The 57,671-nt window shown below is 46.5% G+C and carries 51 protein-coding genes, 1 tRNA gene, 1 pseudogene and 1 other annotated feature (2 of these 54 cut by a window edge); of the genes and pseudogenes, 49 read left to right on the top strand and 4 right to left on the bottom strand.

Annotated elements, in window-relative coordinates:
• Positions 1 to 851: the 5' portion of a PTS transporter subunit EIIC gene (locus ACYCSE_RS03030; RefSeq protein ID WP_250260567.1), read on the bottom strand. Its footprint begins 631 nt before the window's first position; the window shows 851 of its 1,482 coding nt (coding positions 1–851); it begins with the start codon at positions 849 to 851; the stop codon falls past the left edge of the window.
• A 317-nt stretch (positions 852 to 1,168) separates the two neighbouring features.
• Here ACYCSE_RS03030 and ACYCSE_RS03025 point away from each other — a divergent pair, with 317 nt between their 5' ends.
• On the top strand, positions 1,169 to 1,993 hold the full coding sequence (locus tag ACYCSE_RS03025; protein WP_250260568.1) for an MIP/aquaporin family protein: 825 nt from the start codon (positions 1,169 to 1,171) through the stop codon (positions 1,991 to 1,993).
• A 32-nt stretch (positions 1,994 to 2,025) separates the two neighbouring features.
• A complete protein-coding gene (glpK, locus tag ACYCSE_RS03020) occupies positions 2,026 to 3,519 on the top strand; it encodes a glycerol kinase GlpK (RefSeq protein WP_165179216.1) in 1,494 nt (497 codons plus the stop codon).
• A gap of 84 nt (positions 3,520 to 3,603) precedes the next feature.
• Here glpK and ACYCSE_RS03015 read toward each other — a convergent pair whose 3' ends face one another.
• Positions 3,604 to 4,644, bottom strand: coding sequence for a LacI family DNA-binding transcriptional regulator (locus ACYCSE_RS03015; RefSeq protein WP_254350246.1), 1,041 nt, complete (start codon positions 4,642 to 4,644; stop codon positions 3,604 to 3,606).
• Between the two features lie 295 nt (positions 4,645 to 4,939).
• Here ACYCSE_RS03015 and ACYCSE_RS03010 point away from each other — a divergent pair.
• The 3 genes and pseudogenes from ACYCSE_RS03010 to ACYCSE_RS03000 all read left to right on the top strand — a co-directional run.
• Positions 4,940 to 5,440: pseudogene (locus ACYCSE_RS03010) on the top strand (carbohydrate ABC transporter permease); the annotation flags it as partial.
• 23 nt (positions 5,441 to 5,463) lie between these two features.
• A complete protein-coding gene (locus ACYCSE_RS03005; RefSeq protein ID WP_459701300.1) occupies positions 5,464 to 6,810 on the top strand; it encodes a GH1 family beta-glucosidase in 1,347 nt (448 codons plus the stop codon).
• Between the two features lie 20 nt (positions 6,811 to 6,830).
• Complete coding sequence (locus ACYCSE_RS03000) at positions 6,831 to 8,735, top strand: hypothetical protein (protein WP_459701298.1); 1,905 nt, start codon at positions 6,831 to 6,833, stop codon at positions 8,733 to 8,735.
• Positions 8,736 to 8,822: 87 nt separating this feature from the next.
• Here ACYCSE_RS03000 and ACYCSE_RS02995 read toward each other — a convergent pair whose 3' ends face one another.
• Together ACYCSE_RS02995 and ACYCSE_RS02990 are read right to left on the bottom strand one after the other, a co-directional pair.
• Entirely contained in the window at positions 8,823 to 9,587 is a 765-nt protein-coding gene (locus tag ACYCSE_RS02995) for an exodeoxyribonuclease III (RefSeq protein WP_165179222.1), read from the bottom strand.
• A 596-nt stretch (positions 9,588 to 10,183) separates the two neighbouring features.
• A tRNA-Arg gene (locus ACYCSE_RS02990) sits at positions 10,184 to 10,257 on the bottom strand.
• A 257-nt stretch (positions 10,258 to 10,514) separates the two neighbouring features.
• Between ACYCSE_RS02990 and ACYCSE_RS02985 the strand changes: the two genes are divergently transcribed.
• From ACYCSE_RS02985 to ilvE, 44 genes are all read left to right on the top strand, one after another.
• The gene (locus tag ACYCSE_RS02985) at positions 10,515 to 11,423 is read left to right on the top strand and encodes a hypothetical protein (RefSeq protein WP_013311626.1); all 909 of its coding nucleotides are present in this window, start codon (positions 10,515 to 10,517) and stop codon (positions 11,421 to 11,423) included.
• A gap of 143 nt (positions 11,424 to 11,566) precedes the next feature.
• Positions 11,567 to 12,880 (top strand): trigger factor, encoded by a 1,314-nt coding sequence (gene tig / locus ACYCSE_RS02980; protein ID WP_028541569.1) that lies wholly within the window; start codon positions 11,567 to 11,569, stop codon positions 12,878 to 12,880.
• Between the two features lie 410 nt (positions 12,881 to 13,290).
• Entirely contained in the window at positions 13,291 to 13,881 is a 591-nt protein-coding gene (gene clpP / locus ACYCSE_RS02975) for an ATP-dependent Clp endopeptidase proteolytic subunit ClpP (protein WP_016324659.1), read from the top strand.
• 12 nt (positions 13,882 to 13,893) lie between these two features.
• Complete coding sequence (gene clpX / locus ACYCSE_RS02970; RefSeq protein ID WP_013311623.1) at positions 13,894 to 15,150, top strand: ATP-dependent protease ATP-binding subunit ClpX; 1,257 nt, start codon at positions 13,894 to 13,896, stop codon at positions 15,148 to 15,150.
• Between the two features lie 110 nt (positions 15,151 to 15,260).
• On the top strand, positions 15,261 to 16,379 hold the full coding sequence (gene ispG, locus ACYCSE_RS02965) for a flavodoxin-dependent (E)-4-hydroxy-3-methylbut-2-enyl-diphosphate synthase (protein ID WP_025718670.1): 1,119 nt from the start codon (positions 15,261 to 15,263) through the stop codon (positions 16,377 to 16,379).
• A 214-nt stretch (positions 16,380 to 16,593) separates the two neighbouring features.
• Positions 16,594 to 18,321, top strand: a complete 1,728-nt coding sequence (lonB, locus tag ACYCSE_RS02960) for an ATP-dependent protease LonB (protein WP_459701295.1) — start codon at positions 16,594 to 16,596, stop codon at positions 18,319 to 18,321.
• 110 nt (positions 18,322 to 18,431) lie between these two features.
• Positions 18,432 to 20,768 carry an endopeptidase La gene (lon, locus tag ACYCSE_RS02955; RefSeq protein WP_061828821.1) on the top strand — a complete coding sequence of 779 codons (2,337 nt, stop codon included), beginning with the start codon at positions 18,432 to 18,434 and terminating at the stop codon, positions 20,766 to 20,768.
• Between the two features lie 18 nt (positions 20,769 to 20,786).
• Positions 20,787 to 21,398: a ribosome biogenesis GTP-binding protein YihA/YsxC gene (gene yihA, locus ACYCSE_RS02950; RefSeq protein WP_061828820.1), complete on the top strand. Its 612-nt coding sequence runs from the start codon at positions 20,787 to 20,789 to the stop codon at positions 21,396 to 21,398.
• A 290-nt stretch (positions 21,399 to 21,688) separates the two neighbouring features.
• Positions 21,689 to 22,276, top strand: a complete 588-nt coding sequence (locus ACYCSE_RS02945) for a hypothetical protein (protein ID WP_061828819.1) — start codon at positions 21,689 to 21,691, stop codon at positions 22,274 to 22,276.
• A 267-nt stretch (positions 22,277 to 22,543) separates the two neighbouring features.
• Positions 22,544 to 22,942 (top strand): adenosylmethionine decarboxylase, encoded by a 399-nt coding sequence (gene speD, locus ACYCSE_RS02940; protein WP_459702468.1) that lies wholly within the window; start codon positions 22,544 to 22,546, stop codon positions 22,940 to 22,942.
• 249 nt (positions 22,943 to 23,191) lie between these two features.
• The gene (gene hemA, locus ACYCSE_RS02935) at positions 23,192 to 24,586 is read left to right on the top strand and encodes a glutamyl-tRNA reductase (RefSeq protein WP_069290219.1); all 1,395 of its coding nucleotides are present in this window, start codon (positions 23,192 to 23,194) and stop codon (positions 24,584 to 24,586) included.
• A gap of 16 nt (positions 24,587 to 24,602) precedes the next feature.
• Positions 24,603 to 25,430 carry a cytochrome c biogenesis protein CcsA gene (ccsA, locus tag ACYCSE_RS02930; RefSeq protein WP_061828817.1) on the top strand — a complete coding sequence of 276 codons (828 nt, stop codon included), beginning with the start codon at positions 24,603 to 24,605 and terminating at the stop codon, positions 25,428 to 25,430.
• A gap of 8 nt (positions 25,431 to 25,438) precedes the next feature.
• Positions 25,439 to 26,086 carry a precorrin-2 dehydrogenase/sirohydrochlorin ferrochelatase family protein gene (locus ACYCSE_RS02925; RefSeq protein WP_414126384.1) on the top strand — a complete coding sequence of 216 codons (648 nt, stop codon included), beginning with the start codon at positions 25,439 to 25,441 and terminating at the stop codon, positions 26,084 to 26,086.
• Position 26,087: 1 nt separating this feature from the next.
• Positions 26,088 to 27,014 (top strand): hydroxymethylbilane synthase, encoded by a 927-nt coding sequence (hemC, locus tag ACYCSE_RS02920; RefSeq protein ID WP_250266512.1) that lies wholly within the window; start codon positions 26,088 to 26,090, stop codon positions 27,012 to 27,014.
• 4 nt (positions 27,015 to 27,018) lie between these two features.
• The gene (gene cobA / locus ACYCSE_RS02915) at positions 27,019 to 28,575 is read left to right on the top strand and encodes a uroporphyrinogen-III C-methyltransferase (protein WP_250266511.1); all 1,557 of its coding nucleotides are present in this window, start codon (positions 27,019 to 27,021) and stop codon (positions 28,573 to 28,575) included.
• A gap of 47 nt (positions 28,576 to 28,622) precedes the next feature.
• A complete protein-coding gene (hemB, locus tag ACYCSE_RS02910) occupies positions 28,623 to 29,621 on the top strand; it encodes a porphobilinogen synthase (protein WP_028541574.1) in 999 nt (332 codons plus the stop codon).
• 30 nt (positions 29,622 to 29,651) lie between these two features.
• The gene (gene hemL, locus ACYCSE_RS02905; protein WP_235308614.1) at positions 29,652 to 30,956 is read left to right on the top strand and encodes a glutamate-1-semialdehyde 2,1-aminomutase; all 1,305 of its coding nucleotides are present in this window, start codon (positions 29,652 to 29,654) and stop codon (positions 30,954 to 30,956) included.
• A complete protein-coding gene (locus tag ACYCSE_RS02900) occupies positions 30,953 to 31,867 on the top strand; it encodes an RluA family pseudouridine synthase (RefSeq protein ID WP_459701293.1) in 915 nt (304 codons plus the stop codon). The genes hemL and ACYCSE_RS02900 overlap by 4 nt, the downstream gene beginning before the upstream one ends.
• A gap of 126 nt (positions 31,868 to 31,993) precedes the next feature.
• Entirely contained in the window at positions 31,994 to 33,325 is a 1,332-nt protein-coding gene (locus ACYCSE_RS02895) for a LysM peptidoglycan-binding domain-containing protein (RefSeq protein WP_459701292.1), read from the top strand.
• A gap of 409 nt (positions 33,326 to 33,734) precedes the next feature.
• Positions 33,735 to 36,401, top strand: coding sequence for a valine--tRNA ligase (locus ACYCSE_RS02890; RefSeq protein WP_446676083.1), 2,667 nt, complete (start codon positions 33,735 to 33,737; stop codon positions 36,399 to 36,401).
• A 36-nt stretch (positions 36,402 to 36,437) separates the two neighbouring features.
• Entirely contained in the window at positions 36,438 to 37,814 is a 1,377-nt protein-coding gene (locus ACYCSE_RS02885) for a bifunctional folylpolyglutamate synthase/dihydrofolate synthase (RefSeq protein ID WP_459701291.1), read from the top strand.
• Between the two features lie 6 nt (positions 37,815 to 37,820).
• The gene (murC, locus tag ACYCSE_RS02880) at positions 37,821 to 39,200 is read left to right on the top strand and encodes a UDP-N-acetylmuramate--L-alanine ligase (protein ID WP_013311605.1); all 1,380 of its coding nucleotides are present in this window, start codon (positions 37,821 to 37,823) and stop codon (positions 39,198 to 39,200) included.
• Positions 39,201 to 39,366: 166 nt separating this feature from the next.
• A complete protein-coding gene (locus ACYCSE_RS02875) occupies positions 39,367 to 40,560 on the top strand; it encodes an SPOR domain-containing protein (RefSeq protein ID WP_459701289.1) in 1,194 nt (397 codons plus the stop codon).
• A 121-nt stretch (positions 40,561 to 40,681) separates the two neighbouring features.
• Entirely contained in the window at positions 40,682 to 40,924 is a 243-nt protein-coding gene (locus ACYCSE_RS02870) for a DUF4321 domain-containing protein (protein ID WP_023989955.1), read from the top strand.
• Between the two features lie 22 nt (positions 40,925 to 40,946).
• A complete protein-coding gene (locus tag ACYCSE_RS02865) occupies positions 40,947 to 41,555 on the top strand; it encodes a Maf family protein (RefSeq protein WP_061828812.1) in 609 nt (202 codons plus the stop codon).
• Positions 41,556 to 41,568: 13 nt separating this feature from the next.
• Positions 41,569 to 42,261 carry a RadC family protein gene (gene radC, locus ACYCSE_RS02860; protein ID WP_025722728.1) on the top strand — a complete coding sequence of 231 codons (693 nt, stop codon included), beginning with the start codon at positions 41,569 to 41,571 and terminating at the stop codon, positions 42,259 to 42,261.
• Positions 42,262 to 42,367: 106 nt separating this feature from the next.
• A complete protein-coding gene (locus ACYCSE_RS02855; RefSeq protein ID WP_013311600.1) occupies positions 42,368 to 43,402 on the top strand; it encodes a rod shape-determining protein in 1,035 nt (344 codons plus the stop codon).
• 55 nt (positions 43,403 to 43,457) lie between these two features.
• A complete protein-coding gene (gene mreC, locus ACYCSE_RS02850) occupies positions 43,458 to 44,279 on the top strand; it encodes a rod shape-determining protein MreC (protein WP_043882320.1) in 822 nt (273 codons plus the stop codon).
• Entirely contained in the window at positions 44,279 to 44,809 is a 531-nt protein-coding gene (gene mreD / locus ACYCSE_RS02845; RefSeq protein WP_459701285.1) for a rod shape-determining protein MreD, read from the top strand. Before mreC ends, mreD begins: the two co-directional genes overlap by 1 nt.
• An 82-nt stretch (positions 44,810 to 44,891) precedes the next feature.
• Entirely contained in the window at positions 44,892 to 45,554 is a 663-nt protein-coding gene (gene minC / locus ACYCSE_RS02840) for a septum site-determining protein MinC (protein ID WP_013311597.1), read from the top strand.
• Between the two features lie 3 nt (positions 45,555 to 45,557).
• Complete coding sequence (gene minD, locus ACYCSE_RS02835; RefSeq protein WP_061828810.1) at positions 45,558 to 46,355, top strand: septum site-determining protein MinD; 798 nt, start codon at positions 45,558 to 45,560, stop codon at positions 46,353 to 46,355.
• Positions 46,356 to 46,695: 340 nt separating this feature from the next.
• Positions 46,696 to 47,541, top strand: coding sequence for a peptidoglycan DD-metalloendopeptidase family protein (locus ACYCSE_RS02830; RefSeq protein ID WP_459701282.1), 846 nt, complete (start codon positions 46,696 to 46,698; stop codon positions 47,539 to 47,541).
• On the top strand, positions 47,534 to 48,412 hold the full coding sequence (locus ACYCSE_RS02825; protein WP_459701280.1) for a M50 family metallopeptidase: 879 nt from the start codon (positions 47,534 to 47,536) through the stop codon (positions 48,410 to 48,412). Before ACYCSE_RS02830 ends, ACYCSE_RS02825 begins: the two co-directional genes overlap by 8 nt.
• Before the next feature lie 48 nt (positions 48,413 to 48,460).
• Entirely contained in the window at positions 48,461 to 49,645 is a 1,185-nt protein-coding gene (locus ACYCSE_RS02820) for an Rne/Rng family ribonuclease (protein ID WP_254326833.1), read from the top strand.
• Between the two features lie 98 nt (positions 49,646 to 49,743).
• Positions 49,744 to 49,831 (top strand) — a sequence feature (ribosomal protein L21 leader region).
• A 13-nt stretch (positions 49,832 to 49,844) separates the two neighbouring features.
• Complete coding sequence (gene rplU, locus ACYCSE_RS02815; RefSeq protein WP_013311592.1) at positions 49,845 to 50,156, top strand: 50S ribosomal protein L21; 312 nt, start codon at positions 49,845 to 49,847, stop codon at positions 50,154 to 50,156.
• Positions 50,157 to 50,169: 13 nt separating this feature from the next.
• The gene (locus ACYCSE_RS02810) at positions 50,170 to 50,508 is read left to right on the top strand and encodes a ribosomal-processing cysteine protease Prp (protein WP_013311591.1); all 339 of its coding nucleotides are present in this window, start codon (positions 50,170 to 50,172) and stop codon (positions 50,506 to 50,508) included.
• A 5-nt stretch (positions 50,509 to 50,513) separates the two neighbouring features.
• Entirely contained in the window at positions 50,514 to 50,831 is a 318-nt protein-coding gene (gene rpmA / locus ACYCSE_RS02805; RefSeq protein WP_039272574.1) for a 50S ribosomal protein L27, read from the top strand.
• 145 nt (positions 50,832 to 50,976) lie between these two features.
• Positions 50,977 to 51,714, top strand: a complete 738-nt coding sequence (locus ACYCSE_RS02800) for a Spo0B domain-containing protein (RefSeq protein WP_061828886.1) — start codon at positions 50,977 to 50,979, stop codon at positions 51,712 to 51,714.
• Positions 51,715 to 51,727: 13 nt separating this feature from the next.
• A complete protein-coding gene (obgE, locus tag ACYCSE_RS02795) occupies positions 51,728 to 53,038 on the top strand; it encodes a GTPase ObgE (protein ID WP_459701275.1) in 1,311 nt (436 codons plus the stop codon).
• Positions 53,039 to 53,195: 157 nt separating this feature from the next.
• Positions 53,196 to 53,633 (top strand): ACT domain-containing protein, encoded by a 438-nt coding sequence (locus ACYCSE_RS02790; RefSeq protein WP_013311587.1) that lies wholly within the window; start codon positions 53,196 to 53,198, stop codon positions 53,631 to 53,633.
• A 43-nt stretch (positions 53,634 to 53,676) separates the two neighbouring features.
• Positions 53,677 to 54,963 (top strand): homoserine dehydrogenase, encoded by a 1,287-nt coding sequence (locus ACYCSE_RS02785; RefSeq protein ID WP_069290208.1) that lies wholly within the window; start codon positions 53,677 to 53,679, stop codon positions 54,961 to 54,963.
• 27 nt (positions 54,964 to 54,990) lie between these two features.
• A complete protein-coding gene (thrB, locus tag ACYCSE_RS02780) occupies positions 54,991 to 55,959 on the top strand; it encodes a homoserine kinase (protein ID WP_459701272.1) in 969 nt (322 codons plus the stop codon).
• A complete protein-coding gene (gene pheA, locus ACYCSE_RS02775; RefSeq protein ID WP_029518431.1) occupies positions 55,956 to 56,855 on the top strand; it encodes a prephenate dehydratase in 900 nt (299 codons plus the stop codon). Before thrB ends, pheA begins: the two co-directional genes overlap by 4 nt.
• A gap of 17 nt (positions 56,856 to 56,872) precedes the next feature.
• A protein-coding gene (ilvE, locus tag ACYCSE_RS02770) for a branched-chain-amino-acid transaminase (RefSeq protein ID WP_459701270.1) crosses the window boundary here: on the top strand, positions 56,873 to 57,671 show its 5' portion. 86 nt of this gene lie beyond the right edge of the window; only the first 799 of its 885 coding nucleotides appear in the window; it begins with the start codon at positions 56,873 to 56,875; the stop codon falls past the right edge of the window.

The raw sequence follows: 57,671 nt of genomic DNA, 5'->3' as shown, positions 1-57,671 counted from the left end.
ATGGAAGCGACGGCTTTACGTTTTTCCGGTTTGGCGGTATGGATGAATGCGAGGGCTGCTGCTGGCAGCGCGAACATCATAATGGGGAAGAAGCCGGACATGAATATACCTGCCGATGTATCGCCTGCAAAAAAACGCGTCAGGTCACCATGAACGACCTCACCGGCAGCATTGGTGTAGTCACCAATTTGAAACCATGCGATCGAGTTCAACACATGATGCAAACCGAGCGGGATCAGCAGCCGATTGGCAATCATGAATACCATTGATCCGATTCCGCCAAAGCCGACAATCCAGTTGCCGAAGACTGCAATCCCATCTTGTACCGGACTCCAGATCATACCGAGCAGAATGGCCAGAATCATGGTCGTAAAGGCGGTGATCATGGGGACAAAGCGTTTGCCTGAGAAGAAGCCAAGCCAATCTGGAAGTTGAATATTGTGATATTTTTTAAACAGAAAAGCAGACCATCCACCGATAAAAATACCCCCCAATACGCCCATGTCCAGCTTGACGTCGTCTGGAATATATGCAAATATACCCGGCACTGCCGCCAAAATACGGGTCAGCACCATATAGGCAATGACTGCCGATAATGCGGCTACTGCGTCGCCTGCCAGACCAATGGCAACACCAATGGAGAAAATGAGCGCAAGGTTACCGAAGATGGCCCCCGCCCCCTCGTTCAGAAAAGGAGTGATATAATGATTCAGAAATCCGCCAACTCCGGGACCAAGTGGTATATCCGTTTCATAATTAATCAGAGCTAATCCTTGCAAGATCCCTGCAGCGGGTAGAGTGGCTACTGGAAGCATTAACGACTTGCCGATTTTTTGCAGAAATTTCAGCATAACATTCTTCCCTTCTTCATCGAGTTTGGGAGTGTCGTATTCATCCTGAAATCCTCACATTAAACCATTTTTTCACATCATAAATCGGAGAATCTAACATGGTCAACGATTATTTTAAGCTATGAAAAAACGTAAATCCGCAGTTGACATCGCTTACATGCTTATATAGTATCAAATTTAAGTTAATAATCGTGACGGAGACAAGAGAGCCACGCAGACATCCCATGGTACAGCACAGGGTTGGTTTGTGATGGCTTTTCTTTTTTTGTGCGATGAAAGCGATCAAAATCGGATGATCTATTGAGGAGGTAGGTTGTATGTCGCCATACGCAGCCGAATTCATAGGGACAATGATTCTTATTGCCCTAGGTGGCGGAGTGTGCGCAGGGGTGTCCCTGAAAAAGTCATTTGCCCACGCTTCCGGCTGGATTGTGGTCGGAATGGGTTGGGGGCTCGCGGTAGCTATTGCGGTGTATGCAGTGGGTCAAATCAGCGGAGCGCATTTGAATCCGGCAGTTACACTGGCGTTGGCATTTCAGGGTAGTTTTCCATGGCAAGATGTTCCCGGCTATATTGTGGCTCAGCTTCTCGGGGCCATGGCGGGTGCAGTGATCGTTATTTTGCATTATTGGCCCCACTGGAAAGAGACGGAGGACACAGCAGCCAAACTCAGTGTATTTGCGACAGGACCAGCTATTGATCATCCGTTTGGCAACGTGCTTAGTGAAATGATAGGTACTTTCATCTTTGTTCTTGCTTTACTGTCGTTTGGCGCCAATTCATTTACAGACGGCCTGAAACCGTTGATTGTTGGTTTTTTAGTTGTCAGTATCGGTTTATCCCTTGGAGGCACAACGGGCTATGCCATCAATCCAGCGAGGGATTTTGGGCCGCGTCTGATGCATTATTTACTACCGATTCCCGGTAAGGGGGCGTCCAACTGGAAATATGCATGGGTGCCCGTTATAGGACCGCTATTGGGGGGATCTTTCGCAGGGCCATTTTATCAGGCCGTTTTTAAGGGGAGTGTGACTCCGGCTTTCTGGATTTTGCTAGGGGTCATCGTGGTTGTACTCTTGATTACCTTCCGTATGAGTCGAACTTATAAAAATCATAAAATGGATCACAAACTTACAGCGTAAAAACGATGGATTTACACGGGGAGAGATGAACAATGGGAAAATATATTTTGTCACTAGATCAGGGAACGACAAGCTCAAGAGCGATTTTGTTCAATAGCGAAGGAGATGTAGTGTACTCGGCTCAGCGAGAATTTCCGCAGTATTTTCCTCATCCCGGCTGGGTAGAGCAGAATGCGAATGAAATCTGGAGCTCTATTCTTGGGGTCATTGCCTCCTGTCTTTCCGAATCCGGTGTAAAAGCAAATCAAGTGGCTGCCATCGGCATTACCAATCAGCGAGAATCGGTGGCTGTATGGGACAAAAATACAGGAGTGCCCGTGTATAACGTACTCGTATGGCAATCACGCCAAACCTCGGACATCTGTGAAGAATTGAAGCGACAAGGGCACGAGGAGCTTTTTCACAGCAAAACAGGCCTGTTGATCGACCCGTATTTTTCAGGCACTAAAGTAAAGTGGATACTGGACCATGTGGAGGGCGCGCGGGAAAAGGCGGAACGAGGTGACCTGTTATTCGGTACGATTGACTCGTGGCTGATCTGGAAACTATCCGGCGGAACGGCACATGTAACGGACTACTCCAATGCAGCCAGGACGCTGATGTACAACATTTATGAACTAAAGTGGGACGAAGAGCTGCTGGACATTCTGGGTGTTCCGAAAATCATGCTACCTGAGGTAAGACCTTCTTCCGAGGTATATGCGCACACTGTGGATTATCATTTCTTTGGTCAGAATGTACCGATCGCCGGTGCAGCAGGTGACCAGCAGGCAGCCTTGTTTGGTCAGGCATGTTACGAAAAAGGGATGATCAAAAACACTTACGGCACAGGCTGCTTCATGCTGATGAATACGGGGGATCAACCAGTGGAATCCAAGCACGGCCTGATTACGACCATCGCTTGGGGACTGGAGGAAGGCAAAGTGCAATACGCACTCGAGGGGAGTGTGTTTGTAGCGGGGTCGGCCATCCAGTGGCTGCGAGACGGGCTACGTATGTTCCGTGAAGCGAAGGATAGTGAACCCTATGCCGCCCGTGTTTCGTCTACGGAAGGAGTGTATCTTGTACCCGCTTTTGTCGGACTGGGCAGCCCCTACTGGGATAGCGAGGTGCGCGGAGCGATGTTCGGTTTGACACGCGGGACCACGAAGGAGCATTTTATCCGCGCCACATTGGAGTCACTCGCTTATCAGACCAAGGATGTGCTTACAGCCATGGAGATTGATTCAGGTATTGCAGTGAAATTGCTGCGGGTGGATGGAGGAGCTGTATTGAACAATTTTCTGATGCAATTCCAGAGCGATATTTTGGATGCAACAGTGGAGCGGCCAGTTATCCATGAGACGACGGCACTGGGAGCTGCATGTCTGGCAGGTTTGGCTATTGGATATTGGAAGAGTACGGATGAACTTCGCAAGCGGGTGAGAGTGGAAACCTCTTTTGCCCCGAATATGGATGAAGCAACACGTGAAAGCTTGTATAAAGGCTGGAAAAAGGCTGTGAATGCGACGATGGCCTACAAGTAATAGATAAGCGATGGGTCTATGAATATTAAACTGCAAAAAGATGACTTCTGAATTTATCAGGAGTCATCTTTTTTAAGGCATATGCTAACTCTTGACCTTCGTATGGTTCCAATGTTGCCGGGCTCCGCAGGAGCTACGAATGACTAGTTCCGGCTCTACTTTAATACATTTCGTATCCATTTGTTTATTCATCAGGTCAAACAGCACCATAGCGGCTAGACGGCCTATTTTTTGCTTGTCTTGTTTTACAGTCGTCAGTGGAGGTTCGGTATAACGACAGGCTTCTATATCATCACATCCCACTACAGCAATATCCTCGGGTACCCTCAAGCCGCTTTCCTTGAAAGCACGTATGGCACCAAAAGCAAGCAGGTCGGTCGCCGCAAAAATAGCTTTTGGTAAATTTCCTTGCTGTATCCACGCCTTCGCGACCTGGTATCCATCTTCTGCCGCGTAGTCCTTACCATACACGACCCATTCAGGTCTAACGTCAAGACTAAACCGTTTTAGTGAGGCGGTAAAGGCTTCCTCTCTCTCTTTAATAACCAAAGAGGGGCGTTCAATGCCTATAAAACCCATTTCGCGGTATCCATTCATGTAAAAATGCTCAACAACCTTCATTGAAATCTTCTGATTGTCGGACATGATATAGCAGGAACTAGCTCCGGTTAGCTCAATATCGACACCGATGCAGGGGATAGGGCTGGCATCGAGATCAAAGACACTCTTCTCCACCTCATCTCCAGCAATAATAATGCACCCGTCCACTGAAAAATATTTCGAGCGAGCCAAATAGTCCTCTCCATTATCCAGAAATTTCTCATTTGAGAAAAATAGCAGATCGTAACCGAGCAAGCCAATCTGTTTTTTGAAGACATTAATGATATCTACAAAAAAAGGATGACTAAAATCAACATTCAGCTTGCCGGCAAATATAACGCCTACCAGATTAGATTTTTTGGTAGCAAGCGTTTTGGCCGAGGAGGAGGGTCTATAGCCTGTTTCCTCCATGATTTTAAGTACCCGCTGTCGGGTTTCCTCACTGATGTCTGTGTAATTGTTAATGATTTTCGAAACCGTTGCCACTGAAACGCCTGCCATGCTAGCTATTGTTTTTATATTCATGGAATCCTCCGTCACTAAACTGATTTAGTTAAATTGAATTTTCTTTTCAAACTTAATGATTACTCGTATTCTATGCTACCTCATAGAAGTGAGTCAACAGTGTGAATAAAGGATGTTGCCTAATATTTCAAGGAGTAATAATGGTGATTTATGTTTTATTTGATAATTTACAATTCTCTATTTACAAATACAGGCTATTCGATACATAATAGTAGCTGTAATTAACTAAACCGCTTTCGTAAAAGTGAATGCATTTATTCTAAGAGTACAGGGGGAATTTTGCAATGCTGAAAAAGTGTGTTTCCTGATATCCATGTATCTCCCGAATCCACTGATTCCGCAATTTGCTCTCATTAATAGCCTGGGACTTTACAATACCCAGCTTGGTTTTATTTTGCTGAAAACAACAGGTACCGGCATCGCTTTTCTGATATTTGTGGGGTATATCAAGTCTGTCTCCCGAGAGCTGGATGAAGCGGCTGCCATGGACGGGTGCGGATATTCACGATATTTGTTTACAATTCTTGTCCCGCTGATGAAGCCGGTGTTGGCGACAGGCATTATTTTGACAGCGATTGGGGCGTGGAATGACATTATAGGTCCTACTATTTATTTGTCTGATCCTGCTTATCAGCCAGTGACCAAGGGATTGTTCTCCTTCTACGGACAATACATGAACAACTGGCCGCTGCTCGCTTGCGGCATTCTGATTGTTACACTACCGCTCGTTATTTTGTATATTTTCCTCCAGCACTTTATTGTCGGCGGTGCAATGGCCGGAGCTGTGAAGTCTTGATTCCTGAAAGGATGATACCGAGTATGAGTGAGAATACCTATACATTCCCCACCACGTTTATGTGGGGAACTTCGACCTCTTCTTATCAAATTGAAGGTGGCGTGGATGAGGAAGGAAGAACGCCTTCTATTTGGGATACTTTCTGTCGAGTACCCGGGAAGGTGATAGGAGGGGACTGCGGAGATGTGGCTTGTGACCATTTTCACCGCTTTAAGGAAGACGTGCAATTAATGAAGCAACTTGGTTTTTTACATTACCGTTTTTCCGTGGCCTGGCCGCGCATTATTCCCGCACCCGGCGTGGTTAACGAACAGGGGTTGCTCTTCTATGAGCGTCTGCTGGATGAGATTGAGTCGGCCGGGCTAATTCCAATGCTGACGCTGTATCATTGGGATCTACCGCAGTGGATTGAGGACGAAGGCGGTTGGACGCAGCGAGAGATTATCCAACATTTTAAAACGTATGCTTCTGTAATCATGGATCGATTTGGACAACGTATAAGCTGGTGGAATACGATAAATGAGCCCTACTGCGCCTCTATTTTGGGCTATGGCACAGGAGAGCATGCCCCCGGCCATGAGAACTGGAGGGAAGCCTTTACTGCCGCTCATCATATTCTGATGTGTCACGGGATAGCTATGAACTTATACAAGGAAAAGGGCCTGACGGGCAACATCGGTATTACGCTGAACATGGAGCATGTCGATGCAGCCTCTGAACACCCCGAAGATGTAGCCGCTGCTGTCCGGCGGGATGGTTTTATTAATCGTTGGTTTGCCGAACCATTGTTTAACGGGAAATACCCTGAGGATATGGTGGAATGGTACGGGGCGCACTTGAACGGATTGGATTTTGTACAGCCTGGTGATATGGAGCTGATTCAGCAGCCAGGGGATTTTTTGGGCATCAACTACTACGCCCGCAGTATCATTCGAGCGACTACAGACGCTTCGTTGCTTCAGGTCGAGCAGGTTTCCATAGAGGAACCGGTAACGGATATGGGATGGGAGATTCACCCTGAATCCTTTTATAAGCTGCTAACGCGGATTGAGAAGGATTTTTCCAAGGGGTTACCCATCCTGATTACGGAAAACGGAGCAGCGATGAAGGACGAACTGGTGAATGGAAAGATTGAGGACATTGGACGTCAGTATTACATTGAGGAACATTTAAAGGCATGCCATCGCTTTATTGTGGAGGGAGGTCAGCTTAAGGGCTATTTTGTCTGGTCATTCCTCGATAACTTTGAATGGGCCTGGGGATACAGCAAACGTTTTGGTATTATACACATCAATTACGACACGCAGGAACGGACACCCAAACAAAGTGCGCTGTGGTTCAAGCAAGTGATGGCGAATAACGGGTTTTAAATAGAAAAGGCGTCGAAGACTTGGTTTCACAGCAGTCTGTGACGACGAATAAAGTGCCTTGTGGGTTTAGCGGCTACACAGCACGACTGGCGGCAGGTACTGCCGTCAATCACTGTACGATCATCGGGCATGTGAATGATATTCACTCTATCAATGAACGGATTACGGAAATCGCAACCATGCCTTATATCGAGCGGAAGGCGGAGGAAGCCAAAGCGTTGATCGAAGAGTTGACGGATGAAATGGCAACGCGGACATCCATTCCGTTATTTGACGAATACTGCCGTCAGAACTATCTGGATAACCTGTTACGTGGTGGTTATCCATTGCTGCTGGACAACGGCACGGAGCAACCATTTGTATATCATGTATTTTCACGCAAGCATGGGGAGCTGGAACCGTTGCTGGGACAGGTGGAGGTGGCAGATCATTCGTCTTTGCGTGCTTTTTTTCAATCGTCGTTCACCCCGGGTGAGCTGATTCAACATATCATTCATGACAACATCGCGCTAAAGCAAACGGTTGAGACGTTTGTAACCGAAGCTCTCAAGCATTCCGAACAATACTATGAGGCTGATTTTGGTGAAGGTTTCTGGATCGACCATTGGACATATAACATGGATCTAATCGAAAGTTATCTAAGTATCTATCCAGACAAACAAGAGGAACTCTTGCTAACGACCCGAGAGTACATGTATTACGACAGTCCGGCATGGGTACAGCCACGTCGAAACAAATACGTGCAGATGAAGGACGGACGTATCCGTCAGTACGGGGCGGTCGTAGAGAGCAAGGAGAAAGAAGCTCAGCTGCACGCCCGGGATCGCGATGTTCATTGGGTTCGAACCGAACATGGAAGCGGAGAGATTTATAAGTCAAATTTATATGAAAAGCTGCTGTCATTAGCAACCATCAAGCTGTCCACGCTGGACCCAGAGGGCTTGGGAATTGAGATGGAGCCGGGCAAGCCGGGATGGAATGATTCCATGAACGGACTTCCGGGGCTGTTTGCTTCTGGATTCAGTGAACTGTGTGAATTACAGCGACTTGTAAGATTTTTAATACATGCACAGGTGAAGCTTTCGGGTAATTCTGTGCTACGGCTGCCGCGAGAAGTTGCTAAGTTGATCCAACAGCTGAGGCTCGCAATGGAGGAATACTACCACGATTCTGATGAGGCTGATTGCAGGGATGAAAGCAAGGATTACAGCTTCTGGTCACGGATTTCGGATGCTAGAGAAGTGTACCGCGAATCGATTCGTTTTGGATTTGAAGGAACAGAAATACCACTAGCGTTTGAAGATGTACTGGTGTTTTTGCGCCAAGCTGAACGTAAACTCCAACAGGGGATGGATAAGGCTCTGCTTATCGGTGAGGGGATATACCCAACCTTCTTTTATTATGAAGCCAGAGAATTCGAGGTGCAGGAGGATGACTGCGGGGGCAAGCTCGTAAACATACATTCCTTCGAACGTAAGGATACACCATATTTTCTAGAGGGACCGACTAGGGCTATGAAAGTGGTTGGCGACATTGTAAATGGGCAGGAGCTATATCGGCAAATCAGGCAGAGCGGGCTTTACGACAGGAAGCTGGGTATGTATAAGGTGAATGAAAGTCTGGCGGGGCAGCCGTTTGGCTATGATCATAGGGGACTATCCTTGAGGCTGAAGCCCAAGCTGCCAGGCTGGCTGTTCACAGCTACAGGTGAGCTATCTTTCTGTTTTCTCGGAAGCTGCCAGGTGACTTATTTTAATACGGATCGTAAGGATACTTATGCACCGCAATGCAGAGTGACCCAATATGTACTGCATTACGTCAGTGGCGAAAAGAAGACGATATGCCAGGCTGTATTAGATCAAAAAGAAGCGCAAGATGTGAGAGATCGGTTGATTTCCCGTATCGAGGTATATTTGGGGACATAGCTCCATTAATTAAAGCCGTCATGCTGCCATAACAGAGCATAACGGCTTTTTAAGATTTCATAAATCCTTGTGTCAGGGCAGGGGGACCTATGCTGAAATATCTTGTAAATCCAATATCACAGGGCAGTGGTCACTGCCTGTAATATGACAATCAATGCTCGCATCCATCAAAAGCGGACGAAGTCTCTCCGAGACGAGGAAGTAATCAATCCGCCAGCCGATATTCCTTTCTCTCACCTTTGGCATGTAGGACCACCAGGAATAAACATCCGTCCGGTCAGGATAAAAGGATCTGAAGGTATCTATAAATCCGGCGTCTAGCAGCTGTGACATGCGTTCCCGTTCCTCAGGCGTGAATCCGGCATTTCCGTAGTTAGCTTTGGCATTTTTGAGGTCGATCTCCTGATGAGCTACGTTCAAGTCTCCACAAACGATGACAGGCTTCAAAGCATCCAGTTGTTGCAGGTAGCTGCGAAAACGGTCTTCCCATTCCAGTCTGTAGGGCAGTCGGGATAAGTCCCGTTTGGTATTCGGTGTGTACACATTGACGAGATAAAATTTTTCGAATTCCAGAGTAATGGTTCGACCCTCTGGTTCTTCGTTTTCCTCAAGTCCATAATGCACAGAGAGCGGCTTGATTTTGGTGAAAATAGCCGTGCCGGAATATCCTTTTTTCTCAGCGTAATTCCAGTATTGTGTGTATTCCTCCATGTTCTCCATGAGGATTTGACCTTCTTGAAGCTTCGTTTCCTGTACGCAAAAAATATCGGCATTTGTTTCTTTTAGATAAGTATAAAATCCTTTGGTCACACAGGCTCTTAAGCCGTTTACATTCCAAGATATTAATTTCATTTGATTAATCTCCTTGCTAATTCACGCGGTCAAGCGATGTGATTTGTGTATCCTTTGTTGACATAAGCTTATAAATGTCTTCTATCTGGACTTCATAGGTTTTTCATCAAAATGGTCCTGAAATGGTGCAACATGATAGATGATAGCAATTTCTGCGCTTTTTTGAAAGAGTAGAGACTTGAAACCAGCGCCTAAAGTAGTGATGGGCAGACTAATTTTTCTGCATTATTTATAATGAAAAAAAGCTCCCTTGTGGAAGCTATTTTTGGTGTAATTTATCAAGAGAGATACTCTCCCTATGGTCGGCTGCGAAGTATAGGCTAACGATACCGATGACCCGACGTTCCCCCGTGGTTTATCTCATGAGAACAAAAAAAGCCTCCATTATGGAGGCTTCAGATTGTCGAGAAACCCCCTGTTTTTTTGCAGGGGGTTTAAAACTGTCTTAGTGGTCTAAAAACTAGGGTCCTCAGATCGTTTTAAATCGATTTTTGTTTTAAAAGATGCGTCTCCCCATATAAAAATAGAAGTGTCGAAAAGTCCTCTGGACTTTCTCGACACTCTGAAGCCTCCATTATGGAGGCTTCTTGTTATGACGTCCCAGGAGGGATTCGAACCCCCGACCGACGGCTTAGAAGGCCGTTGCTCTATCCAGCTGAGCTACTGGGACATAAAATTCAAGCGAATATTAATATATCATATGGATAAAAGAAATTCAAGTCTTATTTTGCATATATCGCTTATTTAGGCTTTATACAGCATAAATTCTGAGTAGACGTAGTTTTTTTTGCCTTATAAAAGGGTATGTTAGAATACAGGTGAATATGTGTAAGACGAGTGGTTGGACTTCGGCTACTGTTTCTCATATAATCTACAAATACTTGAGCTTGCGAAGGAGAGGGGGTGCCTTGAATAAAGGACTCCAAGGTGACGACAAAAGAAAATAATATTGTATTGTTTCCGAAGACACTGGACTATTATCAAATTCAACTTACTGTGATGCTTGAAAACGAACGTTACGGAGAGGCGATGGCGATGCTGCGTTTTTTAATGCAGTGTCAGGGACAGGAGCAGAAGCAATACGATGAATGGAACGCTCTATTACAATGGCTGGAAGCTGCATTTCCACAGTACGCTGACAGCGGGGCGGTAACGGACGCTGTGGAAGAAGAGGTCAGTGAAGTAGAGTTAGCTCGCCGTCATGCACGCTTTAAGCAGGAGCAGGATGCAGGCTACGGCAACAAGCTGTTGCGGATGGCTATGGATGAACCCTTATCCGAACAGACGATTTTAGCGTTGGAGCAGTTGTCCTATCTGGAACTGCCAGAAATCGACGATGCCTTGCTTCGCTGGATTACGGAACGGGAAATCCATCCTTTACTTCAATTCCGTGTTCTACAGACAATGCGACGACGCGGAATGGAAGGGACGATAGAAATCAGACGGGGTGATGAACAAGCGGAAATCGACATTGAAACGGTTCCGTTACAGCCAGGTGATTTTCCAGAATCGATTATGCGTATTTTGGAACGGGTGGCCGATCAAACTGAGGTGCACGAGCCTACACTATTCTATTTTGCACAGGAGTTGTGGTCACAGTTTGTGATGGCAGTATACGGTACAAAAGATTATAGATCAATGTTGGTGGAAGAGGACGGAATGCCGGATATTTGGGCTGCAGCACTCCATCAGACGGTTTCGGAAAGTTTGAACGGAAATAATAATGAGGAAGAAACCCGGGCTATATATGGCATTACAGATGCGCTGCGCTTCCGTTTTGAGCAGGCGTATCGGTCGATGCGACTATTCGTAGCGGCGGGAATGAACACTCCTTAATGACCGGAAACGTTTACCTGTGAAGCATTCAAAGGGCTGCTCTTGAAAAAGACAGTAATGTTAGATATACTATAGTGGTTATTTTGTGTGCGTTGATTGTAATGAAAACTAAGTGAAGATTTTGTTGGAGGGGAAAGCATAAAATGAAAGCAACTTGGGAGAAAATAGAGAAGAACCTTGGGGTTCTTGAAGTTGAGGTTGACGCGGATCGTGTAGCCGCTGCACTCGACAAAGCTTTTAATAAAGTGGCAAAACAAGTAAGTGTACCAGGATTCCGTAAAGGTAAAGTACCACGTCCTATCTTTGAAAAACGCTATGGTATTGAAAGTCTGTACCAGGATGCAATTGACATCCTGTTGCCAGAAGCTTACAGCCAAGCTGTAGAGCAAACAGACATCTTCCCGGTTGACAGCCCTGACGTTGAAATTGACCAATTTGCTAAAGGCGAATCTTTCAAATTCAAAGCAAAGGTTACTGTTAAACCTGAAGTGACTTTGGGCGATTACAAAGGCGTAGAAGTGCCTGTAAGCAAACTCGAAGTAAGCGACGAAGAACTGGCTCAAGAACTGGAGCGCCTGCAACAACGTCATGCTGAATTGGTTGTCGTTGATGAAGATGCTGCTCAATCCGGTGATACAGCTATTATTGACTTCGACGGTTCCGTGGATGGTGTACCATTCGAAGGCGGACAAGCTGAGAAGTATTCTTTGGAACTGGGCTCTAACACATTTATCCCTGGTTTTGAAGAGCAAGTGGTTGGTTTGCACACTGGCGATTCCAAGGACGTTGAAGTAACGTTCCCTGAGAACTACCATTCTGCTGACCTCGCTGGCAAACAAGCGGTATTCAAAGTGAAAGTTCACGAACTGAAACGCAAAGTTCTTCCTGAACTGGACGATGAATTTGCTAAAGATGTAAGCGAATTTGACACACTGGCTGAATTCAAGGAAGACTTGAAAAAGCAATTGTTGGATCGTAAGGAAAACGAAGCTAAAGCAGCCCGGGAGGGTGCTGTAGTGGAGAAAGTTGCTGAGAATGCAACAATCGACATTCCTGAAGCAATGGTGAAGAGCGAAGTGCAAAACATGGTTCGCGATTTCGACAACCGTTTGCGTAGCCAAGGTATGAACCTTGAAATGTTCCTCGGATTCTCTGGTCAAAGCAAGGAAGACCTGGAAGAGCAAATGAAAGCTGATGCTGAGAAGCGCGTACGTAACAACCTCGTGCTGGAGCAAGTGGCTAAAGCAGAAAACATCGAAGTTTCCGAAGCGGAAATTGATGAAGAACTGAAAAACATGGCTGAAGCTTACAAACGTTCAGTTGAGGAAATCCGCAGCATTCTGGAAGGTAACGGCTCGTTCGCTAACCTGAAAGAAGAAATTTCACTGCGCAAAACGATTGCTTTGTTGGTGGAAAACAGCAAAGAAGTAGAAGCGCCAGTTGAAGCTGCTGAATAATTCAGACGATAAAATATACGGAGTATGCTGTAACAAGCTGCAACGTAGCAATTAGATAGGGATAAGGCACGTAGTGAAAGTTACGTGCCTTATTTTTACCTTTGGTAACCCAAATTTTAGTCGTTTATGGAAAGTGCTGTGAGTCGTGTTTTTTGTTTTACATAAGTCACTACCGTATATTTGCACATACATACGAAACATGGTTAAATATGAGAAGGTCTCGGCAGAGTGTACTATAAACAGCCCGCACTGCATATATGAGCGCATGCAAATATGACACGAGACTCTGAACATGTTAAAATATTTTGTAAGGTGTTCACGTTTCATGCTTGCTGCTTCCGTTTTAATGGGACATAAGGAAGCGGATGAATACAGGTGTTCATTTTAATAAAGAAAAGAGGTTGGTCGTGATGAGTCTCGTCCCTATGGTTGTGGAACAAACGAATCGAGGAGAACGATCTTACGATATTTACTCGCGGTTGCTTAAGGATCGTATTATTTTCCTAAGTGGCCCGATTGATGACGATGTCGCCAATCTCGTCATTGCACAGTTATTGTTCCTTTCTGCGGAAGATCCAGAGAAGGATATTAATTTGTACATTAACTCGCCAGGCGGTTCTGTAACTGCGGGCATGGGTATATATGATACAATGCAATTCATTAAGCCGGACGTATCGACGATCTGTGTAGGCATGGCTGCAAGTATGGGTTCGTTGCTTCTCACAGCGGGTGCGCCAGGCAAGAGATACGCGCTTACCAACAGTGAAGTCATGATCCATCAGCCGCTCGGTGGCATTCAAGGGCAAGCCTCCGATATGCTGATTCATGCGGACTGGATTATCAAAACACGTGCTAAGCTGAATCAAATCTATGTAGAGCGTACGGGTCAGCCCCTCGAAAAAATCGAACGTGATACTGACCGGGATTTCTTCATGGAAGCGGAAGAGGCAAAAGCATACGGTATCATTGACCAGGTGCTGTCTAAACCGATTAATCTGTAAAGGGGTGGCTCTATGTTTAAATTTAATGATGAAAAAGGACAATTGAAATGTTCTTTCTGCGGTAAATCTCAGGATCAGGTTCGCAAGCTTGTTGCTGGACCGGGCGTATATATATGTGACGAATGCATTGAGTTGTGCACGGAGATTGTAGAAGAGGAATTGGGTCATGAAGAAGAAGTAGATCTGAAAGACATTCCGAAACCAATGCAAATCCGTGACATTCTGGACCAATATGTCATTGGTCAGGATCAAGCGAAAAAATCGTTGTCTGTAGCGGTATATAATCACTACAAACGTATTAATACTCAAAACAAAATTGATGATGTGGAACTGCAAAAAAGTAACATTTTGATGCTTGGACCTACAGGTTCGGGTAAAACGTTGCTTGCGCAAACCATGGCTAAAATTTTGAACGTTCCTTTTGCTATCGCAGATGCCACTTCCCTTACGGAAGCAGGTTATGTGGGTGAAGACGTTGAAAATATTTTGTTGAAACTGATTCAAGCTGCCGATTATGATGTGGAAAAAGCCGAACGCGGCATTATCTACATTGACGAAATTGATAAAGTAGCCCGCAAATCCGAAAACCCGTCCATTACGCGTGACGTATCGGGTGAAGGTGTACAGCAGGCGTTGCTTAAGATTTTGGAAGGCACAGTTGCTTCTGTACCTCCGCAAGGCGGTCGCAAGCATCCACATCAAGAGTTCATTCAAATTGACACCACGAATATCCTGTTTATTTGCGGTGGTGCCTTTGATGGTCTGGAGCAAATGATCAAACGCCGTATCGGTAAAAAGGTTATCGGCTTCAACGCTACTAGCGAACAAAAAGATCTGAAACCAGGCGAATATACTTCAATGGTATTGCCTGAGGATCTTTTGAAATTCGGCCTGATTCCGGAATTTGTAGGGCGCTTGCCAGTAATTTCTACGCTGGAGCCGCTTGATGAGAACACATTGGTTCGTATTCTGTCCGAACCGAAAAATGCGTTAACCAAGCAATACCAGAAGCTGCTTGAGCTGGATAATGTGCAACTGGAGTTTAAGCAAGATGCTCTGGAAGCCATTGCTCGCGAAGCGATCAAGCGTAACACGGGTGCCCGTGGCCTTCGTGCGATCATCGAAGGTATTATGCTGGACGTAATGTATGAGGTTCCTTCCCGTGAGGATGTGACTACTTGCGTCATCAATGAGCAGGTTGTAAAAGACAAAATTGCACCGGAACTCGGTGGTACAGATAAGGATAAAAAACAAGAAGAGAGCGCCTAAGGATTGATACTTCGCGATCTCTAAAACATGAGAAGCCGGATCTCCACTTCACTAAACCTGTATGAGGTTTTAAGGGGTGGAGGTTTGGCGTTAATGGGAGAGAAAAGTACATGTTCTTAAGACAAGACACACGTCCCGTTAAAGTCGGGAATCTGACGATTGGCGGCAGCAATGAAGTCATCATCCAAAGTATGTGTACAACCAAAACAGCAGATGTAGAAGCGACTGTAGCCGAGATTCTTCGCTTGGAAGAAGCTGGATGTCAACTGGTGCGGGTTACCGTCAACAATGAGGAAGCTGCCGCTGCCATTAAGGAAATAAAAAAACGGATTCATATTCCGTTGGTTGCAGATATTCACTTTAATCACAAGCTGGCTCTACTGGCAATTGAAAATGGAATTGATAAGGTTCGCATTAATCCAGGTAACATTGGACGACGTGAAAAAGTGGAAGCTGTCGTGAAGGCATGTAAGGAAAAAGGGATTCCGATTCGGATTGGTGTGAACGCCGGGTCACTGGAACAGCATTTACTGGATAAGTATGGCTACCCTACGCCAGAAGCGATGGTAGAAAGTGCACTGTATCATATCGGGATACTGGAAGAACTTGATTTCCATGACATTATCGTGTCACTGAAGGCGTCTGATGTTCCTATGGCGATTGCAGCTTATACGAAGGCCGCTGAAATTATTAAGTATCCGCTCCATCTCGGTATTACCGAAGCGGGTACGCTCTTTACTGGTACGGTTAAAAGCGCGGCAGGTATGGGCGCTTTGCTTGCCTCAGGCATCGGCTCTACAATGCGTATTTCGCTCAGTGCCGATCCGGTGGAAGAAGTGAAGGTAGCACGTGAGTTGCTCAAGACATTTGGATTGATCACAAACGCAGCTACACTGATTTCTTGTCCGACTTGTGGACGTCTGGATATAGATCTGTTCTCTATTGCCAACGAGGTGGAGGACTACATTGCAAAACTCAAGGTACCGATTAAAGTATCAGTACTGGGTTGTGCAGTAAATGGCCCGGGTGAAGCGAAGGAAGCTGATATCGGAATTGCTGGGGCACGCGGTGAAGGCCTTTTGTTCCGTTATGGAAAAATGATTCGCAAAGTACCAGAGGCTGATATGGTGGACGAATTGAAAAAAGAAATTGATATCATCGTCAAGGCTTATGAGGAAACAGGGAAAATCCCTGGACGTGAAGAACGTCATACCGCCGAGAAGGTGTAGGCAAAGCAGTATATAAAGAGGCATAGTCATAATCTATTGTCATCATTTAAACGCCGTGGAGAGCAGCTCTGCTACAGAACTGTTCTTCACGGTGTTTTTGTATTTCTCTCTGATCTTTTGAAAGACCGCCGTTTAGCTATCGCGGAAAAGGAAATACTGTTTTTCATAGAGCGGCATTTTTCAAATTGCTGAGATGAGAAACGGAGGAAATACGATGGACTTGACTATGATTTTGTTATTGGTGCAAATGTTTTTCGGGATTGTTATTGGTCTGTATTTCTGGAACCTCCTGCGGAGCCAGAAAACGAACCGTAGTGCGGTGGATCGGGAATCCCGCAAGGAATTGGATAAGCTGCGCAAATTACGCTCTATTTCACTTACCAAGCCATTGGCTGAACGCACACGTCCTGCCACATTACAGGATATCGTGGGTCAGAAGGACGGACTGCGCGCACTCAAGGCAGCGTTATGTAGTGCGAATCCGCAGCATGTCATTATTTATGGCCCGCCGGGTGTAGGGAAGACGGCTGCTGCACGCGTGGTGCTGGAAGAGGCTAAGAAGAATCTGTCCTCCCCGTTCAAGGGAGATGCCAAATTCACGGAGATTGATGCTACGACGGCCCGCTTTGACGAGCGCGGTATTGCGGACCCGCTGATAGGTTCAGTACATGATCCAATCTATCAAGGGGCAGGAGCGATGGGGGTGGCGGGAATCCCGCAGCCTAAGCCCGGGGCTGTGACGAAGGCGCATGGGGGTATGCTGTTCATTGATGAGATTGGTGAGCTGCATCCAACGCAGATGAATAAACTGTTGAAAGTACTGGAGGATCGCAAGGTGTTTTTGGAGAGTGCGTATTACAACTCGGAAGATTCGAACACTCCTGCTTATATCCACGATATTTTCCAAAACGGTTTGCCAGCCGATTTTCGTTTGGTAGGTGCGACGACCCGTTCGCCGCATGAACTGCCACCTGCGATTCGCTCCCGGTGCATGGAGATTTATTTCCGTGCCTTGCAGCCACAGGAGATTGCTCGTATTGCAGAGGATGCTGTCCACAAGCTAGGCTTTGGCCCTTGCCCTGAGGCAGTAGAAGTTGTACAGCGTTACGCAACGAACGGTCGGGAAGCGGTCAATATGATCCAGCTAGCTGCTGGTTTGGCACTTACCGAGAAAAGAGAGCGTCTCAATGCTTCCGACGTGGAATGGGTAGCGGGCAGCAGTCAAATTCAACCACGTCCTGACCGAAAAATACCGGGCTTGCCGCAAATTGGATTCGTTAACGGATTAGCTGTATATGGCCCGAACATGGGGATGCTGCTGGAAATTGAAGTTACAGCAGTTCCGGTTCCTGAGGGAAAGGGAATTTATAATATTACGGGGGTCGTGGATGAGGAAGAAATTGGAGGTGGGTCCCGCACGCTGCGCCGTAAGAGCATGGCTAAAGGTTCTGTGGAAAATGTTTTAACCGTTTTGCGTACGCTCGGATTGTCTCCATCGAATTACGATTTGCATATCAATTTCCCAGGGGGTACGCCGGTAGATGGCCCGTCCGCAGGAATTGCGATGGCAACAGCCATTGCTTCCGCGATGCGGGGAATTCCGGTGGATCATGAAATTGCTATGACTGGCGAAGTTAGCATTCATGGTCGTGTCAAACCGATTGGTGGTGTATTAGCCAAGGTTGAAGCCGCTTTTCAGGCTGGAGCCAAAAAGGTGATCATTCCGCAGGACAACTGGCAAGCTCTTTTTGACGGTATTGAGGGTTTAAAAGTCATTCCTGTACAGTCAGTTACCGAAGTGTTCCGACATGTGTTTGGGGAAGAAATGACGTCAGATTTGCCTGTGCATGCGACAATTGAGACTTTTCGCCCATCCCAATCTTCCTTGTTACAGGCTGATGGAACGCATAACGGGACGATATCAGATACAGGATCTTGCTGATGAACCACCCTTTCATTGGTTTTTTCATAAAACATTTGATAAAATATGAAAGATAACAACGTGAGGATTGTAAAATCCGGAACCTGAGAATCACTGGAGGTGCGAAAGCGATGGGACCCACCAAGACAAAAGGTCGTCGTTTTCCTTTGCTGCCTTTAAGAGGACTTCTGGTCTACCCGAGCATGGTTCTGCATCTCGATGTGGGCCGGGAAAAATCGGTCAAGGCTTTGGAAAAAGCGATGGTTGAAGACAATTTGATTCTCCTGTGTTCTCAATCAGAAGTAAATATTGAAGAACCCACACAAGAGGACATCTTTCGAGTCGGCACGGTAGCCAAGGTACGCCAGATGCTCAAGCTTCCTAATGGAACTATTCGAGTATTGGTGGAAGGGCTGGAACGCGCCGAGATTATTCAATATACGGACAATGAAGAATATTACGAGGTAATGGCGAAGGAGCTGCACGAGGCAGAAAACGTACAGCCTGAGACGGATGCGCTTATGCGCACTGTATTAACTCAGTTCGAGCATTATATCAACTTGTCCAAAAAGGTAACCCCGGAGACTCTAGCTGCGGTATCCGATATTGAGGAGCCGGGACGGCTTGCAGACGTGATCACAAGTCATCTTACGCTCAAAATTAAGGAAAAGCAGGATATACTGGAGACCGTCGACGTTACTCAGCGTCTGGAGAAGCTTCTGGATATTTTGAACAATGAGCGTGAAGTACTGGAGCTGGAACGTAAAATCAACCAGCGTGTGAAGAAGCAAATGGAGAAGACGCAGAAGGAGTATTATCTGCGTGAACAAATGAAGGCGATTCAAAAGGAACTTGGCGAGAAGGAAGGCCGCGCAGGAGAAGTTGAAGAACTGCGCAACCAGCTAAGTGAACTGGAGCTACCTGTTCCGGTGAAGGAGAAGGTCGAAAAGGAAATCGATCGTCTGGAAAAAATGCCGGCAAGCTCTGCCGAGGGTGGCGTCATCCGTAATTATGTTGATTGGTTGTTAAGCTTGCCGTGGAACAAGTTTACCGATGATGATCTGGATATCGTCAAAGCTGAAGAGGTACTCAATAACGACCACTACGGACTCGATAAACCCAAGGAACGTGTATTGGAGTATTTGGCTGTTCGTAAGCTGGTGAAGACCATTAAGGGACCGATTCTGTGTCTCGTAGGCCCGCCAGGGGTCGGCAAGACCTCGTTGGCCCGTTCGATTGCCAAATCCATGGGTCGGGAATTTGTCCGCATTTCTCTGGGAGGTGTGCGGGATGAAGCGGAAATCCGTGGTCACCGCCGGACTTATGTTGGCGCGATGCCGGGGCGGATCATTCAAGGGATGAAAACCGCAGGAACGTCTAATCCGGTATTTTTGCTGGATGAGATTGATAAAATGGCTTCCGATTTTCGGGGGGATCCATCGGCAGCATTGCTCGAAGTGCTTGATCCTGAACAAAACAATACGTTCAGTGACCATTTTGTCGAGCTGCCGTTTGATCTGTCCAATGTGATGTTTGTAACGACAGCCAATGCTGCACACAACATCCCGCGTCCGCTAATGGACCGTATGGAGACACTCTATATTCCAGGCTACACCGAACTGGAGAAGCTGGAAATCGCCAACCGGTACCTATTGCCCAAGCAGAAGAGAGAGCATGGCTTGAACGAGGAACAGTTGGTCATCGGGGAGGATACGCTCCTGCGTGTCATTCGCGAATATACCCGTGAATCCGGTGTACGGAATCTTGAGCAGCAAATGGCTTCTCTGTGCCGCAAGGCGGCGAAGTCCGTTGTATCTGGTGGCGAAGGGCCGATTCAAATCACACCGGATAATCTGAAGGATTATCTGGGTATCGCTAAATTCCGTTACGGTGTTGCAGAACTGGAGGATCAGATCGGTACGGTTACAGGCTTGGCATGGACAGAGGTCGGTGGTGAAACACTGATGATTGAAGTGACGGTCGTACCTGGTAGTGGTAAACTGATTCTTACGGGTAAATTGGGAGACGTTATGAAGGAATCTGCCCAGGCGGCATTCAGCTACACTCGTTCCAAAGCAGTTGATCTGGGCATTGAACTGGACTTTTATGAGAAAAATGATATCCACATTCATATTCCTGAGGGTGCGATTCCGAAGGATGGCCCATCTGCGGGAATTACTATTGCTACCGCATTAATTTCAGCTTTGACCAACCGTCATGTATCCAAGGATGTAGCTATGACGGGCGAAATTACTTTGCGCGGCCGAGTATTGCCGATCGGTGGTTTGAAAGAGAAGTCGCTGGCTGCCCATCGGGCAGGCTACAAAAAAATTCTGCTTCCCAAAGATAATGAACGGGATTTGAAGGATATTCCCGACAGTATCCGGCAGGATGTTGAATTTGTCCCCGTTGCCCATATGGATCAGGTGCTAAAGCATGCTTTGGTTGAGCAGGCAAGGGTACATTAGAGAGGAATTAAGAACACAATGAAAGTAACAAAAGCAGAATTTATAATAAGTGCGGTTGGCCCCGATCAGTTTCCTGTGGACGCTTTGCCAGAGATTGCTCTGGCGGGGCGCTCCAATGTAGGAAAGTCTTCACTGATTAATCGGTTGATTAACCGTAAAAATTTGGCGCGTACCAGTTCTACGCCAGGTAAAACCCAGCAACTCAATTATTACCGGATTAATGATGACCTCTATTTTGTCGATTTTCCCGGTTATGGTTATGCCAAGGTATCCAAAACGTCCCGCAAGGCTTGGGGGCAGATGATTGAGTCTTATTTGCTGGAGCGTGAGCCACTTAAGCTGGTGCTTCAAATGGTGGATTTGCGTCATCCGCCGTCCAAGGACGATATCATGATGCACGACTGGCTGCGGCATCACGGGCTTCCGGTCTGCGTTGTAGGCACTAAGGCAGATAAAATCCCTAAAACGCGGCGAGAAAAGCATTATAAGGTAATCAAGCAGGAACTCGGAATACTTCCCGGGGGATTGTTTATCCCCTTTTCATCCGAAGAAGGTATGGGCAAGGAAGAGCTGTGGTCTGTCATCTCCAGCTATATAGAGAATGACGACGAAGAGCAGACGGAATTGTAAGGTTAGGGACGTCCTTAAGGGCGTCCCTTTTTCATGATTCGGGCTTCAAAAAATATTAAACTCACTAAAATGGTGGGAATAATATATAATAACTAAAGGAACTGATGGAATTTAAGCAGAAAAGTGAGGATATGAGGGATAATGCAGTCTCAACCCCATCATTTTCTGTTTATTTCCGATGTATGGCGGAAATTTATGATTTGATGTGCAAGAAAAGCGTTGTAGGTCTGATGTATAATAAAGCATAAAGCTTAAACTTATAGGTTCAGGAAAGAATTGAGGAGATTGGTATGGCTCAGCGGTTAGCCACAGAGTATGTTAAAACCACTTTGACCTTGTCGGAAACTCAAATGGACGAATTTTTGCGGGCAGTGGATGATCCCCAGGTGCATTACTATATTAAAGTTCTAGATAACGGAAGACAGGAAATCGTTCTGGAGCATAATGCGGGTGAGGAAGTTCATTTGTTTTTTGAAGCCCAAGAGGGAGCGTTTGTGTGTGAATTGACTTGCCGCTTAATTCATCCGCAACTAACCCTGTTTATACGCAAACTTTTTGTTCGTTTTAAGGGCGAAGGCATCGTTTACCGAATGTATCAAGGATTCACTATGGTGTATTTTTATAATGAAGGTACGGTTCGTAAAATTATGGAGAAGAATGCCGTAGGCTCCAGGCTGGTATTTGAATATAAAAATACGGTTCAGGAACTGCAACAGCTTTTTCAGCATCAGAACGTCGAAAATGAAATATCAGACGTATATCATCTCATTAATTCGTTGCTTGACCAGCGGAATTTGGCGCGTACTTTCTCGGAGTTGGAACAGATTGACCATAAGCTTCGAATGAGTTGCTCGAAATTATTTGCACTGGAAGCTTAATAAGGCATGAATACATGGAATGAATCGTTATGCAGTGTAGTCCCTTTCTTTACCGAAAGGGGCTTTTTTATTCCAAAAAAATGATTGCATTTGCTGCACATAGATGTTATTTTTAATCTCGTTGAAAATGAATATAGGAACCAGGATTCACTCAGGACATTGAATGTTGCGAGAGGTTATTCCCTCGGGAAGTGAATGACGTAGGTCCTAGCGGATGAAATTTTTTCAAACATTTTATTCCTAGGAAGGGGGAACCGAAAGATGGAATTGGAGTACTCAACTTTCGGAAGACACGTTGCCGTAGATACTTGGGGTGTTGAGTTTGAATTACTGAATGATGCGCAGTTTTTGGAGGCTCAATTAGTTGAAGCAGCTGAAGCTTGCGGAGCAACGGTGATGTCCGTTCAATCCAAGCAATTCGAACCACAGGGAGCTACCGTGCTTGTACTGTTGTCGGAGAGTCATCTCTCTATTCATACGTATCCTGAGAGAGGATTTGCCGCTATTGATTGTTATACTTGCGGTGAGACTGTCGATCCGCAGCTGGCTATTGATTACCTGGTATCCGTTCTAAAACCGAAAAAAACATATGTGAAGAAGCTGATTCGCGGCTTGGGAGAACTTCAGGTGGAATCACCGGAGTGCAAGTTGGCTGAGTTGGTGTAAATCATTCTTTTATGGAGCCCTTTGTGCGTCCTATATTATAACCATGGAACATTTCCATGGTTATTTGTTTTAAAAGTGGTTTACACTAAATCAAATCCTACAGAACGTGCTAGATGTTCATGAACGCCATCCAATTTTCATAAACAATTCATAAAACAGCCGAAGGAGATTCGGACTTCTGTGATATAATTAACATAGTTTATGATAACAGTGGTTATTCTTATTACAGTTTAGGCAGGTGAATTTGCAATGCACATCGTCGTTGTTGGGTTGAATTATCGTACGGCGCCTGTGGAAGTCAGAGAGCGTTTTACATTTGCAGAAGAAGATTTGCCAAAAGCGCTGGAACAACTCAAACTTACCAAAAGTGTGTTGGAGGGCGTAGTTGTCGCAACCTGCAATCGGACTGAAATATATGTTGTGGTGGACCGCCTTCACATGTGCGGTTATTTTATACGCAGTTTTATGGAGCAATGGTTTGGCATTCCGCGTGATCAATTTACACAACATTTATATATATATGAGGACGAGCAGGCGATTCGGCATTTGTTCCGTGTGACTTGTGGCCTTGATTCTATGGTAATCGGAGAAACACAAATTTTGGGACAGGTAAAGAACGCTTTTCTTCAGGCTCAATCCCAGAAAATTACGGCAACGTGGTTTAATATGTTGTTTAAGCAGGCCGTCACATTGGGCAAGCGTGCCCATTCGGAGACGTCTATTGGAGAAAGTGCCGTATCTGTCAGCTATGCAGCAGTTGAGCTGGGCAAACGGATTTTCGGGATGTTTACCGATAAAAAGGTACTGATTCTCGGTGCTGGTAAAATGAGCGAGCTTACTGTTAAGCATTTGTACAGCGGTGGAGCAGCTGAGGTTATTGTAGCAAACCGAACCCTATCCCGTGCGGAAGACCTTGCCTCCAAGTTCCATGGAACGCCGGTTACGATGGAGGAAGGCATGAATCGGTTGGCGGATGTGGATATTGTCATTAGTTCGACAGGTGCCCAGGGTTATATTCTGGATCGGACTCGGGTTGAAGCAAGTATGAAACGTCGACAGTCCCGTCCTTTGTTTATGATTGATATTGCGGTTCCGCGTGATCTCGACCCAGCTATTGGTGAATTACAGAATGTTTTCCTGTACGATATTGATGATCTGGAAGGGATCGTGGAGAGCAATTTGGAAATGCGCCGTACCGAAGCTACAAAAATCGAGCATATGATCGAAGATGAGCTTAGTGAGTTTTATCAATGGTTGAAAACGATGGGAGTGCGTCCGGTGATTCGTGCATTACAGGAAAAAGCGGAGTCTGTACATCAGGATACGTTGGAAAGCTTGTTCAATAAGCTTCCCGAGCTGGATGAACGGCAACGCAAAGTGATTAGCCGCTTGACGAAAAGTATGCTGAATCAGATGATGCATGATCCGATCAATCGGGTAAAGGAACTGGCTGTCCAAAAGCAGGGAAATGAGGCCCTAGACATGTTTAGCCACATTTTTGCACTGGAGGATCGTTTGGATGACGCCGCTCAGAAAGTAGATAAAAGCGATGCATCTGCGTTAATGAAACCGGAAGCCGGTGTTCATGAAAAAACCGTTCAGGCTCAGGCTTTGCCAGCGTCGTTTGCGCCGGCCAGCCTGTAAAGGTGGGTGAACAGAAGTGGCTTCAGGCATGCTTATATATGATTCAATGATTTATGTTTTTGCCCTGAGCCTTCTGTTTGTATTCTCGGATGGGATTCGTCGTAATGCGAATGCTAAACGGACAGGTACAGGGCTTCTTGTTGTCGTTCTGGTGCTCCAGCTTGCTTATATGGGGATAAGAACCTGGAATGAAGGGCATCTTCCTATTTTCGTGACCTATGATTTTCTATTTCTGTTCTCAGTTATTTTGGTACTGATTTCTTTGATTCTGACACGTTATCAGCGATCCGAATTTGCGGTATTGTTGCTTAATATTATTAGTTTTGCAGTGCTAGTGCTCAACAATATATGGATGGAGCCTCTGGACAACCCACTTGGAAATTGGCATACCGTGCATGGTCTGCTCCTGATTCATATTGCGCTGGCTAATCTTGGTTTTGTAGCAATGACGGTAGCAGCTGTATTTTCGGGGTTATATCTGTTTTTGCATCGTAAATTGAAAGTAAAGAAATGGAATGACACTATCCGACGCTTGCCGAGTCTAGAAATGATGGACCGGTATACGCATATGGCGCTGTTGATTGGTACTCCTTTGTTGGGAGTCTCTATTGTAGTTGCCGTTATTTCTATTATTGCCGAGGAACGCTGGCGTCTCTTGCTAGATACCAAGGTGCTGATGACAGCGATTGCCTTGTGCGTGTATATTATATTTTTAGTGAGCAAAAGATTGAATCAGCGTTCAGGGCTAGTAATGGCAAAGTGGGCATTGGTGGGCTACACGCTATTGATTCTTAATTTTTTGCTAAATTCCTGGTCTGTATTTCATCAGTGGACGGGAGAGTGAAAAGCCTTTTGCAGCATTTTGTCCCGATTTCGTTGAATTGTAAGAATAAGATCTGTTGTGTTGTAGGTGGCGGTAGGATTGCGGAACGAAAGGTAAAGGGGATGATGGAAAGTGGGGCATTCATTACCGTCATTAGCCCGAATATAACGCCGGATTTACAGGTTCTGGCGGATCACAAGCAGCTCCACTGGGTAAATCGCGTATATCGCGAGGGTGACCTCCAGGGAGCCTTTCTTGTATATGCGGCGACGAACCAGAGAGAAGTGAATGATGAGGTTGCGCACGAGGCCAGACAAAGGGGTATACTGGTAAATGTGGCGGATCGATCGGAAGAGGGAAACTTTATAACGCCGGGTACCATTCGACGAGGAAGACTGACGATTAGTATTTCCACAGAAGGGGCTGGCCCTGCTGTGACCACTGATATTACATCAGCTTTGAATACGTTGTTTGGTAGCGAATACGAGCCATATCTGGATTTCATGCACGATATGCGACAGATCATCAAACGTAAGATAAGTTCCCCACAGCAAAGGACCAAACTACTGAGGCGCTTGGCGAGTAGCGGAATTTTGGATCAAATACGGCGTCATGAATTTATGGCTTGGACCGAAAAAGAAATAGACCTATGGATTGCGCAAAATCAGGAGGAATAACATGCGAACAATTGTGGTAGGCAGCAGACAGAGTGCGCTGGCGTTAACTCAGACCGGGCATGTCATTGAAGATTTGAACGCGCTGTGCGCGAAGCATGGAATGGATTTGCAATTTGTCGTGAAGAAAATCCTGACCAAGGGTGATCGAATATTGGATGTAACCTTGTCCAAAGTGGGTGGCAAAGGGCTTTTTGTCAAAGAAATTGAACAGGCCATGCTGGCTGGTGAGATTGATATGGCAGTACATAGTATGAAGGATATGCCTTCCGAATTGCCGGAAGGGCTTGTCAACGGCGCTGTGCCGCGCCGTGAGGACCCACGTGATTGCCTGATCACATTGGGCGCCAAGAGCCTGGAGGATTTGCCTCAAGGGGCAAAGGTGGGCACGAGCAGCCTGCGCAGAGCCAGTCAAATCAAGTCCATGCGACCTGATCTACAATTGGAGCCTGTGCGGGGTAATATTGATTCCCGTCTGAAAAAGCTGGAGACGGAAGGTTTTGATGCTATCATTTTGGCGGCAGCAGGCTTGCATCGGATGGGCTGGAAAGAGCGAATTACATCCTATATATCGGAAGAAGACTGTTTGCCGGCGGTTGGGCAGGGAGCGCTAGGTATTGAATGTCGTGCGAGCGATGAAGAACTATTGGCCTTGCTGCGCCTTTACAACGACCGGGATACCTCGGCTACCGTTGCGGCAGAACGAACCTTTCTGGGCGTGTTAAATGGGGGGTGTCAAGTGCCGATCGGGGCTCATGCGGTCTGGGCTGGTCAAGAAATCAGCCTCACGGGCATGGTAGGCTCGCCAGATGGCGAGGTTATTTTGAAGGAAACGCTCCAGGGAAATGATTCGCAAAAGCTGGGAGAAGCGGTGGCGGCCAGTTTGATAGCCAAAGGAGCGGAACAGATTCTTGCGCAGGTGAGGGGATGATAGCATGGCAGGAAAAGTATATTTGGTAGGTGCAGGACCCGGAGACGCAAGATTAATTACGGTCAAGGGTTGGGAATGCATTCAATTGGGCGATGTCATTGTATATGACAGACTGGCAAGCCCGCGCCTCTTGGGATTGATGAAGCCAGGTGCCCAAAAAATCTATGTCGGCAAGTTGCCAGATCGTCACACCATGAAGCAAGAGGAAATTAATCAGCTGCTGGTGGATTTGGCCTTGGAAGGAAAAACAGTTGTTCGTCTTAAAGGGGGAGACCCCACTATATTTGGACGAGTCGGCGAGGAAGCCGGGCTACTGCGTAAACATGGTATTTCTTATGAAATTATACCCGGCATCACATCAGCAATCAGTGTGCCCGCCTATGCGGGCATTCCAGTCACACACCGGGATATGGCCTCATCGCTGTCTATCATTACAGGTCATGAAAGTCCCGATAAACTCGACAAAAGTATTCATTGGGATAAAGTGACGAACGCAACGGGCACACTGATCTTTATGATGGGTGTAGCAAAGATCGGCTATATCAGTGAACAGCTGATAAAACACGGCAAGCCGTCAAATACTCCTGTTGCCTTGATCCGTTGGGGGACCCGCGCTGAGCAGGATACGCTGGTGGGTACGCTGGCGGATATTGAAGCTAAGGTGAAGGCCGCGAATTTCCAACCTCCCGCCGTCATCGTTGTCGGAGAAGTGGTCAATCAACGTGAACAGTTAAAATGGGCTGAGGACATGCCTTTGTTTGGCAAGCGGATTTTGGTTACTCGCGCGCGTGCGCAGGCCAGCAGTCTGGTTCACCGGATTGAGGAGCTTGGTGGCGAGCCATATGAATTTCCAGTTATTCAGACGGTCGCCCCTTCGGACGAGCCAACCAAACAGGAAATTAAAGAGGCATTTGCGCGACTACCTGAATATGATTGGGTGTTTTTCACCAGCGTTAATGGAGTTGAATACTTTTTCACGCACTTAAAGGAACAGGGCAAGGACGTACGCATGCTGTTCAAAGCGCGTATTGCCGCAGTCGGACCAGCTACAGCAGCTGCGCTTCGGACACACGGAATTGTGGCAGAACAGATCGAAGGCCCTTTTCAGGCAGAAGGCTTGCTCGAAGGGTTTGAGCAGGATTTGCAGGCAGGGCAGAACGTATTTCTACCTAGAGGTGATCTAGCACGGCCGTGGCTGCCAGAAAAGCTGAGGGAGATGGGGCTTCATGTGACCGAGGCTGATTTGTATCAAACTGTGCTGGCAGCCAACACACAGGATGACGAGCTCCTCAAGCTGCTTGAGGAACGTGCCATTCATGCGATTACGTTTACGAGTTCCTCAACCGTCACCTTTTTTCTGGAAGCGCTCAGGCAAATGGGGATCCATGATCCGTTGTCGCTGCTGGAGGGAGTTACGATTGCTGTGATAGGTCCTTTGACCGGTGAGACAGCTACCCAAGCCGGTTTGACTGTGAGTTTTATGTCAGAGAAGGCAACCATTGAAAGCCTGATCCAATCGTTATGTGACTGGAAACGATCAAGTACTCTTATGACATTATAATTTTTTGTTTTTGCTAATGAATGTATAAAAAATGGAGGTTTGTATTCATGAGTGTTCCTTTTACTAGACATCGTCGTTTGCGCCAGTCGGCTGCAATTCGCAGTATGGTGCGTGAGACGGTATTAAATCCCGCTGATTTTATCCAACCGATCTACGTAACATTTGGCACTGGGGTGAAACAGGAAATTAGCTCTATGCCAGGTGTATACCGTTTTTCTCTGGATCGGCTGGAGGAAGAACTAAAAGAGATTAGTGAGCTTGGCATTCCCGCCGTGCTCCTGTTTGGCATACCGGAAACAAAAGACAGTGTAGGGACTTCGGCTTTTGTGGACGATGGTATTGTTCAGGAAGCTACTCGTTTGATCAAGTCTCGTTATCCCGAACTGCTGGTTGTGGCTGACACTTGTTTGTGTGAGTTTACGGACCATGGACACTGCGGTATGGTACACATGCATGAGCATGATGGTGAGGTATGCGGTGAAGTATTGAATGATGAATCTCTTGAGGTGCTGGTACGTACAGCCGTTTCTCAGGCCAGAGCTGGTGCGGATATTATCGCGCCATCTAATATGATGGACGGTTTTGTACAAGCGATTCGGCAGGGGCTGGATCTGGAAGGCTTTTCACATATTCCGATTATGTCGTATTCCGTCAAATATGCGTCTGCTTTTTATGGTCCTTTCCGGGAAGCTGCAGATTCTGCGCCGCAGTTTGGTGACCGCAAATCCTATCAGATGGACCCTGCCAATGCACGTGAAGCATTGCGAGAAGCGGAGTCTGATGTGCTGGAGGGTGCGGATATGCTGATGGTGAAGCCTTCTCTTTCTTACCTGGACGTGATGCGCACGATTAAGGATCAATTTGATCTGCCTATGGTGGCTTACAACGTTAGTGGTGAATATGCCATGGTCAAGGCAGCCGCTCTCCAAGGCTGGATTGATGAAAAAGCAATGGTGCTGGAGATTTTGACAAGCATGAAGCGTGCGGGTGCAGATATGATTATTACCTATTCGGCCAAGGATGCGGCAAGATGGTTGAAGCAATAAGTCTATTTTCAGAAGATAGGAGTGGTCAGATTGATCGACGAACAACGGAAAGTGCGCAAGGATACGAACTCCAAAGTAGCCTTTGATGAGGCAAAACAATACATTCCGGGTGGCGTTAACAGCCCGGTACGGGCTTTTAAATCTGTTGGGATTACACCTGTATATATTGACCATGGCGAAGGATCGCGTGTATATGATATTGATGGTCAATCCTATTTAGACTATGTATGTTCATGGGGACCGCTTATTATGGGCCATGCACATCCCGAAGTGGTTAAAGCTTTACAGGCTGCTGTTGTAAAAGGAACCAGCTTCGGCGCACCAACGTTGGCAGAAACCGAAATGGCCAAGCTCGTATGTGAGCGTGTTCCTTCTATGGACATTGTACGTATGGTTAACTCCGGAACTGAGGCGACTATGAGTGCGATTCGACTCGCACGCGGATTTACGAGCCGTAGTAAAATTCTTAAATTTGAGGGATCATATCACGGTCATGCGGACAGCTTGCTGATTAAAGCAGGCTCTGGGGTTGCGACATTAGGTTTGCCCGATAGTCCGGGTGTACCTGAAGTCGTAGCCACCCATACCATCACCGTTCCTTATAATGATTTGGCTTCGGTGAAGCTAGCTTTTGAGAAATTTGGCGAAGAGATTGCCGCAATTATTGTCGAGCCAGTAGCAGGCAATATGGGAGTTGTACCGCCACAGCCTGGATTTTTGGAAGGTTTGCGTGAGGTAACCCAGCAGTACGGAAGTCTGCTGATTTTTGATGAAGTGATGACTGGATTCCGGGTTGGACTTCATTCGGCTCAAGGTCGCTTTGGTGTGACGCCGGATCTTACCTGTCTGGGTAAAGTGATTGGTGGTGGACTCCCTGTAGGTGCTTACGGCGGACGTCGCGATATTATGGAGCAGATTGCTCCATCGGGGCCAATTTATCAAGCGGGTACGCTTAGCGGAAATCCGCTGGCTATGGCAGCAGGTTATTCGACACTTAAATTGCTGACGCCAGAAGTATACGATCGCCTGGAAGAGCGGGCAGCAAGACTTCAAGCCGGATTCGAACGTAATGCGAGCGAGCTGGGTATCCCTGTCACGATCAATCGCGTGGGTTCCATGGTTTGTCCATTTTTTACAGAAGAAAAGGTTGTCAATTTTGACACAGCTAAAACGAGTAATCAGGACCACTTCCGCCGTTACTTTACTGAAATGGTGAATGAGGGAGTCAGTGTGGCACCATCTCAATTTGAGGGTATGTTTGTGTCGGGCGTGCATACGGTAGAGGATATTGATGCCACCATTGAGGCGAACTATCGCGCGCTCAAACGTCTATGAGCTGGCAAGGTGGCTGGAAAAGAAGAGGACCGTGGCTGGAAGTCACGCCAGGACGGGAAATCACAGACGGGGAAAAAAACAATGCTGATGCTGTAGATCAGTGGTTGCTGAATCGTTTGAAATTACCGGAAAAGCTGTGGCGCAGACTGCGTCATGCAAAAGAGATTGAACTTACAGGGGACCGGCTGCGGCTGGCCCTTTTTCCTGTAATGAACCTTGGAATCACCCCTCGTTGGTATGATTTGAAGGTACTGTATGAAGATGATTTTTGCCTGGTAGTGCATAAACCGGCAGGTATGGCAGTACATCCGGACGGCGCTGTGCAGGATGGTCCGCTGACGTTGGATCATGCTGTCGCATCCTACTATGAGATGAATGGCATTCATGCGGCGGTACGGCATGTACATCGTCTGGATGTGGATACGACGGGCCCAGTGCTATATGCCAAAAATGAATTTGCGTTGCTCAAGCTGGACGAGCAAATGCGAGCTAAGGATATAGGCCGCAGGTATGTAGCTTTGGTACGAGGGAAAGTACCCCCATCGCTGCGAACGTTGGATTGGCCGATTGGCAAGGACAGGCATCATAAGCAGCGCCGTCGTGTATCTCCAACTGGGCAAAAGGCGGTTACCCATATTGAACTCGGGGAAGTATGGGGAAGCGGTCCAAGTGCAGTGAGTCTCGTATATCTGACGCTGGAGACAGGCCGGACGCACCAGATTCGCGTACATCTTAGTCATGCTGGCTACCCGTTGCTTGGGGATGTATTATACGGGGGGCGGGCTACTGATTTTGGCAGGCAGGCGCTGCACGGAGAGCGTCTTACCTTCTGTCATCCGCTGAGTGGCGAAACGATTACCGTGGAGGATGCTTGGCCGGATGATTTTCAAAAGCTACACAAACAGCTATAAAAGATGGCATGCCTTCTATTTTGGCGCATATACTTGAACCTAGAAACGGTTTGCAATATGGAGTTTCCGTGCGCCTGACCAGAAGTCAGAGGATGTGCGGAGACTGCCCAAAGGAGGATGCCATCCTTGAACAAACAACAGAATGATCAGCCGCAAGGCTTGCGTTTTGATATTTATGAACGCATTCATTTGACGGAGGAAGCTGCCGGGATTGCTGAGTTGGAGGAAATTGAGCTTCTGCCACGCATTCAGGTTGTAACCCACGGCGACCATGCCGCTTTGCGAGGGCATTTGCTGCTGGAGGGCGTGTACCGCACACCTAAACAGATCACGAGCGAGCTTCATCATTTGATCCCTGTGGAAATTACCATTCCGCTAAACCGCGTAGGGAGATTGGAAGATATCTCTGTCGAGATTGAAAATTTTGATGTGGACCTGCTTTCTTTACGTAGTCTAAATATTACAGGCGTTCTTTCTTTGCATGGCGTGGAAAGCTCGCACGCGGAGGAGACGGCGGTTTGGCTGGATGAGGAATTTACCGTAGTGCATGCACCTGAGCATCCGGTTCAATCCCTTTCCGCCGATGGAGAGCATCATCATGCAGAGGCCTATTCTACCAATGACTCGTCCTCCGATCACGTTACAGATCCTGAAACTTCCTACAGAGTGCCATCACAACAGGAGTCCGTTTCTTGGGAACAGCCGTCTGAGGACCATGAGGAACAGAAGTCATTGTCGGAACAGCAAGCTTATGAGTCGGCAGTAGATCCTAACCGATTCTATGAGCCTTGGACGGGCAAAGCAGTTGAAGACAGCTCTCCCGAGGTCAAGCATGAGCATGGGTCTCCGGAAGTGTGGGGATTTCAGCAAGAGGAAGCATGGGCAGGGGGAAATGAGCCCAAAGTATCTTCCGCATCTCCTAATATAGTATATGAACCTTTGCTGTCTGAACCGCATCCTGGCACGGAGTCCGAGGTCTATCTGGAGACACAGTTGGAAGCGAGTCAAGTAGATAACTTCGACTTCAGGCCTGAAGCGTCAGAACAGGTTAACCACGAGGCCCATGAGGCCTTTACTGAGGATAAGCCAGAGATGCGTGTAGCGCTCAACAGTAAAAAGGATGAAGGGGCAGACGAGCCAGACCCGGTTGTCTACTCATCATTGCTCCAATCCAGCCGTTCGGTGAAGGAAGCCGAATACCAGCAGCAGTTGGAGCAGGAGCCGCAGGATCAGGATCAGAAAGCCGAAGAAGAGCGAGAGAATGCCAAGTGGAAGAACCTTTTTTTTCATACACAAGATGAAACACCTTTTCGCAAGGTGCGGTTATGCATTGTACAGCGCGAGGATACACTGGAAACCATAGCTGACCGTTATCAGCTCAGCACACGTGAGCTTCAACTGTATAACAGATTGGCGGAGCATCATGTGGAAGAAGGACAGGTATTGTATATCCCTTGATCCGGTTGCTGAAAAATGCACGGCGGGTGTTGACTATAGTCAATGGGAAATGTATGATGTGGTATAGTTATTGAAAGACTGAGATCGGGAAGAGTAGGCAGCAAGCCCTTCAGAGAGTGGAATTGCAGCGCTGTGAGGTTCCGCAGGAAGCTACTGGCCGAAGTCACCCGGGAGTCGCCTGTTTGAACGGTTCCTCATTTAATTCCTACGGAAGATAAGAGGCTCACGGTAGAATAAGGCCGGTCCGCAACCGTTATCTGCATAAAGTGTCACACCATGTGTAATGGATCAGTGGATACATACACTAGGGGTGAAACAAAGGTGGTACCGCGAGAGAACAGCCTTTCGTCCTTTGAGGATGAAAGGCTTTTTTTATTTGCCAATTGAAAAATCATGGAGGTATCCTGATATGTCAGAACAAGACAACAAGACAACCTTGGAAATGCCAACAACGTACGATCCAAAATCAGCAGAACAAAAATGGTACAAAACGTGGATGGAGAAGGGTTATTTCCGCGCTGGGCAACATCCAGAGGCAGAGCCTTTTACAATCGTTATTCCACCACCGAATGTTACAGGTATGTTGCATATTGGACATGCTCTTGACTTTACTTTGCAGGATATTATTATTCGCGCCAAGCGGATGCAGGGGTATGATGCCTTGTGGCTGCCAGGGGCAGACCATGCGGGTATTGCTACCCAAACAAAGGTAGAGCAAAAGCTGCGTGAAGAAGGCCTGACACGTTATGATTTGGGCCGCGAGAAGTTTTTGGAGAAAGTGTGGGAGTGGAAGGATCTTTATCTAGATAATATCCATAACCAATGGGAAAAGATGGGCTTTTCTCTCGATTATTCTCGTGAGCGTTTTACGCTGGATGAGGGACTGTCCCAAGCGGTACGTGAGGTATTCGTTAAACTGTACAAGAAAGGTCTGATTTATCGCGGTAAACGCATCATTAACTGGGACCCTGCTGCACGTACTGCATTATCGGACATTGAGGTGGAATACAAAGAGGTGAACGGAAATCTGTATCACCTGCAATATCCACTGAAAGACAGTAGCGGATTTATTACGGTAGCCACTACACGTCCTGAAACGATGCTGGGCGATACAGCTGTAGCTGTACACCCGGAAGATGAACGCTACAAGCAAATGATCGGCAAAACGCTTGTGCTCCCAATCATCGGACGGGAAATTCCGGTCATTGCGGATGATTATGTTGATAAAGATTTCGGTAGCGGCGCGGTTAAAATTACACCGGCTCACGACCCGAATGACTTTGAAATGGGACAACGTCACCAGCTGCCACAAATTACGGTGATGGACGAAACGGGAACGATGAATGCCGAAGCAGGCAAATATCAGGGCCTTGATCGTAGCGATTGCCGTAAGCAAATCGTCGCTGATCTGAAAGAGCAGGGCGTACTGATTCGTATTGAAGAGCACGTACACCAAGTAGGCCACAGTGAGCGTACAGGTGTAGTTGTAGAACCTTATCTGTCCACACAATGGTTTGTGGAAATGAAGCCTCTGGCAGCTAAAGCGATTGAAGTGCAGAAGGCTGGCAACGGAGTAAACTTTGTACCGGATCGCTTTGAACGTACTTATCTGCATTGGATTGAAAATGTGCGTGACTGGTGTATTTCCCGTCAATTATGGTGGGGACACCGTATTCCGGCTTGGTACGATGAAGAGACCGGAGAAGTTATTGTATCGGCGGAGGACCCTACAACTTTGCCTGAGTATGCTGGCAGAAAGTTAAAACAGGATGAGGATGTGCTGGATACTTGGTTCAGCTCGGCTTTATGGCCGTTTTCGACACTGGGCTGGCCTGAGCAGACAGAGGACCTCAAACGCTACTATCCGACTAATGTCTTGGTTACAGGCTATGACATTATTTATTTCTGGGTATCGCGTATGATTTTTACCGCGTTGGAGTTTACGGAAGAGATTCCGTTCAAGGACGTACTTATGCACGGGTTGGTTCGTGATGCGGACGGTAGAAAAATGTCCAAATCCCTCGGCAACGGTGTTGATCCGCTCGACGTGATTGACCAATATGGTACCGATGCCATGCGTTATATGATTTCCACCAGTAGCACGCCTGGGCAAGACCTTCGTTTCCGCTGGGAGCGGGTAGAGCAGGCCCGTAACTTTGCCAATAAAATTTGGAATGCGTCACGCTTTGCGCTGATGAATCTGGAAGGCGTCACTTCGGCAGATATAGACATTACTGGTGACTTAAGCACTGCTGATCGTTGGATTTTGCATCGTCTAAACGAAACTTCACGCGACATCACGCGTCTAATAGATGCTTATGAATTTGGCGAGACAGGCCGCCTTCTGTATAACTTTATTTGGGATGATTTGTGCGACTGGTACATCGAGTTTGCGAAGCTTTCCCTATATGGCGAAAATGCAGAGGCGAAAAAGAAAACGCAGTCCGTACTTGCATATGTATTGGATCGGACACTGCGCATGATTCATCCGTTCATGCCGTTTATCTCTGAGGAAATATGGCAGCATCTTCCGCATGAGGGGGAGACGATTACACTGGCCGCTTGGCCTGTTTATGATCCTTCTTTTGAGGATAAGGATGCAGTTGCAGAAATGAATTTGCTGATCGATGTAATTCGCGCTGTGCGCAATATCCGTGCTGAAGTCAACGTGCCGATGAGTAAAAAAATTGAATTACTCATAAAACCCGGTGATCAAGCCGTTCTCGATATCATTAACCGCAATGGGGAATATGTACGTAGATTCTGTAATACGTCTGAATTCGACGCGGGATTAGAATTCACCGTTCCAGATAAAGCGATGACATCTATAGTTAGCGGCGCAGAGCTATACCTGCCGCTGGCCGGACTGCTTGATATTGCCCAGGAAATTAGCAGACTGGAAAAAGAACTTCAGCATTTGAACAGTGAAGTGGAGCGCGTGGAGAAAAAGTTATCTAACCAAGGCTTTGTGGCGAAGGCACCAGCTAAAGTCATCGAGGAAGAGAAGGCCAAGCAAGCCGATTACTCAGATAAGCGCGCTAAAGTTATCGCACGTATTGAAGAACTCAAGGGATAATTTCACTCACAATAAAATGACCTGAAGGTGAAGAGGATGTCAGATACGATCAGGGGCGGAGACACGGCTCCTTTACAAAGCTATGATGAAGCAGTGGAATGGATTAACGGCTTGATTCCGTTTGGTATCAGACCCGGATTGGAACGAATTGAACAGCTAATGAGTAAATTGGGTGATCCGCAACGACATCTGAAATTTGTGCATATTGCGGGAACCAACGGTAAAGGCTCAACTTGTGCTTTTCTGACCTCTGTGCTACTGAAATGTGGGTACGATGTCGGAACTTTTACGTCTCCGTACATCACCCGATTTACGAACCGTTTTCAATTCAATGGGACCGATATTCCCGATGAAACGCTGGTTTTGCTTGCCAATCGCTTGTATCCGTTGGTGAAAGAAATCGCAGATAGTGAATTGGGATCACCTACAATGTTTGAGGTATCGACAGCATTAGCTATTTTATACTATGCTACGGTATCTTTCCCAGATGTTGTGGTATGGGAGACAGGTCTCGGGGGAAGGATGGATGTAACTAATATCGTGAATCCAATCGTCTCAGTTATTACGAATGTCGGCTATGACCATACGGATATTTTGGGAGATACGCTCGAACAGATTGCAAGGGAAAAGGCCGGTATCATCAAACCGGGTGTACCTGTCGTCAGTTGTGTTTCCCAACCCGAGGCTATTCAGGTCATTCGTGAAACGGCGACAAAGCAAGGAGCTACCTTGTACCTGGCAGGAGAACAGTTTACGTATGAACGGCTAAATGGGAATGAAACAGCTCAGACCTTTTCATTCGCGGGGCCCTTCCGACATATGGAAATTGACATCACGTTGTTAGGCGAGCACCAATGTTCTAATGCGGCAGGAGCTATGATGGCACTTGAGGTCCTACGTCAGTATATGGCTTTTGTGTTGGATGATGCAGAATTGCTGGAGGGCTTTAGGGAAACTGCCTGGGCAGGGCGTCTCGAACAAGTCAGTACCTCGCCGAGGATTGTCCTTGATGGAGCTCATAATCCAGAAGGAGCACAGACGCTGGCCAAGAGTCTTCCTCAAGTGTATTCGTACAAAAAATTGGTTTTAATGATGGGAATGCTGTCAAACAAGCATCATGAAGCATACTTGCAGCATATACTGCCACTAGTGGATACGCTTATCCTGACCGAGCCCGATTTTCGCCGCAAAATGAATGCCGCTGAATTGGCTCATCTCGTGGAGAAGCTGCGGCCGTCTTATGCCAAAACGGATTTAAAAATAATTGTAGAAGGTGACTGGAAAAAGGCTCTAGGCCTGCTTCAGTCACATACGGAAGCGGAAGATCTGGGGGTGGTGTCCGGCACGCTGTACCTTATTGCGGATGTACGGGCTACCCTTATGTATCAAACCGATTCGGAAAAAGGTTGGTGAAATTTGTTGATTACTTCAGAACATGTTCATTTTATCGGTATCGGCGGCTACGGGATGAGCGCGATTGCTCGGGTCATGCTGGAGATGGGTTATACCGTGACTGGCTCAGATGTGGCATCACAGGAGCTGACAGAAAAACTGGCGGCAAAAGGCGCAAAAATATATATTGGACACACACCTGAGCATATTGCAGGCGCGGATATCGTCGTCTATTCAACAGCATTGTCACGTGACAATGTGGAGCGGGTGGCAGCGGAGGAATTAAATATTCCAACTCTGCATCGTTCGCAGATGCTGGCTCGCTTGCTTAACGAACGTAAGGGAATAGCTGTTGCGGGTGCACACGGTAAAACGACAACCTCTTCCATGATCGCTCTGGTTATGGAGAGATGTAACGTTGATCCAACGTATATTATTGGCGGCGAAATCACGAATTTGGGGACGAATGCCAAAGCAGGTAAAAGCGAGTTTGTCGTTGCTGAGGCGGATGAGAGTGATGGTTCTTTCCTGCAATATCATCCTTGGCAAGGCATTGTAACCAATATTGAAGCGGATCATTTGGAAAATTACGATGGCGACTTTAATCGTCTGAAAAGTGCCTATGTACAGTTTTTGAGTCAAATTCGACCGGATGGAGCGGCTATTGTATGTGCAGATGATCAGAACATCCGGGAAATGCTGCCTCAGCTCCAGACTCGGGTCATTACTTATGGAGTGGAGCATGAAGCGGATTATATGGCGACAGATATCCAATTAGGCGACCGTCGATTAAGCTTCACTATGAGCCGTAAAGGAACAGCACTCGGAACGATCGAACTATCAGTGCCGGGTAAACATAACATGTATAATGCGATGGCTACTGTGATTTCATGTTTGGAAGCAGGGATTCCATTCGATCAAATCGCTGCTACTATTGTAGAATTTCACGGAGCGAAGCGTCGGTTTCAAGTACTAGGTGAAAGCAATGACATACTGATTATTGATGACTATGCGCATCACCCAACAGAGATTGAGGCTACGATTAGCGCAGCGAGAGCGACTGGCAAGCGTATTATTGCTGTATTCCAGCCGCAACGCTATAGCCGCACCTTTTTCCTGCTCGATGCGTTTAGCCGTGCGTTTAGCGAGGCTAGTGAAGTCATCATTACCGATATTTATTCACCAGCGGGAGAAAAACAGATTGAAGGCGTGCATTCTTCCAAGCTCGTGGATTTAATCGTCCAAAACAGCAATGCTAATGCAATCTATTTGCCGACTAAAGAAGCCGTAATCGAGGAGTTGAAAGATCGATTACAGCCGGGTGATCTTGTGCTGACGATGGGAGCGGGAGATATCTGGAAAGCAGGTGACGCGTTAGCGCGCCATCTTCGCGGACAGCAAGTGTAATACGTATAAAAATGAGCTGTTACGCCAATGAATTACATTTATTCAAGGGTATTCCGAACACGACTGTGTTTCGGGATACCTTTTTTTGTAATGCTGGGGCATATATTCTTAGCTTGACTCATACAACAGACTATGAGGAAGTATGGGACAAGGAGGGAGTGCATCCATGAACAAGACCAAGATGACATTCCGGTTCGACCAACAGTTGCCGGAGACAAGCCGGGAGGACAAGCTACAGGTGCTTCCGTACAAAAACGAGTCGATTACGAACGAACAGCGTGAAACGATTAGAGGAATGAAGAAAAATACTGTAACTACGCAAAAAGCAGAGCTCAATGAGCCTGAGGATCTGAATAAACGCATTTCAAGCCGGCGCTTTGCTCCGACATTAAGAGTACAAGAGGGATGGGATGACCCCTTTGGCCGTTCGGCGGCTTCTTGGTCAGATGCGGACGTTCTACCAGATAGCCTGGAAGAGGATGAGGAAGCTTATCATTCTGGCCAACAGTACAGAAAGCGTCCGCCCCACCCTTCTAGATGGAAACTGGTTGGTTCTGTAGCCAGCGCACTGGTGACCGGGGGTATGTTTGGATATATTATGTTGTTACTGTTTAACGGAGGAGGCATGGTCCCGGGAGCAGATCCCTCAGTAGAGGAGGCTGTACCGGTCTTTAAAGAATCCGTTGGTGTGGATGCAATATCTGCAAAAGAGAATTCTGTCCCTGTCACTGTCATAGAGGCTCAGGTACCTCCACAAACCTACTATTTGCTGCAATATGGGGTTTTCAGCACTCCAGAACGGGCCTTACAAGCAAAAGAAGAACTGTTGAAGGCAGGCATTGCAGCAGGAGGGGATACCGAGGACCAAAACCGGGTATATGCAGGAATATCACCGGATAGGGAGCAAGCTAAGTTACTCAGCAATCAGTTAAAAACACAAGGAGTCGAATTGTATGTTCGTGAGCTTGAATTGCCTGGATTCGAAAAAGCGGCTTACGGAGGCGAAGGTGATAAACTCACTGGCTTTTTTCAGTTAAGTAGTTCATTGGTAGGTAAGTTGAGCGGACTTTCCTCAACCTTGCTGGGAGAAGGAGGTCCGAATACGGTGCCAGCCTCCGACATGAAGGAGCTGAACGACCTGCATCAGCAGTGGACACAAAATATCACTGCACTTCCTACCGGTCTTCCAAAGGAAGCGGTTGCTTCCGCAACCTCACTTGAAAAGGCGATGAACAGTGCGATCTCTGCACTTGGGGAATATAATAAGAATACAGCCAAGGAACACATTTGGGAGATTCAGTCCTCCATGATGGAATATGTTTTGCGTGAGAAGGAATTTATCCAATTCATAAAACAATAGACTAACCATATTTTCCGGCAAGGAACTGGAAATAGTTCCCCATGCCGGATTTCTGTTTGTATTGCAGTACAAATCACCGTATAATAATGAAGGTGTCAAAAAATGGCGAGGGAAGATCAGGATGAAAAAAAATGTAGGAATGCTTATACTGTTTTTGTTGCTCGGTTGGCTCTTGGGTGCATGGATTGCCAAAGCCCTTCAATCGATCAAATTCCTTTCCTTTCTGACCCACCCCACTAGGATATCTTGGTCGCCGAGAGCGGACTTGGATATTATCAGCTACAACATAACGATAAATTTTGAATTGAGCCTGCTTAGTCTGATCGGCATCATTGCCGCGTTCTGGCTGTACCGCAGGCTCTAACTGATGAAAAGGAGCTTCCCTTATGGACGGGAAAATTACGCCCCGCATTATTCTGGCATCGACTTCACCAAGAAGGAAGGAATTGCTCGCATTTTTGAGACTCCCCTTTGAGGTGGTGCCGAGTCATGCGGATGAGAGCACGCCTGAGAGCTGGACGCCTCAGCAAATCGTGGAGACCCTTGCGGCACGCAAAGCCGAAGCGGTCGTGAACACCGCCACTCAGTCGAAGGAAGCCGGACTGGTGATTGGCAGTGATACCATTGTCGTGCTGGATGGTTCGGTACTGGGCAAGCCTGCCGACCATGCGGACGCGGTTCGCATGCTGACTGCATTGCAGGGAAGAACACACCGTGTGTACACCGGGGTAGCCTGCATACATACCGGAACCGGCGAAATGCTTGTCAGACATCGCCAAACGGAGGTTACAATGAAGCCTCTGAGTCAAGAGCAAATTGTGGCATACGTGAATACTGGTGAACCGTCTGATAAAGCAGGAGCGTATGGCATTCAAGGCATGGGTGCTACGCTGGTGGAATCTATTCAGGGTTGTTATTTTAACGTCGTAGGATTGCCGCTTTCCTTGCTGTCGGACATGCTGTCCGATTTTGGAGTGAATGTGTTGCGTCCATAAAGGGGATAAACATATGCTGGAGTCGCCAATACTGATGCTTCGCGACCTCCCCCATGAAGAACGACCAAGAGAGCGCATGATGACATATGGGGCGGATGCCTTAAGCAACGCGGAGTTGCTGGCAATATTGCTGCGTACAGGAACGCAAAATGAGTCTTCGGTGCATTTAGCGCAGCGTATTTTGCAGCAGGCAGGAAATTTGCGTCAACTGGTGGATATGAGCTTGAGCGAGTTGACCCAGATTAAGGGCATTGGGGATGCTAAAGCGATACAGCTAAAAGCGGGTATCGAACTGGGGCGTCGATTAGCATTGTCTCGCCATTTAGAGACCCCGGTGATTAGTTGCCCGCGGGATGTGGCAGATCTGTTGTTTGAGCAGCTTCGTTATTTGCAGAAAGAGCATTTTGTATGCTTGTTCCTTAACACTAAAAATCATGTCATTGCTCAGGAAACACTATCTATGGGTAGCCTGAATTCTGCCATCGTGCATCCTCGTGAAGTATTTCGGGCAGCAATCAAATGCAGCAGTGCTTCAATAATTTGCGCTCATAACCATCCGAGCGGTGATCCGAAGCCAAGCCCGGAGGATGTTCAGTTGACTCGTCGCCTGATGGAAGCGGGCAACATCGTGGGTATCGACGTGCTTGATCATATTGTGATCGGGGACGGGACCTTTGTAAGTTTGAAGGAACAAGGTCTGATATAATATAATATTTAAATCAAAAAATTTAAACACGACCGGGTAATCCGGCCTGAATAAACCGTTTATACATGGATAACAGATTTCAGGGAAGAGAAAAGGAGATTACATCATGCTGGGTGGCTTTACAAAAGATTTGGGAATAGACTTGGGGACGGCAAACACGCTTGTATACGTAAGAGGTAAAGGAATTGTGGTTCGTGAACCATCTGTAGTTGCTTTGCGTACAGATACAAAAACCATTGAGGCTGTTGGTGAATCTGCGAAAAAAATGATCGGTCGCACACCGGGAAATATCCGTGCGATTCGTCCGATGAAGGACGGTGTTATTGCTGATTTTGATACAACAGCAACGATGATCAAATATTTTATCCGTCAGGCGCAAGCCCAACGTTCTTTGTTTCCACGCCATCCGAACGTGATGGTTTGTGTGCCTTCAGGCATTACTGCGGTGGAGCAGCGTGCTGTTGAAGATGCGACGAAGCAAGCAGGTGCAAGAGAGGCATATACAATAGAGGAGCCGTTTGCAGCAGCAATTGGCGCTGATCTTCCTGTATGGGAGCCAACAGGAAGCATGGTTGTCGATATCGGTGGAGGTACAACCGAGGTGGCAGTCATCTCCCTGGGCGGGATTGTAACAAGCCGCTCCGTGCGTGTGGCAGGCGATGAAATGGACGAGTCCATCATCCAATATGTAAAGCGTCAATACAATCTGATGATTGGTGAACGGACTTCAGAGCAACTGAAAATGGAAGTTGGTTCAGCTATGCCATTAGAGCAAGTGGAAACCTCGGAAATTCGCGGACGTGATCTGGTAACAGGTTTGCCGAAGACGATTACGATTACTTCTGATGAAATTAGCGAAGCATTATCGGATACAGTCAATGCAATCGTGGATGCGGTCAAAGTAACACTGGAAAAATGCCCTCCCGAGTTGGCAGCGGACATCATGGATAGAGGAATCGTACTGACTGGTGGTGGAGCACTTCTGCGTAATCTGGACAAGCTGTTGGCAGGTGAAACCGGAATGCCGGTGATCGTAGCAGAAAATCCTCTGGATTGTGTGGCAATCGGTACAGGCAGAGCGCTGGAAAATATTCATTTGTTCAAATCGCGCAGCAGTTCTGCCGTCCGTTCCAAACGTTGAATCGGGGGTGTAGGAACTGTTTAAGCTGTTTGGCAATAAAAGACTATTTGTTCTATTGATCGGAATCGTTCTGTTTATTGCCCTTATGGGGATTACACTTGGACAGAGAAATTCCTTAACCTGGCCCGAGAAGTTCGCCAGAGATTCAATTGGCTTTGTGCAAGGTATCTTTTACAGGCCCGCTTCAGCAATAGCGGGCTTCTTTGAAGATATCGGAAATATGCGCAGCATCTACGAAGAAAATGAACGATTAAAAATTGCTGTGGCAAAGCTGACTCGTGACCAGATTCAGACCCATAATTATGTTGAAACAAATGCCAGACTGCAGAATGAACTGAAGTTCACCCAAACGCAAAAGGCGAAAAATAATTATGATTATCGTGTTGCTCAAGTGAACAGCGTCAGCAATGATTCCAAAACGCTTGTGATTGATATTGGTGAGAAGGACGGAGCGAAGGTTGGTCAGGAAGTCAGTTCGCTTGAAGGATTTGTAGGAGTCATTAGTCGTACGGGGAATTTTACGTCCACCGTTACGTTGTTGACTACATTGGATCCTAAAAATCCGAATTCTTATGCCATTGCAGCGACAGTTTTGGGCAAGGAAAATCAATCGTTTGGTATGATTGAAAGCTATGATCCGGGTACGAACAGATTTCAAATGACTCGCATTGAAGAAAAAGACCCAATCGCAAAGGGCGATCAGATTATTACATCTGGTGCAGGTGGGAAATTCCGCAAAAACCTAATGATTGGAACGGTAGAGAAGATTCAGGTTGGGGAATTTGGCAAAACACGGACAGCGATTATTAAACCGGCAGCCAGCTTTGTGGATTGGAAAGAACTGCTCATCCTTTATACTCCTGAGGTACCGGAATAATGAAGATGCGCGGTCAGGTTCTAATACTGCTGCTGTTTGTACTGTTTATAGCTGAAGGGACGATTCTTCCGTGGCTTCTTCCGGATAGTTGGCATTCAAGAATGGTTCCGAATTTTGTATATGTCGTGATCTTGTTTGTGTCTGTGTATTACAGCCGTCATACAGCATTGGTGCTAGGTATTGTTTTTGGACTTATTCATGATGTAGTGTTCTACGGGTTTATCATTGGGCCTTACTCTTTTGCAATGGGGTTGTCTGCATACTTATTGGGGCTTGTTTTTACAGCCAGGCGTGCGCCGATGCCCATTATGATGGCAGCCGTGTTGATTGGTAGTTTCCTGCTGGATTCTATGCTTTTTGCTATTAATCAGCTGTTCCAGCTGAATCATCAGACTTTCAATTGGGCACTTGCTCAGTATATGATTCCTGATTTATTTATCCATTTTCTGTTCGCCCTCATCATTTATGTCCCGGTTCGCAAGCAATTGCAGCGTTTGGGTACCCGTGTGAAAAAGGAAGAGGCTGTCTAGGTCTTTTTACACACATTTTGTCCGGGTTAGCAGGGATTTGACGTCCCGGGGACGAAATGATTGAGATAGGAGGGACAGGCTAATGGCGGTGAAATCGAATCATGTCACGATTAAAGGCATCAAAGATGGCCTGGTATTCCTGCTGGACGATCAATGCGAGTTTGAGGATTTGCTAGGTGAGCTGCGTTTTAAGCTGGAGCACAGTCATCAAAATATTTTAACAGGCCCGATCATTCATGTGGATATTAAGCTGGGAAGCCGAGAAGTGACAGAGGAACAGAAGGAAAGTATTCTGGAGATCTTGAAGCAAAAGGGGAATTTGCTCATCAGGTCTGTAGAATCACCTGGACTGCCTGTGGAAGTGCAGGGAAAGCCCCCTATTCACACGGTGACAGGGATTATCCGTTCTGGTCAAGTGCTTCATCACAATGGGAACCTACTCTTTTTGGGAGATGTAAACCCGGGTGGAATTATAACATGTACTGGTGATATATATGTCCTCGGCGCTTTGCGAGGCATGGCGCATGCAGGGATGGAGGGGAATAGTGAAGCGATTATTGCGGCTTCCTATTTTGCACCGACACAGCTGCGAATTTCCGAAATGATCAGCCGTCCACCAGACGAATGGGAGACACGTGAATCCGGTATGGAATTTGCGTATCTCAAGGATGGCGCTATGCAAATAGATAAAATGAGCAATATTGTGCGTCTGGGCCGCGATTTTAACGTGTTCAAAGGGGTGTAGCACATGGGAGAGGCTATCGTCGTCACTTCAGGAAAAGGCGGCGTCGGCAAAACGACGACGTCAGCCAATATAGGAACAGCGCTTGCACTGCTCGGCAAAAAGGTATGTTTGGTGGATACGGATATCGGTTTGCGTAATCTAGACGTTGTGATGGGTCTGGAAAACCGGATTATTTATGACCTTGTTGATGTAGCGGAAGGTCGTTGCCGTTTAAATCAGGCACTGGTTAAGGACAAGCGTTTTGAGGAGCTGTATATGCTGCCAGCCGCTCAAACCAAGGACAAGAGTGCTGTTACGCCGGAGCAAGTTAAGGATATTATTTTGGAGCTTAAAAAGGATTTTGAATATATATTGATCGACTGCCCTGCGGGTATTGAACAGGGCTTTAAAAATGCCATTGCCGGGGCCGATCAGGCCATTGTTGTGACCACCCCGGAAAATGCAGCCGTACGCGATGCAGACCGGGTAATTGGTTTACTGGAAAGCTCACATGTGGTATCACCCAAGTTGGTGGTTAACCGCATTCGCAATAGCATGGTTAAATCCGGAGATATGTTGGATATTGATGGGATTTTACAAGTGCTTAGCATAGACCTTATTGGGATTGTGCCGGATGATGAAATGGTAATTAAAGCCGCTAATACAGGGGAGCCTACCGTTATGAATCCAGATTCACAGGCCGCGATTGCTTATCGTAACATTGCGAGACGAATCTTGGGCGATACTGTGCCCCTCATGCAGCTGGACCAAAAGAAAAGCGTGATGACACGCTTTAAGAAGTTTTTTGGTATGGGTGGATGAGGAAAACAGGAAGTTATGGCTGGTAAATTGCTTCCACACTTCCTACGTAATTTTCCATTGGTTCTAAGGTAGGAACTGTAGTCGTATTCATTTGTAATACTAGACACTTAAATAAGTGATAATCTTATTTAAGTGTTTTTGGTTTATCTTTTTAAATTCCTATAATACGGTTTCTCAAAATTTAGAGTCACTACATAAATATCATAAATACAAAACATATCCGGTGCGCTAGCGCCGGTTTTTTTGATTTTTAGGTGCGTAATCCCGAACCGGACAACATAAGTTGAAGCCCGTCCTCATAAGATGTATCAAACATACCTCGCTGAGGGGGCTGAACAGGATGAATAAAAATTCCGGAATCAAGCAGCGCAGAGAAGAACGTATACAGCAGCTAATCGCGGGAAGCAAAGCGGAGACGTATCCCTCTGGCATATATCAGAACAGGCACGGGGATAAAGATATGAAGTCGATGCCTATAGTCAGTGCCAACTCGCCCAGAGACCCAGAAACTGAGTGGAAAAATGAACGGCAACGCTGGCAGCAATCTTTTGGGACGAATCGTGGTCCGTCTTTTTGGACTTCCTTTTGGCGAAGATCAGTCATAGCAACGGTGTTATTTGGAATGGTATGGGGAATGTTTCGTTGGGATATTCCCTATGCAGTGAATTTGAGAATGTTTATTGCGGATGCCTTGAATAAGGATATGGATTTTGCAGCCGTCGGACATTGGTATGAAACTTATTTTGACGGAGCACCTTCCTTTTTGCCGATTTTTGGCGAGGAGCATGAAACGCACAAGGTAGACGCAAGTCGAAAGGACTCTCCACCGATTGAAGGCAATATAACACAGCCTTTTGTACTGAGCCTTAAAGGGGTAGAAATTACGCCGAATGTTACCGATAACGGGGCAATCGCTGTTAAAAGTATAGATGCAGGTCGAGTATTAGACATATTAAATCATCCCAAAAGCGGGATTTCGATTACAATTCGACACACTGGCGGTATCACAGCAACTTACGGAAGGCTTTCCCGCTCTACCTTAAAAGTGAACGACTGGGTTCAGGAGGGAGATGAGATCGGTGTACTGCCAGCAAGTCACAGCGGCAGCGAGGCGGCGACTTTGTTTTTGGCAGTTCAAAGAGGGGATCAATACATTGACCCGTCGGAAGTGGTAGCCCTTGATTAATGTCCGAGGGGTGACCTTATCACTACATCCACTGTTTGTATTGGTTATGCTGACCTCTATATTAACGGGACATTTTATCGAGATCATAACTTTATTTACATTGGTATTTATTCATGAGCTAGGCCATGCGACAGCTGCTTCGTTGTTGGGTGCGCGGGTGCTTTCCATACAGATGTTACCCTTTGGAGGAGTGGCGGTCATTGAGGATCAGGGGAGGCTCAATGCGTGGAAGGAGATTGTCATTGCGCTAGCGGGGCCCCTGCAAAACGGAATCATGATCATCATCCTTTTGTGGTTCAGAAATGTGAGTGGACTGGAGTATGATTATGTAAATTATATCATTCAGGGGAATGCAGTTATTGCACTGTTTAATTTGCTGCCCATTTTACCACTTGACGGTGGAAAAATATTGCAGGCACTGATTAGCTTATCTTGTTCTTATCACCGCACATTAGTGTGGACTTTTAGAGCCAGTATCGTAACGAGTTTGCTATTTTGTATATATGGTATTTCGCCGTTGTTAAGGCAAAATGGACCTATCCATTTAAATCTGCTGGCGGTAGGGATTTTTTTGCTTTATTCTAATATTGTGGATTATCGGAATATCCCTTACCGTTTTATACGGTTTTTGCTGGGGAGGGACGAGCTTTTTTACCGCGAAGTAGCTAAGGGAAGTATTGCCTTACCTATTGTATCCCTGCCAGTGAAACATTTGGAGCCTATTTTGCGTCTTTTCAGAAGAGATCGGTATCATATGGTTTATGTTATGAATGAACAGGGACGGATTGTAGCCGTACTGCCGGAGCAACGTCTTATTCGCTCTTATTTTGCGACACGCCCGCCAGATGGTGGAGAACCCAAGCCCAAATAATGTTTTATGAGTTAAGGAAGAGGCTGTATCCAGAGAGGTTGAAAAACCATGAAGCAAATGATTGTACAATGCCAGCAGCAGATGACCCAAATGGCGCTGTTGGAAGAGGGACGATTGGTTGAATATGCGGCTGAACTACCGCGAAAACGGGGAATTCTAGGTTCTTTTTTCAAAGCGAGGGTGGTCAATGTGCTACCAGGTATGCAAGCCGCCTTTGTTGACATTGGACAGCGAAAGAATGCCTTTTTGTATGTAGATGACGTACTTCATGCTCATTTGGACAAGCAGCCGGAGGTAAAGCCATCCATTTCTGAAGTGTTAAAGGTAGGGCAGGAAATTGTAGTGCAGGTATTAAAAGAGGCTGTTGGTAGTAAAGGAGCCAGGGTCACTACTCATTTTTCACTTCCGGGTCGCTGGATCGTATATATGCCCCGTGCTGATTATGTGGCCGTATCTAAGAAGATCGAACGTGAGGGCGAACGTACCCGTTTGAAAGCAATGGGAGAGCAGCTACGCACAAGTGAGGAAGGACTCATAATCCGTACCGTTTCGGAGGACATGAGTATAGAGGCGATTGAAAATGATTTAAATCAACTGCGTAAGCAGTGGGCGGCTATTCAGCGTAAAGCTGGTGAACACTCGGCTCCGTGCGAATTACACCGGGATTTAAGTATTGTTCAGCGGTTGATTCGGGATGTGTTTACACCTGAACAGGATGAACTGGTCATTGACAGTGAAGAGCAAGCAAAGGATGCAGAAATAATGCTGCAACAGATTGGTCCTGCGAAAGCTCATGTAAGTATATTTCGTGATCCAGAAGAAACAATTTTCAAAGCTTATGGCATTCATGAGCAGCTGGAACGCGATTTTGCGCGAAAGGTATGGCTGCAGGGCGGCGGATACATTGTCATTGATCATACGGAGGCATTAACCGTCATTGATGTGAATACCGGGAAGTTTACGGGAGGCAGTAATCTGGAAGAAACGGTGACCCGGACTAACATTGAAGCAGCTGAAGAGATTGCCCGCCTGGTACGTGTGCGTGATATTGGTGGTATCATCATCATTGATTTTATTGACATGGAACAAGAGGAGAACCGTCGGGAAGTATCCTCTGTGCTGGAAGCAAGATTGAAGAAGGATCGGACCAAATCTTATGTTGTCGGTTGGACGCGGTTAGGTTTGCTGGAAATGACCCGCAAAAAAGTGCGTGAGGAAAAGACGCTCGTGTAGAGCGATGCGTAACCAAAAATCATTTTAAAACTAAAGGTTGAATGTGTACAAAGCTTGTGCTACAATCATTTAGTATGTGTGATGCGTAAGATTGGCTGCACATGCTGTAACCGCTCCAATCAGGTACTGAAGTGCAGTATCCTAAGGGAATCTGCCACCTGCTATTAGGCGAGTCTGAGACATAAGGAGGTGCAAGCAAATGTACGCAATTATCGAAACAGGTGGTAAGCAATACAAAGTTCAAGAGGGCGACGTATTGTTCATCGAGAAGTTGGAAGCTAATGATGGTGAAACTGTAACGTTCGATCGTGTTCTGGCAGTGTCCGGCGACAATGGCTTGACAGCAGGTACACCGCTTCTTTCTGGAGCTTCTGTAACAGCTAAAGTTGAGAAGCATGGTCAAGGTCAAAAGGTCATCGTATACAAATACAAACCTAAAAAGAACTACCATGTGAAGCAAGGTCATCGTCAACCGTACACGAAAGTGACGATTGAAAAAATCCAAGCGTAAGAGGGTGCGATAAGTGATTATCGTGCGTATTACACGACTGGAGGATGGCAGCATACAGGGGTTTTCCGTTAAAGGACATGCAAATTTCGCTAAATCTGGCGAGGATATCGTATGTGCTGGCGTTTCGGCGGTAACAGTAGGAACTGTCAATTCGATTGGAGCTCTTACGGACGTTGAGATGGAAACGGAAATGGAAAACGGCTTTTTAAGCGCGTATCTTTCTCCTGAAAGTTATCATGATGCGAACGCACAGGTTCAACTGTTGCTGGAGTCCATGGTGATTATGCTGACAAGTATTGCTGAATCATACGGTAAGTATATTCAAATAGAAAATAATCAAAGAAGGAGGTAGACATCATGTTGAAATTGACATTGGATCTTCAATTATTCGCATCGAAAAAAGGTGTAGGTTCCACAAAGAACGGACGTGACAGTAAATCGAAACGTCTTGGAGTGAAACGTGCTGACGGTCAAGCAGTTACCGGCGGTAGCATCCTGGTTCGTCAACGCGGAACGAAAATTCACCCGGGCACGAACGTGGGCATCGGTAAGGACGACACTCTGTTCGCGAAAGTGGACGGCGTTGTGAAGTTCGAACGTTGGGGCCGTGATCGCAAAAAGGTGAGCATCTACCCGATCGACGTTGCTCCAGTAGCAGCTACTGTAGAAGCTTAATAGCGGCTTAGACACGCTGAAAAGCCTCCGGCACTTTTGTCGGAGGCTTTTTTGCATGATGGTAATGAACTGGAAAGTTAGTCTGTGCTATACTGGATTAAGGTTCTTTAATAATCCATTTAATTTCGCAGAACGGAGAGAAGCCATGTTCCAGCGGATAAGAGCGCCTTATCTGGCGTTGGGTTCCATTCTGATTCCTTTGGTTTTTTCACTGCTCTATCCTAAAGTATTAACGATTATCTTATTAGCAGTATGGTCTGTAGTTGCTGCATGCTTTGGTATGTGGTATACGCAAAGACAGGTTGAGTATGAACGGAAAGCTGCTTTGCGTTCTTTTGAGCGTACAGCGATTTCAATGCTTAACCATCATCGGCATGACTGGATGAATGACTTGCAGGTGCTTTATGGATATATTCGTATGAATAAGCATGATAAATCTGTTGCTTATGTGGAAACAATAAAAGGGCGCGTGGCGGAAGACAGTAAAATATCTAAGTTGGGTATTCCCTCACTGGTGTTTTATTTGCAGTCTTTTCGCGTGAACGCCGGTAATTTACAGTTGTCGGTACAGGTTGAGGAGCAGTTAAAGTTAGACGCTGTCATGTCTCCCGAAGACGGCGAGTCGCTTGCCTCGGCCGTCATAGAAACGGTGCGTGCGTATCAATATGGCGGGGGCCGGTCGTCCTGGGGAGAAGTGCGCAGATTGACACTTTTTTTCGGTATGGATCAGAATGATGTTATCGTCCGTTTTGAAGGAAGTGACATACCTGCGGATTTGAATATCCTAAAGCAGGTCAGATCCGTACCCGGAAGTAAACGCATTCGAACAGAGAAGCTTCCTACGGGCGAAATGCTTCAAATTCGGATGCAGTGCCAGACATAAGGAAGGTGTAACCATGTTTGTAGATAAAGCGAAGATTTTTGTTAAAGGCGGTGACGGTGGAGACGGATTAATTGCGTTTCGCCGTGAGAAATACGTTCCTGAAGGTGGCCCAGGTGGTGGTGACGGAGGGAACGGTGGTGACGTAATTTTCCGTGTAGATGAGGGTTTGCGTACCTTGATGGATTTTCGGTACCAACGTCATTTTAAAGCCCAGCGTGGAGTAAAAGGTCGCAACAAAAGTCAACACGGAGCCAATGCGGAGCACATGATCGTACGTATACCACCGGGAACGGTCATCATAGATGATGATACTGGTGAAGTAGTAGCAGATATGACACGTCATGGTCAACAAGTCGTCGTAGCTAAAGGAGGACGCGGAGGACGCGGGAACATCCGTTTTGCTACGCCGACTAATCCAGCGCCTGAGTTGGCTGAGAACGGCGCAGAGGGACAAGAACGTTATATCACGCTTGAGTTAAAAGTAATGGCTGACGTAGGCTTGGTCGGGTTCCCTAGTGTTGGGAAGTCTACCTTGTTGTCGGTTGTATCTTCCGCAAAACCGAAAATTGGGGCCTACCACTTTACAACGATTACTCCGAATTTGGGCGTTGTGGATGTGGGTGATCATCGTAATTTTGTGATGGCGGATTTGCCCGGTTTGATTGAAGGGGCTCATGAAGGTATTGGGCTGGGACATGAATTTCTGCGGCACATTGAGCGGACGCGTATTATTATCCATGTCGTGGATATGGCGGGCTCCGAAGGACGTGACCCGTTTGAAGATTGGACTAAAATTAACGACGAATTGAAGCAATATAATGCAGCATTGGCTGAGCGTCCGCAAATTGTGGCGGCCAATAAAATGGATATGCCAGAAGCTGAAGAAAACTTGGCTCACTTCAAAGAGCAGATTGCTTCTATACGTCCTGATCTTGAAATCATGCCTATTTCCTCACTGACACGTCAAGGTGTAAAGGAACTGCTCTACCGGGCTGCTGATTTGCTGGATCAAATACCGGACGAGCCAGTTGTTGAGGAAGTAGCAGAAGTCAATGAACGTAAGGTATTTAAGCTGGATACAGCAGAAGACGATGGCTTTACAATTGTACGTGAAAACGACACATTCGTGGTGCAGAGCCCTAAAATTGAGCGCATGATGAAGCGCATGCAGTTGAACTCGCATGATGCCATTTTGAAATTAGCAAGAACGTTACGCCACATGGGTGTGGATGCTGAGTTACGCAAGCGTGGCGCCAAAGATGGTACATCTGTACGCATTGCTGATTTCGAGTTCGAATTTGTTGAAGGCAGCAGCTACTACTAAAAATCAAATAAAGGTCTAAAACCTGAACGGTTACTGTACTATAGGAAACTCTATAGAAGGCAGTAGCCGTTTTTTGCATTGTTAGCTTGCCGATTTTCATGAGTTTCGATATAATGTCCTCTATACAAAAACATAAGTCTTTGAGGAGAGGACGTTCTTGAAAGAGCGCTATTACTTGGTACGGGAAGATATTTTGCCTGAAGCTATTGTTAAGACCATACAGGTGAAACTGCTGCTGGCTTCGGGAGATGTTAAAACCGTGCATGATGCCGTGGAGCAAGTTGGGCTAAGCCGAAGCGCCTTTTATAAATATAAGGATGGCATACATTTGGTTAACCAGCTGGAGCGTGAGCGAATTGTCAATATCTCTATTGATTTAGAACATCAATCCGGAATGTTGTCCAGGGTGCTTGGCAGAGTGGCTGATTTCGGAGGCAATGTGCTGACGATCCAGCAAAGCATTCCACTGCAAGGCAGAGCCAACGTAGTTATCTCGGTAGAAATGTCCAGACTCAGTGAAGAGTTGGGTGTTCTACTGGAGGGCTTGGAGGACATCTCTGGAGTCAAACGTGTTCGCCTGATTGGGCAAGGTTAAGGCAATACAGTTCATTAGATATAAGTTTGCGGGAGGGGAATGGATGAAACCGGTCAAAGTAGGATTGTTAGGTTTAGGGACGGTAGGAACGGGAGTCGTTCGAATCGTAGAAGGCAATCAGGAAGATTTGAGCAGACAAGTCGGTTCACCGATCATCATTGAAAAAATAGCTGTAAAAAACATAGAAAAATATCGTTCCATTGAAGTGGACACGGCCAAGCTTACTGAGGACCCATGGGAAGTTATTCGAGACCCTGAAATTGATGTAATTATCGAAGTCATGGGCGGGGTTGATCAGACGAAGGAGTACATTCTTGAAGCGTTGGAGCGGGGTAAACACATCGTAACAGCTAACAAGGACTTAATGGCTTTGCACGGTTCTGAAGTATTAGCAAAGGCGCAGGAAAAGCAATGTGATATTTTTTATGAAGCTAGTGTAGCAGGCGGTATCCCGATTATTCGTACACTCATTGAAGGTTTCTCCTCCGACCGTATTACCCGCATTATGGGGATTGTGAACGGTACGACCAACTTTATTTTAACAAAAATGAGTCAGGAAGGAGCCTCGTACGAGGAAGTTCTCAAGGAAGCGCAGGAGCTTGGGTATGCTGAATCCGATCCGACCTCAGACGTGGAAGGACTGGATGCAGCTCGTAAAATGGCAATTCTCGGCACGCTTGGTTTCCGCTCTAATGTAGAGCTTAAGGATGTAAGTGTCAGCGGCATTTCAAAGGTAACCAGTGAAGATATTGCTTTTGCTAAAAAACTAGGATATGAAATGAAATTGCTCGGCATTGCAGAGCGTCAGGGTGATGAATTTACGATTAACGTTCAGCCGACCATGGTACGCAAGCAGCATCCATTGGCTTCGGTGAACGGGGTATTCAACGCGGTGTATGTGCATGGTGAAGCAGTGGGTGAAACCATGTTTTATGGTGCGGGTGCAGGTGAAATGCCGACGGCAACATCGGTTGTAGCTGATTTAGTAGCTGTAGTGAAAAATCTCAAACTTGGTGTCAATGGGCTTAAAGCCATCGTTCCTTACAACCCTAAAAAAATTAGTAACGACGAAGATGTGTATTTCAAAAACTTCGTGCTTCTGCATGTGGATGATAAAGCAGGGGTGTTGGCACGGATTACGCAAGTATTTGCTGAATTTAATGTCAGTCTGGCATCTGTTGTGCAGCAACCGAATGAGGTTAACCCCGATGCTGAAATTATTATCGTGACTCATTTAGCCAGTAAAGCGAGTATGAAAAAGGTTTTGGAGCATTTTGAAACTTTAGACGTCATTCGTCGCATCAAGAGCGTATATCGAGTAGAGGGATAGTCAATAAAAGCAGGAGGAATTATCTGTATGACCGTTTTAAAAACAGCAAGAGTGCGTGTGCCTGCGAGTACGGCCAACTTGGGTCCCGGCTTTGATACATTGGGCATGGCATTGTCCTTATATGCATGGATTGAAATGAAAGAGGCCGAACAGACGGCTTTTCATTTATACGGAGATGAAATGAATGGTGTTCCCCAAGATAAAACTAATCTGATTTTCAAGGTAGCACAAATGGTTTTTCGGGAAGCAGGTGTATCTGTTCCTGAGCTCGATATTTCGATGTACTCGGATATTCCGCTTACCCGCGGTTTGGGTAGCAGCGCTTCTGCTATTGTGGGCGCTTTGGTCGCTGCCAATACGTTGATTGGCTCGCCTCTGCCGAATTCCAAGCTGTTCGATATGGCAAGCGCCATTGAAAAACATCCGGACAATGTTGGAGCTTCCCTGTTTGGTGGTATTATTACAGCGATGTGGGACGGCGAGCATGCTAAGCATTTACGGCTTGAACCAGATGCCAATCTGGAGGTTATGGTAGTTATTCCAGATTTTCAGCTGTCCACGTCGAAAGCTAGAGAGGTTCTACCCGCTCATGTATCGTTGAAGGATGCTGTATATAATATAAGTCATGCTTCCATGCTGGTAGCAGCATTGGCGTCGGGACGAACCGATTTAATCGCCGAAGCGATGCGTGATCAGCTTCATCAGCCTTACCGCGCGGCACTTGTGCCAGGTATGACAGAGATCTTGCAGGATGCGCGCCATTATGGTGCTTTGGGTGTGGCTCTAAGTGGGGCTGGACCAACGTTGCTGGCATTGACAGATCGGCGGGAAAATCGGAAAGCAGAGCTGGAGCAGTATTTAACGGATACCATGAACAAAGAAGGGATCACTGCTTCTGTTTTAAAATTGCGCCCTGAGAATGAAGGAGTTAAAGTATATACAGAAGGGAATACTCTCCCTTTTATGGATATGATTAAAGGGGAACTTACGATATGAAAAGAATTGCACTTCTTCCTGAGGGGACTGTTTCTCATGAAGCGATTAAGTATTTGTTAGGAGATACGTCCCATGAATTACTTTTTTACAAACATATTGCGGACGTATTTCAGGCAGTAGACAAGGGTCAGGCAGACTATAGTGTAATTCCCATTGAAAATACGATTGATGGCTCTGTAAGTTTGCATATGGATTGGCTTGTACATGAAGTAGACATTCAAATGCAGGCGGAATGGGTATATCCTTCAATTCAAAATCTTATTGGTCATCGCAGTGAATTTACGAAGGATTTGGACAAGCTGGATTTGAGCAAAGTGGTAAAAATTATGTCTCATCCTGTGGCGCTTCCCCAGTGTAAAGAATTCATACAGGCTTCCGCTCCTCAGGCCGAGTTGGAGAGTGCAGGAAGTACGGCAGAAGCCGTCGAAATTGTTAAACATAACCCCGGTAAAGGCTGGACCGCTCTCGGAACCAAGCTTGCGGCTGCCAAACACGGATTGGATATTTTGGCCAGCAAAGTGACGGATCACGATAACAACTTTACCCGCTTTGTCTTGATCGGTCATCAACCTATAAGTCTCCCGGGTACGCCTGAAGGTCAGCGAACCAGTATTTTGGTCACGCCGCCGCAGGATTTCCCGGGAGCGCTGCATCAGGTTTTATCCGCATTTGCATGGCGCAGGTTAAATCTGTCTCGTATTGAATCGCGTCCGACCAAAAAGCAATTGGGGAATTATTATTTTTACATTGAAGTTTTGGAATCTCTGCATTCCGTGCTGCTTCCGGCAGCCTTTGCAGAGATCGAGGCTTTGGGGTGCCATGTACGTGTTCTTGGCTCTTATCCAAGCTACAAGTATGTTGAAGCAGCGATCGAACCTATTTTAAAGGAACATTAATCGGAGGTGTGGTTTTAATGGCAGAACAATGGATCTATCTGGATGGGCAGCATGTGACTAAGGAAAACGCAAAGGTTTCCGTATATGATCATGGATTCTTGTACGGAGACGGTATATTTGAGGGCATTCGTATCTATAAAGGGAATATTTTTAAATGTAAGGAGCACTTGGATCGTCTGTATGATTCTGCCAAATCCATTCAGTTAAACATTCCTTTGTCTCCTGATGAAATGTTGGAAGCAATGGCTGAAACGATTCGTCTTAACGAAATGCGTAACGGATATATCCGTCTGATTGTATCCCGAGGTGCAGGAAATCTAGGTTTAGATCCTCTTCGTTGTGCGAAGGCGAGTGTCATCATTATCGTGGAGCAGCTCGCCATTTACCCGGAAGAAGCTTACTTGACTGGCCTGAAGACAATTTCTGTCTCTCAGCGTCGCAACATCCCGGACGCTTTGAATCCGAAGATTAAATCATTGAACTATCTCAACAATATCCTCGTGAAGATCCAGTCTAACTATGCTGGTGTAGGTGAGGCTATTATGCTCAATTCCCAAGGGTATGTGACGGAAGGCTCTGCGGACAACATTTTCATTGTCAAAAACGGAGTGTTATATACACCTCCTTGCTATTTGGGGGCGCTTGAAGGGATTACTCGTAATGCTATTATCGATTTGTGTGCTAAGCTTGGATACCCCCTTAAGGAACAACCTTTTACACTGCATGATGTATATGTTGCGGACGAGGTGTTTTTTACAGGAACTGCGGCAGAAGTTATTGCAGCTTATGAAGTGGATGGTCGTACGATCGGCTCCG

The sequence above is a fragment of the Paenibacillus sp. SEL1 genome, from assembly GCF_054602535.1.
This window is presented reverse-complemented; position numbering and strand designations above follow the sequence as displayed.

What these genes read in the sequence shown, in the direction of transcription:
- ACYCSE_RS03025 (WP_250260568.1), top strand. Translation starts at nt 1,169, where the DNA reads ATGTCGCCATACGCAGCCGAATTCATAGGGACAATGATTCTTATTGCC.
- glpK (WP_165179216.1), top strand. Translation starts at nt 2,026, where the DNA reads ATGGGAAAATATATTTTGTCACTAGATCAGGGAACGACAAGCTCAAGA.
- ACYCSE_RS03015 (WP_254350246.1), bottom strand. Translation starts at nt 4,644, where the DNA reads ATGAATATAAAAACAATAGCTAGCATGGCAGGCGTTTCAGTGGCAACG.
- ACYCSE_RS03005 (WP_459701300.1), top strand. Translation starts at nt 5,464, where the DNA reads ATGAGTGAGAATACCTATACATTCCCCACCACGTTTATGTGGGGAACT.
- ACYCSE_RS02995 (WP_165179222.1), bottom strand. Translation starts at nt 9,587, where the DNA reads ATGAAATTAATATCTTGGAATGTAAACGGCTTAAGAGCCTGTGTGACC.
- tig (WP_028541569.1), top strand. Translation starts at nt 11,567, where the DNA reads ATGAAAGCAACTTGGGAGAAAATAGAGAAGAACCTTGGGGTTCTTGAA.
- clpP (WP_016324659.1), top strand. Translation starts at nt 13,291, where the DNA reads ATGAGTCTCGTCCCTATGGTTGTGGAACAAACGAATCGAGGAGAACGA.
- clpX (WP_013311623.1), top strand. Translation starts at nt 13,894, where the DNA reads ATGTTTAAATTTAATGATGAAAAAGGACAATTGAAATGTTCTTTCTGC.
- ispG (WP_025718670.1), top strand. Translation starts at nt 15,261, where the DNA reads ATGTTCTTAAGACAAGACACACGTCCCGTTAAAGTCGGGAATCTGACG.
- lonB (WP_459701295.1), top strand. Translation starts at nt 16,594, where the DNA reads ATGGACTTGACTATGATTTTGTTATTGGTGCAAATGTTTTTCGGGATT.
- lon (WP_061828821.1), top strand. Translation starts at nt 18,432, where the DNA reads ATGGGACCCACCAAGACAAAAGGTCGTCGTTTTCCTTTGCTGCCTTTA.
- yihA (WP_061828820.1), top strand. Translation starts at nt 20,787, where the DNA reads ATGAAAGTAACAAAAGCAGAATTTATAATAAGTGCGGTTGGCCCCGAT.
- ACYCSE_RS02945 (WP_061828819.1), top strand. Translation starts at nt 21,689, where the DNA reads ATGGCTCAGCGGTTAGCCACAGAGTATGTTAAAACCACTTTGACCTTG.
- hemA (WP_069290219.1), top strand. Translation starts at nt 23,192, where the DNA reads ATGCACATCGTCGTTGTTGGGTTGAATTATCGTACGGCGCCTGTGGAA.
- hemC (WP_250266512.1), top strand. Translation starts at nt 26,088, where the DNA reads ATGCGAACAATTGTGGTAGGCAGCAGACAGAGTGCGCTGGCGTTAACT.
- cobA (WP_250266511.1), top strand. Translation starts at nt 27,019, where the DNA reads ATGGCAGGAAAAGTATATTTGGTAGGTGCAGGACCCGGAGACGCAAGA.
- hemB (WP_028541574.1), top strand. Translation starts at nt 28,623, where the DNA reads ATGAGTGTTCCTTTTACTAGACATCGTCGTTTGCGCCAGTCGGCTGCA.
- ACYCSE_RS02900 (WP_459701293.1), top strand. Translation starts at nt 30,953, where the DNA reads ATGAGCTGGCAAGGTGGCTGGAAAAGAAGAGGACCGTGGCTGGAAGTC.
- ACYCSE_RS02890 (WP_446676083.1), top strand. Translation starts at nt 33,735, where the DNA reads ATGTCAGAACAAGACAACAAGACAACCTTGGAAATGCCAACAACGTAC.
- ACYCSE_RS02885 (WP_459701291.1), top strand. Translation starts at nt 36,438, where the DNA reads ATGTCAGATACGATCAGGGGCGGAGACACGGCTCCTTTACAAAGCTAT.
- ACYCSE_RS02875 (WP_459701289.1), top strand. Translation starts at nt 39,367, where the DNA reads ATGAACAAGACCAAGATGACATTCCGGTTCGACCAACAGTTGCCGGAG.
- ACYCSE_RS02870 (WP_023989955.1), top strand. Translation starts at nt 40,682, where the DNA reads ATGAAAAAAAATGTAGGAATGCTTATACTGTTTTTGTTGCTCGGTTGG.
- ACYCSE_RS02865 (WP_061828812.1), top strand. Translation starts at nt 40,947, where the DNA reads ATGGACGGGAAAATTACGCCCCGCATTATTCTGGCATCGACTTCACCA.
- radC (WP_025722728.1), top strand. Translation starts at nt 41,569, where the DNA reads ATGCTGGAGTCGCCAATACTGATGCTTCGCGACCTCCCCCATGAAGAA.
- ACYCSE_RS02855 (WP_013311600.1), top strand. Translation starts at nt 42,368, where the DNA reads ATGCTGGGTGGCTTTACAAAAGATTTGGGAATAGACTTGGGGACGGCA.
- mreD (WP_459701285.1), top strand. Translation starts at nt 44,279, where the DNA reads ATGAAGATGCGCGGTCAGGTTCTAATACTGCTGCTGTTTGTACTGTTT.
- minC (WP_013311597.1), top strand. Translation starts at nt 44,892, where the DNA reads ATGGCGGTGAAATCGAATCATGTCACGATTAAAGGCATCAAAGATGGC.
- minD (WP_061828810.1), top strand. Translation starts at nt 45,558, where the DNA reads ATGGGAGAGGCTATCGTCGTCACTTCAGGAAAAGGCGGCGTCGGCAAA.
- ACYCSE_RS02830 (WP_459701282.1), top strand. Translation starts at nt 46,696, where the DNA reads ATGAATAAAAATTCCGGAATCAAGCAGCGCAGAGAAGAACGTATACAG.
- ACYCSE_RS02820 (WP_254326833.1), top strand. Translation starts at nt 48,461, where the DNA reads ATGAAGCAAATGATTGTACAATGCCAGCAGCAGATGACCCAAATGGCG.
- rplU (WP_013311592.1), top strand. Translation starts at nt 49,845, where the DNA reads ATGTACGCAATTATCGAAACAGGTGGTAAGCAATACAAAGTTCAAGAG.
- rpmA (WP_039272574.1), top strand. Translation starts at nt 50,514, where the DNA reads ATGTTGAAATTGACATTGGATCTTCAATTATTCGCATCGAAAAAAGGT.
- ACYCSE_RS02800 (WP_061828886.1), top strand. Translation starts at nt 50,977, where the DNA reads ATGTTCCAGCGGATAAGAGCGCCTTATCTGGCGTTGGGTTCCATTCTG.
- obgE (WP_459701275.1), top strand. Translation starts at nt 51,728, where the DNA reads ATGTTTGTAGATAAAGCGAAGATTTTTGTTAAAGGCGGTGACGGTGGA.
- ACYCSE_RS02785 (WP_069290208.1), top strand. Translation starts at nt 53,677, where the DNA reads ATGAAACCGGTCAAAGTAGGATTGTTAGGTTTAGGGACGGTAGGAACG.
- thrB (WP_459701272.1), top strand. Translation starts at nt 54,991, where the DNA reads ATGACCGTTTTAAAAACAGCAAGAGTGCGTGTGCCTGCGAGTACGGCC.
- pheA (WP_029518431.1), top strand. Translation starts at nt 55,956, where the DNA reads ATGAAAAGAATTGCACTTCTTCCTGAGGGGACTGTTTCTCATGAAGCG.